The 54,754-nt window shown below is 68.0% G+C and carries 59 protein-coding genes, 5 tRNA genes and 2 pseudogenes (2 of these 66 running past the window's edge); 32 read left to right on the top strand and 34 right to left on the bottom strand.

From position 1 onward, the window contains the following. From gspJ to KF910_RS01455, 10 genes and pseudogenes are all read right to left on the bottom strand, one after another. Positions 1-85, bottom strand: partial view of a type II secretion system minor pseudopilin GspJ gene (gspJ, locus tag KF910_RS01500; protein WP_292258433.1) — the start only. 500 nt of this gene lie to the left of the window's left edge; 85 of the gene's 585 nt are visible here — the first part of the coding sequence; its start codon is at positions 83-85; its stop codon lies off the left edge, out of view. After that, positions 85-438, bottom strand: a complete 354-nt coding sequence (gene gspI / locus KF910_RS01495; protein ID WP_292258432.1) for a type II secretion system minor pseudopilin GspI — start codon at positions 436-438, stop codon at positions 85-87. The genes gspJ and gspI overlap by 1 nt, the downstream gene beginning before the upstream one ends. Continuing rightward, a complete protein-coding gene (locus KF910_RS01490; RefSeq protein WP_292258431.1) occupies positions 431-1,033 on the bottom strand; it encodes a GspH/FimT family pseudopilin in 603 nt (200 codons plus the stop codon). Before KF910_RS01490 ends, gspI begins: the two co-directional genes overlap by 8 nt. Then, positions 1,002-1,427: pseudogene (gspG, locus tag KF910_RS01485) on the bottom strand (type II secretion system major pseudopilin GspG); the annotation flags it as partial. The pseudogene gspG and the gene KF910_RS01490, both read right to left, overlap by 32 nt. A gap of 71 nt (positions 1,428-1,498) precedes the next feature. Continuing rightward, positions 1,499-2,710: a type II secretion system inner membrane protein GspF gene (gene gspF, locus KF910_RS01480; RefSeq protein ID WP_292258430.1), complete on the bottom strand. Its 1,212-nt coding sequence runs from the start codon at positions 2,708-2,710 to the stop codon at positions 1,499-1,501. Further along, the gene (gene gspE / locus KF910_RS01475) at positions 2,710-4,194 is read right to left on the bottom strand and encodes a type II secretion system ATPase GspE (protein WP_292258518.1); all 1,485 of its coding nucleotides are present in this window, start codon (positions 4,192-4,194) and stop codon (positions 2,710-2,712) included. Before gspE ends, gspF begins: the two co-directional genes overlap by 1 nt. A 5-nt stretch (positions 4,195-4,199) precedes the next feature. After that, the gene (gene gspD / locus KF910_RS01470) at positions 4,200-6,185 is read right to left on the bottom strand and encodes a type II secretion system secretin GspD (protein ID WP_416354672.1); all 1,986 of its coding nucleotides are present in this window, start codon (positions 6,183-6,185) and stop codon (positions 4,200-4,202) included. Between the two features lie 77 nt (positions 6,186-6,262). Beyond that, entirely contained in the window at positions 6,263-7,027 is a 765-nt protein-coding gene (locus KF910_RS01465; RefSeq protein WP_292258428.1) for a type II secretion system protein N, read from the bottom strand. A gap of 295 nt (positions 7,028-7,322) precedes the next feature. Beyond that, positions 7,323-9,953, bottom strand: a complete 2,631-nt coding sequence (locus tag KF910_RS01460; protein ID WP_292258427.1) for a TonB-dependent receptor domain-containing protein — start codon at positions 9,951-9,953, stop codon at positions 7,323-7,325. Positions 9,954-10,033: 80 nt separating this feature from the next. Further along, complete coding sequence (locus KF910_RS01455) at positions 10,034-11,560, bottom strand: hypothetical protein (protein ID WP_292258426.1); 1,527 nt, start codon at positions 11,558-11,560, stop codon at positions 10,034-10,036. 157 nt (positions 11,561-11,717) lie between these two features. Between KF910_RS01455 and KF910_RS01450 the strand changes: the two genes are divergently transcribed. The 8 genes and pseudogenes from KF910_RS01450 to KF910_RS01415 form a co-directional block, all read left to right on the top strand. Then, positions 11,718-12,485, top strand: coding sequence for a hypothetical protein (locus tag KF910_RS01450; RefSeq protein WP_292258425.1), 768 nt, complete (start codon positions 11,718-11,720; stop codon positions 12,483-12,485). 161 nt (positions 12,486-12,646) lie between these two features. Next, positions 12,647-12,964 carry a hypothetical protein gene (locus tag KF910_RS01445; protein ID WP_292258424.1) on the top strand — a complete coding sequence of 106 codons (318 nt, stop codon included), beginning with the start codon at positions 12,647-12,649 and terminating at the stop codon, positions 12,962-12,964. 57 nt (positions 12,965-13,021) lie between these two features. Beyond that, complete coding sequence (locus KF910_RS01440) at positions 13,022-14,275, top strand: TolC family protein (protein WP_292258423.1); 1,254 nt, start codon at positions 13,022-13,024, stop codon at positions 14,273-14,275. Then, positions 14,275-15,456 carry an efflux RND transporter periplasmic adaptor subunit gene (locus KF910_RS01435; protein WP_292258422.1) on the top strand — a complete coding sequence of 394 codons (1,182 nt, stop codon included), beginning with the start codon at positions 14,275-14,277 and terminating at the stop codon, positions 15,454-15,456. Before KF910_RS01440 ends, KF910_RS01435 begins: the two co-directional genes overlap by 1 nt. 14 nt (positions 15,457-15,470) lie before the next feature. After that, a complete protein-coding gene (locus tag KF910_RS01430) occupies positions 15,471-18,689 on the top strand; it encodes an efflux RND transporter permease subunit (protein WP_292258421.1) in 3,219 nt (1,072 codons plus the stop codon). Beyond that, positions 18,686-19,222: a cation transporter gene (locus KF910_RS01425; RefSeq protein WP_292258420.1), complete on the top strand. Its 537-nt coding sequence runs from the start codon at positions 18,686-18,688 to the stop codon at positions 19,220-19,222. The genes KF910_RS01430 and KF910_RS01425 overlap by 4 nt, the downstream gene beginning before the upstream one ends. A gap of 44 nt (positions 19,223-19,266) precedes the next feature. Continuing rightward, a complete protein-coding gene (locus KF910_RS01420; protein ID WP_416354668.1) occupies positions 19,267-19,431 on the top strand; it encodes a transposase in 165 nt (54 codons plus the stop codon). A gap of 14 nt (positions 19,432-19,445) precedes the next feature. Then, positions 19,446-19,598: pseudogene (locus KF910_RS01415) on the top strand (IS5/IS1182 family transposase); the annotation flags it as partial. Between the two features lie 233 nt (positions 19,599-19,831). Here KF910_RS01415 and KF910_RS01410 read toward each other — a convergent pair. From KF910_RS01410 to KF910_RS01395, 4 genes are all read right to left on the bottom strand, one after another. Beyond that, positions 19,832-20,797 carry a hypothetical protein gene (locus tag KF910_RS01410; RefSeq protein ID WP_292258419.1) on the bottom strand — a complete coding sequence of 322 codons (966 nt, stop codon included), beginning with the start codon at positions 20,795-20,797 and terminating at the stop codon, positions 19,832-19,834. Between the two features lie 14 nt (positions 20,798-20,811). Then, the gene (locus tag KF910_RS01405; protein ID WP_292258418.1) at positions 20,812-21,342 is read right to left on the bottom strand and encodes a GNAT family N-acetyltransferase; all 531 of its coding nucleotides are present in this window, start codon (positions 21,340-21,342) and stop codon (positions 20,812-20,814) included. Continuing rightward, positions 21,330-21,638, bottom strand: a complete 309-nt coding sequence (locus KF910_RS01400; RefSeq protein WP_292258417.1) for a DUF1778 domain-containing protein — start codon at positions 21,636-21,638, stop codon at positions 21,330-21,332. Before KF910_RS01400 ends, KF910_RS01405 begins: the two co-directional genes overlap by 13 nt. A gap of 212 nt (positions 21,639-21,850) precedes the next feature. Beyond that, complete coding sequence (locus KF910_RS01395; RefSeq protein ID WP_292258416.1) at positions 21,851-22,156, bottom strand: helix-turn-helix domain-containing protein; 306 nt, start codon at positions 22,154-22,156, stop codon at positions 21,851-21,853. Between the two features lie 370 nt (positions 22,157-22,526). Between KF910_RS01395 and KF910_RS01390 the strand changes: the two genes are divergently transcribed. Beyond that, positions 22,527-23,852 (top strand): recombinase family protein, encoded by a 1,326-nt coding sequence (locus KF910_RS01390; RefSeq protein ID WP_292258415.1) that lies wholly within the window; start codon positions 22,527-22,529, stop codon positions 23,850-23,852. On the opposite strand, the gene KF910_RS01385 is transcribed toward KF910_RS01390, so the two are convergent. The 8 genes from KF910_RS01385 to KF910_RS01350 form a co-directional block, all read right to left on the bottom strand. After that, positions 23,814-23,903 (bottom strand) — tRNA-Ser (locus tag KF910_RS01385). The two genes, KF910_RS01390 and KF910_RS01385, sit on opposite strands and share 39 nt — an antisense overlap. Positions 23,904-23,981: 78 nt before the next feature. Continuing rightward, positions 23,982-24,911, bottom strand: coding sequence for an NUDIX hydrolase (locus tag KF910_RS01380; RefSeq protein ID WP_292258414.1), 930 nt, complete (start codon positions 24,909-24,911; stop codon positions 23,982-23,984). Position 24,912: 1 nt separating this feature from the next. After that, the gene (locus tag KF910_RS01375; RefSeq protein ID WP_292258517.1) at positions 24,913-25,506 is read right to left on the bottom strand and encodes an HD family hydrolase; all 594 of its coding nucleotides are present in this window, start codon (positions 25,504-25,506) and stop codon (positions 24,913-24,915) included. Positions 25,507-25,649: 143 nt separating this feature from the next. Further along, positions 25,650-26,504 (bottom strand): methyltransferase type 11, encoded by an 855-nt coding sequence (locus KF910_RS01370; protein WP_292258413.1) that lies wholly within the window; start codon positions 26,502-26,504, stop codon positions 25,650-25,652. An 81-nt stretch (positions 26,505-26,585) separates the two neighbouring features. Further along, positions 26,586-27,455: an AAA family ATPase gene (locus KF910_RS01365; protein WP_292258412.1), complete on the bottom strand. Its 870-nt coding sequence runs from the start codon at positions 27,453-27,455 to the stop codon at positions 26,586-26,588. A gap of 64 nt (positions 27,456-27,519) precedes the next feature. Beyond that, positions 27,520-27,720 carry a hypothetical protein gene (locus KF910_RS01360; protein WP_292258411.1) on the bottom strand — a complete coding sequence of 67 codons (201 nt, stop codon included), beginning with the start codon at positions 27,718-27,720 and terminating at the stop codon, positions 27,520-27,522. Beyond that, a complete protein-coding gene (locus KF910_RS01355) occupies positions 27,717-28,151 on the bottom strand; it encodes a hypothetical protein (protein WP_292258410.1) in 435 nt (144 codons plus the stop codon). The genes KF910_RS01360 and KF910_RS01355 overlap by 4 nt, the downstream gene beginning before the upstream one ends. Positions 28,152-28,205: 54 nt before the next feature. Next, positions 28,206-29,999: a tetratricopeptide repeat protein gene (locus KF910_RS01350; RefSeq protein ID WP_292258409.1), complete on the bottom strand. Its 1,794-nt coding sequence runs from the start codon at positions 29,997-29,999 to the stop codon at positions 28,206-28,208. 137 nt (positions 30,000-30,136) lie between these two features. On the opposite strand from KF910_RS01350, the gene flbT reads away from it, so the two are divergent. The 3 genes from flbT (at position 30,137) to KF910_RS01335 (ending at position 31,911) form a co-directional block, all read left to right on the top strand. Beyond that, positions 30,137-30,538 carry a flagellar biosynthesis repressor FlbT gene (gene flbT, locus KF910_RS01345; protein ID WP_292258408.1) on the top strand — a complete coding sequence of 134 codons (402 nt, stop codon included), beginning with the start codon at positions 30,137-30,139 and terminating at the stop codon, positions 30,536-30,538. Continuing rightward, positions 30,519-30,881 carry a flagellar biosynthesis regulator FlaF gene (gene flaF / locus KF910_RS01340; protein ID WP_292258407.1) on the top strand — a complete coding sequence of 121 codons (363 nt, stop codon included), beginning with the start codon at positions 30,519-30,521 and terminating at the stop codon, positions 30,879-30,881. The genes flbT and flaF overlap by 20 nt, the downstream gene beginning before the upstream one ends. A 196-nt stretch (positions 30,882-31,077) precedes the next feature. Next, on the top strand, positions 31,078-31,911 hold the full coding sequence (locus KF910_RS01335) for a flagellin (protein WP_292258406.1): 834 nt from the start codon (positions 31,078-31,080) through the stop codon (positions 31,909-31,911). Between the two features lie 345 nt (positions 31,912-32,256). Here the strand turns inward: KF910_RS01335 and KF910_RS01330 are convergent, their stop codons facing one another. The 7 genes from KF910_RS01330 to KF910_RS01300 all read right to left on the bottom strand — a co-directional run bounded on the left by KF910_RS01330 (position 32,257) and on the right by KF910_RS01300 (position 37,825). Further along, positions 32,257-32,895: an exopolysaccharide biosynthesis protein gene (locus KF910_RS01330; RefSeq protein ID WP_292258405.1), complete on the bottom strand. Its 639-nt coding sequence runs from the start codon at positions 32,893-32,895 to the stop codon at positions 32,257-32,259. A 93-nt stretch (positions 32,896-32,988) separates the two neighbouring features. Next, a complete protein-coding gene (locus KF910_RS01325) occupies positions 32,989-33,171 on the bottom strand; it encodes a DUF3008 family protein (RefSeq protein WP_292258404.1) in 183 nt (60 codons plus the stop codon). Between the two features lie 33 nt (positions 33,172-33,204). Next, positions 33,205-34,368, bottom strand: coding sequence for an isovaleryl-CoA dehydrogenase (locus tag KF910_RS01320; protein ID WP_292258403.1), 1,164 nt, complete (start codon positions 34,366-34,368; stop codon positions 33,205-33,207). Positions 34,369-34,408: 40 nt separating this feature from the next. Then, entirely contained in the window at positions 34,409-35,788 is a 1,380-nt protein-coding gene (locus KF910_RS01315) for a lysozyme (RefSeq protein ID WP_292258402.1), read from the bottom strand. Between the two features lie 69 nt (positions 35,789-35,857). Then, a complete protein-coding gene (gene mgtE / locus KF910_RS01310) occupies positions 35,858-37,270 on the bottom strand; it encodes a magnesium transporter (protein WP_292258401.1) in 1,413 nt (470 codons plus the stop codon). Positions 37,271-37,382: 112 nt separating this feature from the next. Continuing rightward, on the bottom strand, positions 37,383-37,631 hold the full coding sequence (locus KF910_RS01305) for a GIY-YIG nuclease family protein (RefSeq protein WP_292258400.1): 249 nt from the start codon (positions 37,629-37,631) through the stop codon (positions 37,383-37,385). A gap of 107 nt (positions 37,632-37,738) precedes the next feature. After that, positions 37,739-37,825: transfer RNA gene (locus tag KF910_RS01300), tRNA-Leu, on the bottom strand. Positions 37,826-37,941: 116 nt separating this feature from the next. Between KF910_RS01300 and KF910_RS01295 the strand changes: the two genes are divergently transcribed. Further along, complete coding sequence (locus KF910_RS01295; RefSeq protein WP_292258399.1) at positions 37,942-38,868, top strand: hypothetical protein; 927 nt, start codon at positions 37,942-37,944, stop codon at positions 38,866-38,868. Here KF910_RS01295 and KF910_RS01290 read toward each other — a convergent pair. Beyond that, complete coding sequence (locus KF910_RS01290) at positions 38,849-39,100, bottom strand: FliM/FliN family flagellar motor switch protein (protein ID WP_292258398.1); 252 nt, start codon at positions 39,098-39,100, stop codon at positions 38,849-38,851. The two genes, KF910_RS01295 and KF910_RS01290, sit on opposite strands and share 20 nt — an antisense overlap. A gap of 69 nt (positions 39,101-39,169) precedes the next feature. On the opposite strand from KF910_RS01290, the gene lipB reads away from it, so the two are divergent. Further along, positions 39,170-39,853 (top strand): lipoyl(octanoyl) transferase LipB, encoded by a 684-nt coding sequence (lipB, locus tag KF910_RS01285; protein ID WP_292258397.1) that lies wholly within the window; start codon positions 39,170-39,172, stop codon positions 39,851-39,853. A gap of 2 nt (positions 39,854-39,855) precedes the next feature. Here lipB and KF910_RS01280 read toward each other — a convergent pair whose 3' ends face one another. Both KF910_RS01280 and KF910_RS01275 read right to left on the bottom strand, forming a co-directional pair. Then, positions 39,856-40,242 carry a DUF805 domain-containing protein gene (locus KF910_RS01280; RefSeq protein ID WP_292258396.1) on the bottom strand — a complete coding sequence of 129 codons (387 nt, stop codon included), beginning with the start codon at positions 40,240-40,242 and terminating at the stop codon, positions 39,856-39,858. Beyond that, positions 40,239-42,221, bottom strand: a complete 1,983-nt coding sequence (locus KF910_RS01275) for an acetyl-CoA carboxylase biotin carboxylase subunit (RefSeq protein ID WP_292258395.1) — start codon at positions 42,219-42,221, stop codon at positions 40,239-40,241. Before KF910_RS01275 ends, KF910_RS01280 begins: the two co-directional genes overlap by 4 nt. 178 nt (positions 42,222-42,399) lie before the next feature. Here KF910_RS01275 and KF910_RS01270 point away from each other — a divergent pair, with 178 nt between their 5' ends. From KF910_RS01270 to KF910_RS01260, 3 genes are all read left to right on the top strand, one after another. Beyond that, positions 42,400-43,881, top strand: coding sequence for a hypothetical protein (locus KF910_RS01270; RefSeq protein ID WP_292258394.1), 1,482 nt, complete (start codon positions 42,400-42,402; stop codon positions 43,879-43,881). A gap of 76 nt (positions 43,882-43,957) precedes the next feature. Beyond that, complete coding sequence (gene msrB / locus KF910_RS01265; RefSeq protein WP_292258393.1) at positions 43,958-44,425, top strand: peptide-methionine (R)-S-oxide reductase MsrB; 468 nt, start codon at positions 43,958-43,960, stop codon at positions 44,423-44,425. Positions 44,426-44,471: 46 nt separating this feature from the next. Next, positions 44,472-44,960, top strand: a complete 489-nt coding sequence (locus tag KF910_RS01260; RefSeq protein ID WP_292258392.1) for a hypothetical protein — start codon at positions 44,472-44,474, stop codon at positions 44,958-44,960. A gap of 64 nt (positions 44,961-45,024) precedes the next feature. On the opposite strand, the gene KF910_RS01255 is transcribed toward KF910_RS01260, so the two are convergent. After that, positions 45,025-45,099: transfer RNA gene (locus KF910_RS01255), tRNA-Thr, on the bottom strand. Between the two features lie 98 nt (positions 45,100-45,197). Here KF910_RS01255 and KF910_RS01250 point away from each other — a divergent pair. The 15 genes from KF910_RS01250 to KF910_RS01180 all read left to right on the top strand — a co-directional run bounded on the left by KF910_RS01250 (position 45,198) and on the right by KF910_RS01180 (position 54,429). Beyond that, positions 45,198-45,362, top strand: coding sequence for a hypothetical protein (locus KF910_RS01250; protein ID WP_292258391.1), 165 nt, complete (start codon positions 45,198-45,200; stop codon positions 45,360-45,362). 95 nt (positions 45,363-45,457) lie between these two features. Then, the gene (gene murA / locus KF910_RS01245; protein ID WP_292258390.1) at positions 45,458-46,753 is read left to right on the top strand and encodes a UDP-N-acetylglucosamine 1-carboxyvinyltransferase; all 1,296 of its coding nucleotides are present in this window, start codon (positions 45,458-45,460) and stop codon (positions 46,751-46,753) included. After that, positions 46,743-47,204 carry a DUF2948 family protein gene (locus KF910_RS01240; RefSeq protein ID WP_292258389.1) on the top strand — a complete coding sequence of 154 codons (462 nt, stop codon included), beginning with the start codon at positions 46,743-46,745 and terminating at the stop codon, positions 47,202-47,204. The genes murA and KF910_RS01240 overlap by 11 nt, the downstream gene beginning before the upstream one ends. After that, complete coding sequence (locus KF910_RS01235) at positions 47,201-47,668, top strand: UPF0262 family protein (protein WP_292258388.1); 468 nt, start codon at positions 47,201-47,203, stop codon at positions 47,666-47,668. Before KF910_RS01240 ends, KF910_RS01235 begins: the two co-directional genes overlap by 4 nt. 239 nt (positions 47,669-47,907) lie before the next feature. Continuing rightward, complete coding sequence (gene infA, locus KF910_RS01230) at positions 47,908-48,126, top strand: translation initiation factor IF-1 (protein ID WP_292258387.1); 219 nt, start codon at positions 47,908-47,910, stop codon at positions 48,124-48,126. Between the two features lie 10 nt (positions 48,127-48,136). Beyond that, positions 48,137-48,712, top strand: a complete 576-nt coding sequence (locus KF910_RS01225) for a Maf family protein (protein ID WP_292258386.1) — start codon at positions 48,137-48,139, stop codon at positions 48,710-48,712. Further along, positions 48,709-49,728 (top strand): ribonuclease E/G, encoded by a 1,020-nt coding sequence (locus tag KF910_RS01220; protein ID WP_292258385.1) that lies wholly within the window; start codon positions 48,709-48,711, stop codon positions 49,726-49,728. Before KF910_RS01225 ends, KF910_RS01220 begins: the two co-directional genes overlap by 4 nt. 3 nt (positions 49,729-49,731) lie before the next feature. Further along, a complete protein-coding gene (locus KF910_RS01215; RefSeq protein WP_292258384.1) occupies positions 49,732-49,896 on the top strand; it encodes a DNA gyrase inhibitor YacG in 165 nt (54 codons plus the stop codon). Positions 49,897-49,961: 65 nt separating this feature from the next. Then, positions 49,962-50,037: transfer RNA gene (locus KF910_RS01210), tRNA-Phe, on the top strand. Between the two features lie 477 nt (positions 50,038-50,514). Continuing rightward, on the top strand, positions 50,515-51,402 hold the full coding sequence (locus tag KF910_RS01205; protein ID WP_292258383.1) for a MotA/TolQ/ExbB proton channel family protein: 888 nt from the start codon (positions 50,515-50,517) through the stop codon (positions 51,400-51,402). A 5-nt stretch (positions 51,403-51,407) separates the two neighbouring features. Beyond that, a complete protein-coding gene (locus KF910_RS01200) occupies positions 51,408-51,845 on the top strand; it encodes a biopolymer transporter ExbD (RefSeq protein WP_292258382.1) in 438 nt (145 codons plus the stop codon). A gap of 11 nt (positions 51,846-51,856) precedes the next feature. Further along, on the top strand, positions 51,857-52,573 hold the full coding sequence (locus tag KF910_RS01195; RefSeq protein ID WP_292258381.1) for an energy transducer TonB: 717 nt from the start codon (positions 51,857-51,859) through the stop codon (positions 52,571-52,573). A gap of 121 nt (positions 52,574-52,694) precedes the next feature. Next, positions 52,695-53,450, top strand: a complete 756-nt coding sequence (locus tag KF910_RS01190) for a M48 family metallopeptidase (RefSeq protein WP_416354667.1) — start codon at positions 52,695-52,697, stop codon at positions 53,448-53,450. A 68-nt stretch (positions 53,451-53,518) separates the two neighbouring features. Beyond that, a tRNA-His gene (locus KF910_RS01185) sits at positions 53,519-53,595 on the top strand. 36 nt (positions 53,596-53,631) lie between these two features. Then, entirely contained in the window at positions 53,632-54,429 is a 798-nt protein-coding gene (locus KF910_RS01180) for a methyltransferase domain-containing protein (RefSeq protein ID WP_292258380.1), read from the top strand. On the opposite strand, the gene KF910_RS01175 is transcribed toward KF910_RS01180, so the two are convergent. Beyond that, positions 54,311-54,754: the final stretch of a patatin-like phospholipase family protein gene (locus tag KF910_RS01175; protein ID WP_292258379.1), read on the bottom strand. The gene runs 1,395 nt beyond the window's last position; 444 of the gene's 1,839 nt are visible here — the last part of the coding sequence; its start codon lies beyond the right edge, outside the window — the gene reads right to left on this strand; the stop codon is at positions 54,311-54,313. The two genes, KF910_RS01180 and KF910_RS01175, sit on opposite strands and share 119 nt — an antisense overlap.

The raw sequence follows: 54,754 nt of genomic DNA, 5'->3' as shown, positions 1-54,754 counted from the left end.
GCACCAGCGCCCCGGCCCCGCCGATCAGGGCGAAGACCGCCAGGGCGATCAGAACCTCCACCAGGGTGAAACCCGCGCGGCGCATCACGACCGTTCCCGGAACACGACCCGCTCGGCCGCCGGGCCTTCGTCGTCGGACACGCGGATGTCGATCCGCTGGATGTCGCCCACTGCGGTCGGCGCAACGGTGCGGGTCCAGCGCCATTGACGCCCGGCCAGAGCGGTCGATCCGTCTGCGGCGCCTTCGGCCAGGGCGGGGGCCAGCGTCGCCTCGACCGCCAGATTGTCGGCCACGATCCCGGCCCATGTGCGCGCCTCGACCCGCGCCGCCGACCGGGTGTTCTCACCCGTCAGGTTCAGCAGGGCCAGCGCCGCCAGGCCGAAGACGGCCAGGGCGATCAGAACCTCCAGCAGGGTGAAGCCGGCGCGGTCAGTCACGGATCGACACCTCGCCAGCGCCATCGACCATCACCGCGCGGCTATGGCCGTCGCGGCTCAGCACCACCCGCGCCGGTTCGGCCGCGCCAGTCGGATCGAAGACGATGCGCAGCGGCCGGTCCAGCTCGACCCGCACCGCCGCATCCCATTGGCGGGCCTTGAACGGCCCCTCGTTCAGCGGCGACCAGCGCACGCCGTCATAGGTGGAGAAGCCATAGCCCGTCCGCGTCGTCTCGACCGCTGTGGGTCGGTTGGACAGCACCGCCTCTTCGCGCGCCCTGACCAAACGCGCGGCGAACTGTTCCGCCGCCTGTGACGCCGAGGCGTGCGGATCGGGCAGGGCCAGCACCACCGCCCCCGCCGCCAGTCCGATGATGGCGACCGTCATCATCAGCTCCACCAGGGTGAAGCCATATCTCTTCGCCCTACCGCTCGCGCCGCGGGCGCTCGCTGCTTGAGGGCATGATCTCGCCCTACCGCTCGGCTCGCGGAGCCTCGCTGCTTGAGGGCATGTTGGCGCCCTAACGCTCGCGACGCGGGCGCTCGCTGCTTGAGGGCGGCGGTCAGGCGTCCCAGTTGCCGATGTCGGCGTCATCGCCTTCGCCTCCCTCGCGGCCGTCGGCGCCCCAGGAAAAGACATCGAACTGGCCGCCGCGCGTGCTGTTGCGGCGGTACTGATAGTCGGCGCCCCACGGGTCTTTCGGCAGGCGCCGGATATAGCCGCCCTGGCGATAGCGGTCCGGCTGGGCCAGGCCGGTCGGGGCGCGGCGCAGCGCCTGCAAGCCCTGCTGGTCGGTCGGGAAGACCATATTGTCCAGGCGATAGGTCTCGACGGCCTGTTCCAGGGTGGCGATGTCGGCCTTGGCCTTTTCGACCATGGCGCGGTCCTGGCTGGGCAGGACGTTGATGGCCACCACCGTCGCCAGAAGGCCGATGATGACGATGACCACCATCAGCTCGACAAGGCTGAAGCCTTGTCGGGCTTTTCTTGCGCTATCGCTCGCCGCAGGGTGGCTCGCGGCTGGAGCGCGGGGGGAGGGGTTACGGTCGGGCATAGCTTTCATCCCATGGCCAGGGTGTTGATCTGCAGGATGGGCAACAGGATCGACAGCACGATCACCGCCACCACCCCGCCCATGACGACGATGATCGCCGGCTCCAGCAGGGTCAGCATCACGGCGGTGAAGGCCGCGAACTCGCGCTCCAGATAGTCGGCGGCGCCGTCCAGCATGGTCTCCAGGCGACCCGAGCTTTCGCCCGAAGCGGTCATGTGCGTCAGGATGGGCGGAAACACACCGGCCCGCCGCATGGCCGCCGACAGGCCGCCGCCTTCACGCACCGCCTCGGCCATCTGCTCGGTCGAGCGGCGCAGGGCGCGGTTCGGCACCGTCCGCGCCGTCAGGGTCAGGCCGTCCAGAACCGGCAGGCCCGCCGCGATCATGCTGGACAGGGTGCGGGCCATGCGCGCCGCATGGATGTCGCGCGTCAGCCGCCCGATCACCGGCAGGCGCAGCATCGCCGCGTCGAACCGAAGGCGCAGGTTCGGCCGGCGCAGGGCCACGGCGGCGCCGACGATCAGGGCGACGACCACCAGAACGATCAGCCAGCCCCAGTGGCGGATCAGGTCCGACACGCCGATCACCGCGCGGGTCAGCAGCGGCAGGGTCTGGTTCATGTCGGTGAACTGGTCGACCACCTTGGGCACGACGAAGGTCATCAGGATGGTGATGACGCCAAACGCCACCACCGCCAGCACGGCCGGATAGATGACGGCGGTCAGAACCTTGGCCCGCACCTGCTGGTCGCGCTCCAGCCCGTCGGCCAGGCGTGTCAGGATCGGCTGCAAGGCGCCCGAGCGCTCGCCCGCCGCCACCATGGCCCGGTACAGCGGCGGAAAGGCCCGGCCCTGCGTCGCCATGGCGTCGGCCAGGCGGCGCCCCTCCAGCACCCCGGCGTGGACGCCCGACAGGATGCGCCGTTCGCTGGGCCGCTCGGCCTGGGCCGCCAGCAACCGCAGCGATTCCTCCAGCGGCGTGGCCGCGATCAGGGCCGCCAGCTGGCGTGTGGTCAGGGCCAGGGCGCGCGCGCTCAGCCGCCCGCCGGGCGCATCCGGCCGCGCCCTGGTCGGGGCCGCGCTGGCCGGGCCGAGTTGCAGGGTCATCAACCGGCGGCGATCCAGCACCGCCCGCGCCGCCGCCTCGTCACGCGCGCTGAGAGCGCCGGTGACCGTGCGCCCGGCGTCGTCCACCGCCACATAGTCGAAGGCGGCCATCAGGCCGCCGCCTCTTCCGGCGCCGTCGTCTCCTGACGGGTGACGCGCAGGGCCTCCTCGATCGAGGTGACGCCCTCCAGCACCAGGGCGCGCGCGCGGCCCGACAGGGTTCCGTGCTTGTCGGCGAAGGCGGCGGCGGCCAGATCGTCTTCCGAGGCGCCCGCCGCGATCAGGCGGCGGATGCGGTCATCGACGCGGATGACTTCATACAGGCCCGTGCGACCGATATAGCCGGTGTGGCCGCAGGCGTCGCAGCCGCGCGGCCGCCAGATGGTCTTGCCCGTCTTGATCCCGACCAGTTTGGCGGTCGGCTTGTCGGCCGCCTCGGCCTCGCGGCAATGCGGGCACAGCCGCCGCACCAGCCGCTGGGCCGCGACCAGCCGCAGGGTCGAGGCCAGCAGGAAGGGCTCCACCCCCATGTCGCGCAGGCGCGTCACCGCCCCGGCCGCGTCATTGGTGTGAACGGTCGACAGCACAAGGTGGCCCGTCAGGGCGGCCTGCACAGCGATGGAGGCGGTTTCGGTGTCGCGGATCTCGCCCACCATCACCACGTCCGGGTCCTGGCGCAGGATGGCGCGCAGACCGGCGGCGAAGGTCATGCCGACGCGCGGATTGACCTGGGTCTGGCCCACGCCGTCGATGGCGTATTCGATCGGGTCCTCGACCGTCAGGATGTTGCGCGTCGCGTCGTTCAGCAGCGACAGGCCGGCATAGAGGCTGGTGGTCTTGCCCGAGCCGGTCGGGCCGGTGACCAGCACCACGCCGTTGGGTTCGCGCAGGGCCGCGCGGAAGGCGTCCAGCGCGTCGGGCTGCATGCCCAGGGCTTCCAGCGACAGGTCCGCCTGGGTCTTGTCCAGGATACGCAGCACCACCCGCTCGCCCGCCCGCGACGGCAGGGTCGAGACCCGCACATCCAGCGTCCGGCCGCCCAGGGCCAGCGACACCCGCCCGTCCTGGGGCGTGCGGCGTTCGGCGATGTCCAGCCGGGCCATGACCTTGATGCGCGACACCACCACCGGCGCCACGCGCGGATTGAGGCTGAGCGCCTCCTTCAGCACTCCATCGACCCGCAGCCGCACCAGCATGGCGGTCTCATAGGGCTCCAGATGGATGTCCGAGGCGCCCTGGCGCACCGCCTCGGCGATGACGCCGTTGATCAGGCGGATGACTGGCGCGTCGTCGGCGCTGTCCAGCAGGTCGTCGGCGGCCGGGATGTCGTCCACCAGGCCGTCCAGACCCGACGGCAGGGCCAGGTCGTCGTCGGCGCTCAGCCCCTCGGCCGCATAGACGTCGGACAGTCGTCGGTCGAACTCGGCCGGGGTCAGGCGCTCGACCCGCAAGGGACGACCCAGGGCGCGCCGGGTCTCGACCAGGGTCATGGCGTCGGCGCCCTGGCGCAGTCCCACCACGGCGACCTCGCCCATGTCCAGCACCACCACGCCGTGCCGCTTGGCGAAGGCGTAGGGCAGGGTGGGGTCCACCAGGGTGATCACAGCGCGCCCGCGGGCGGCAGGGGCGCGGTCTCGACCGGCGCGACCGGAGCCGTTCCCACCTGGGGCGCGGCGGGCGGCTGGGTCCGCATATAGTCGCGCAGCATCTCGTCCAGGCTGGGCTCGCGCGTCGGATCGGCGGCGACCTGCTGCTGGCGCATATAGCCCCAGCGATCAGCGGCCAGGGTCTGGCTGTCGGCGACGGTCCGCACGATGGTCGGGCGGATGAAGACCATCAGATTGGTGCGTCCGCGCTGGCGGCTGTTGGACCGGAACAGGGCGCCGATCACCGGGGCGTCGCCCAGGCCGGGGATCTTGTCGACCGAGATGCGGTCGTTCTGGTCCAGCAGGCCGCCGGCCACGGCGATGTCGCCGTCATCGACCACCAGGGTGGTCTCCAACTCGCGCTTGTTCAGCACCAGGTCGTTGGTGGACGACGACAGGACGCCGTTGATCGACGACACCTCCTGGCGCAGCGTCAGGGTGATGGAGCCGCCCGCATTGATCTGGGGCCGCACGGTCAGTTTGACGCCGATGTCCTGACGCTGGGTCGTGCGGAAGGGGTTGTCCTGACCGTTCAGGATCGTCTCGCCGGTGGTGACCGGCACCTCCTGGCCGACCAGGATGGTGGCCTCGGCATTGTCCAGGGTCATCAGCGACGGGGTCTGCAGCAGGTTCGACCCCTGGTCGGTCTTGGCCGCATTGATGATGAAGCCGAACAGGCCGTCGCCCCACGAACCGCCGCCACCGCCGACAAAGCCGTTGGCGCCGATCAGGCTGTTCAGCGCCAGGGTCTGAAGCTGTTCGCGCAAGGGGTCGTCGGCGTCCAGCTGGCCCGCCGCCGCGCCGCCCGCGATGGGGACCAGGGGGGTGGAGCGGTCCGAATAGTTGGTCAGGCCGAAGCCCTGTTCGCCCGCCGCCAGCCACTGCACGCCCAGTTCGCGCACGGCGGTGTCGGACAGCTCGACCACAATGGCCTCGATCAGCACCTGCTGGCGGCGTACGTCCAACTGGCGGATCACCTCGGCCAGGGTGCGCTGGGCGTCGGCCGAACCGGCGATGACCAGGGCGTTGGCGCCGGGGAAGCGGGCGATGGTGGCGCGCGGGGCGCCGGCGGGCGGGGTGGCCGATGCGGCGACGGCCTGGACGGCCGGCTCCTGGGCCGTGCCGGCGGCCGAGTTGGACAGGCGCGGCGCGGCGGCGGGCGCGGCGCTGACCGGCTGGCCGACCAGCTGTTGCAGCACGGGCAGCAGTTGTTCCGCATCGGCGTGCTGAAGGAAGACCACCTTGACGTCGCCTGCGGCCGAGGCGCGGCGGTCCAGGTCTTCGATCAGGGGCTGGATGCGGGCGATCTGGGCCGGGTCGCCGCGCAGGACGACGGCGTTGGCGCTGAGCACCGGGGTGACGCTGACCATGGGCGCGCCGCCGCCGCCGGGCGGGGCCAGGGCGGCCTGCATGACCTCGGCGATCTCGCGCGCCGAGGTGTTGCTAAGGCTGATGACCTGGAAGCTGGAGCGGTCCACGTCGATGCGGCCGACCAGGGCGCGGATGCGCGCCAGATTGTCGGCGAAATCGGCCACCACCACATTGTTGGCGCCGGGGTTGGCCAGCACCTGGCCCTGCGCGCCCACCAGCGGGCGGATGGTCTCGGCGGCCGAGGCGGCGTCGATGTGGCGCAGCTGGAAGACCTCGGTGGCGAACCGTTCGGCGCCGACCGTGGCCGGCCCCTGCGCCGCCGTCTGGGCCGGGCTGATGCGATAGGCGCCCGAACCGGTCGGCGTCACCACCAGGCCGTTGGCCCTGAGGGTCGACAGGAAAACCTCGAACATCTGGGCGCGGCTGAGGGGGCGGTCGCTGGTCACCGTCACCGTGCCGGACACGACCGGATCGACGATGAAGGTGCGGCCGGTCGAGCGGCCCATGTCGGCGATGAAGGCGCGGATATCGGCGCCCTGGACGTTCAGGGTCTGGCGGTCCTGGGCCATGGCGGGCGCGGCGGCCAGCGGCCCCTGGGTGGCCAGGACCAGGGCCAGGACGGCGCCGGCGGTGCGAGTCAAACGGGTCAAGGCGCGGTCCTTACGGTGACGGTCTGAACCTGGCCGTTGCGCTCGAACCGGATGCGCGCCGTGGGGGCGGCGCCCAGTTCGCCACGCAGGGCGTTCAGGCTTTCAAGGCTGTTCAGTTCGGTGTCGTTGACGGCCAGGATCACATCGCCGGACTGCAGGCCGGCGGCGCGCAGGGCCGCTCCGTCGCCACGCCCGGACACGGTCAGGCCATTGACCCGCGCGCCCTGAAGCCGGGGCCGCAACGCCGCCTGGGCCGCCAGACGCGCCGGATCGATCAGCCTGGCTTCGGCGGCAGGCGCGGCCGAAGGTGGTTGCGGAACCACCACGGGATCGTCGTCCGCCACGGCCACCGGCGCCGAAACCGGCACCTCGGCGAAGGCCAGGGTCTCGTCGGCGCCGTTGCGCGTCAGGACCACGGAATCCGGATCGACCCGCCGCAACACCACGCCCGGCTCGATCTCCTCGCCCACGCCCACGGACATCTGGCGACCATCTGACAGGCCGATGATCGCCGAGCCGCCGCCAGGGCCGCCCTGGCGCAGGCCGAACAGCCGATAGCCGCCGGATGTCGAGGCCGTGCCGACGCTGGGAGCGTTGCGCGAAAAGGGATCGAATCTCTGGAAGATCGTCAGGTCGGCGGGCGGGCGCGTCGGCGCGTCGGCGGAAGCGGCGGCGGCTGGTCGGTCCGCGTCCAGCAGGATCACCCCCAGTCGCGCCGCCTGGAAGGCCAGGGCCAACCCCAAGGTGATTTCCAGGCCCAAGCGCAGGCGTTCAGGCCGCCTCAGGGCCCCGCGCGCGGAGGAAACGACAGACTGTCCGAACGCCCCGATCACCGTGCCGCGCCTGTTGCGAGTCCAAAGTTCGAGGCGTCCTAGACCAATCGTCCGGGCACGGCTTCACGGCGTCATGACGCTGGCGACAATCGTCTGTGACGCTTGTGCAGCCTGCGGATCATCTGTCGCAAAAGGGAAACGGGAGCCGACGGGCGGCTCCCGCTCGGGCAAAAAAAGGGAGGCGCCGGCGGGCGGGTCGGCGCCTCCTTCAGGGCTGCGTCGATCAGAAGCGGGCGGTCAGGCTGACCGAGACGCTGCGGCCCAGTTCGTAGCCGTTGACGATGATCCGCTGGCCCCGCTCCTGGTATTCCAGAAACTCCTCGCCCAGCAGGTTCCGCATCTCGATGGCCAGGCCCAGCTGGCGGTCGGCCACGTCGATGGTCTTGCGATAGACGAAGTCCAGCGACACGCCCGGCTCCTGCACCAGGTCCGGCTCGCCGGGGCGGCCGCGGGCCGTGATCCGCTCCGAGACATAGTTGGCGATCAGGGTGGCCTGGGACTGGGCCGCCTCGTCTTCCCAGCCGAACTGCAGGTTGGCGACGTGTTCGGACTGGCCCTGCAGGCGGCTGCCGTCCACGACGTAGTAGCTGGCCGGCTGGGCGACCCCCAGGCTGTTCTGGGTCACCACCGTGTCGCCGGCCCCCACGTTCACCTGAGAGTCGGCATAGGTGTAGTTGGCCTGAACCAGCCACCGCTTGCCGCCCACGAAGTCGCCGGCGTCGGGGAACTCGAAATAGGTCTTGGCCTCGATCTCGACGCCGCGGACCACGGCCTCCGGCGCGTTGAGGAAGGTCTGCGAGATGGACGAGCCCTGGTCGACGACGCTGGACTCCACCGGCTTGTCCAGCCGCTTCCAGAACACCCCGGCGGTCACATACTGGGCCCGGTCGAAATACCATTCCCAGCGGGCGTCGACGTTGGTGATCTCGGTGTCGACCAGATAGGGGTTGCCGATGAAGGTCCGGTCGCTCTGCGGATCGGTGTATTGCTGGGGCGCCAGTTCGCGGAACTGAGGCCGGCCGATCGTCTTGGACGCCCCGAAGCGCAGTTGCATGTCCTCGGCGAAATTCCACGTCACCGTGCCCGCCGGCAGCCAGTAGCGTTCTTCCAGCCGCGTGGGCAGGAAACCGCTGGAGCCGCCGAACAGGTCGCGCGGGGTCACCGTCTGCTCGCCGTCCTCGAAGCGGACGCCCAGGTTCAGATTGACCAGGGGAACCACCTCGGCCGCGACCTGCACATAGGCCGAGTTGACGCGCAGGCGTCCGTCGAAGGCGGCGGCGCCGTTGGACCCCGTGATTTCCTCGATCTGGAGATAGGGGCCGATGTTCGCGTCCGAGAATAGGTAATCCACCCGCGATTCCAGCTGGTCCGCGCTCAAGCCGTTCGGGGCGATGAAACGCAGGGTGCGTTGCTGGGCCGACCGGGTGTTCTCATAGCTGGCCACGCCGACCGAGAAGACCGCCTCGCGGCTGGCCGATAGCGGTAGGGCGTAGGACAGGTCGGCGCCGCCCGAGATCACCTCGTCGTCCAGGTTGCTGAACGAGATGGCGTTGGTCTCGATGTCGTGGATCCAGTCGCCCGAGGTGTTCTGGCCATAGCCGAAGCGCGTCTCGTAAGGCGCATCGCGCGAGGTTTCCGCATAGGCCGCGCGCCAGTTCAGCGTCAGGGCGCCGTCGGCGAAGTCGTGCTCGCCGGCCAGTTGGGTCGAGAACAGCTGGCGCACGAACCACTCGGTATAGTCCGTCCGGCGCTGCCCGCCCGAGGCGTCGTCGAAGCCGTATTGGCTGCGCGCCTCCTTGGTCGTGTTGCGCACGATCAGGTTGGTCCAGCGCAGGGTGTTGTTCTCATTGGCCAGGCTCAGGCTGGCCAGGGCGTTCAGCTGGATGTCGTTCTGGGTCGACATGAAGTCGAAGTCGTTGGCCAGGACCAGCTGGCCCGCGTCGATACGGCCCGACTGGCGGTCGCCCTGACGGGTCGACCAGTTGTTGCCGTAACCGGCCACGAAAACCGCGCCCAGGTCGCCGAAACGGGTGGCTGTCGAGCCGCCGCCGGTGAAGCGAACGCCGAAGTCCGGCTGGATCGCCTCGCGCTGCAGCAGGCGCAGCGGCGCATTGACCAGCGACTGGCCGATATGGCGCAGTTGCGTCGCGTCATAGGCGGCGCCGATCCGCTGGCCCGAGGCGAAGGCCAGGCGCAGGGCCGTCGGAACGTCGCGCGTGCCGTCGTCGAAACCGGTGAAGTCGGTTCGCGAACCCATGTACAGCAGCCCGTCCTTGCCCGTCGTCTCGGTGTCGCCGCCCGACGAAAGCTGCATCGTGAAGAAGGGATCGCGCGGGGTGCTGATCGTCTGCAGGTCGATGACGCCGCCGCCGAACTCGCCCGGATAGGTGACCGAATAGGACTTCTGCACCGTCACCCCGCCCAGGATTTCGGTGGGGAACAGGTCCAGGGGCACGACCCGTTGCAGCGGTTCGGGGCTGGGCAGAGGCGAGCCGTTCAGCAGGGCCGAGGAATAGCGTTCGCCCAGGCCGCGGACATAGACGAAGCGGCCTTCGACGACCGACAGGCCGGTCACCCGGACCAGGGCCTCGGCCGCGTTGCCGTCGCCCGTGCGTTTCAAGTCCTCGACGGTCAGGAAGGCCGCGACCTCGGGGCTTTCGCGGTTCGGTTCGGGGATGTTGCGGCCCAGGACCACGACCTCGTCGACGGTGATCGGCTGGGTCGGGTCTTCGGGATCGGCCGCCAGAGGTTCGGCGGCGGAAAGGTAGGCGGCGGATTGCGCCATCGCCTGCGGCGCGATCAGCGCGCTCGTGGCCAGGAGGAGCCCACCCAGGCTCATACGGAAGCTGTTCATGATCAGCGCCTTCAGGAGATTGACGGAGGAGGCCGATAGGGGAGGGCGGCGCGCGGATGGCACGCCGCCCGTCTCCGTCGTCAGCAGTTCGAGCCGGCCTGCAGGCCGCAGGTCCAGCCCAGGTACCAGGTATCCGCCGCGTTCCGGACCGCGCCGATGTAGGTCACGTTCTGGAAGAAGGGATGGATCGCCGCCGCGTCGGTCGGCGTCACGGCGGTCTCGTTGGCGCCGTTGATGAAGGTCAGCACCGTGTCCTGCATCGTCGCGCCGGCCGGGGCCGTCATGGTGTGGGTTCCGGCCGCCGTGTTGTTGACGTTGCCGGCCGCGGTGAACACCGCTTCGGTCGCCGCAGCGTTGACGTTCGAGTCGTTCTCGTAGGGACGCGAGCAGGCGAAGAAGACCGAACGGAACACCGGGGCGTTGGCGACGGTCTGGGCGTCATCGATGTCCAGGCAGGCGGCGGCCGAGGTGGTCGGGTTGACGAAGATCGAGTTGATGATCGTCGGCTTTGTGCCGGTGTTCAGGGTGATGATGGCGTCGGCGGCCACGGCGGCGTTGCGGCCGACCACGGTCCAGTTCGAGACCTTGGGCTCGGCGTAATAGGCGGTGCCCGACGGGGCGGCCGACCATTCGAAGCCGCGCGAACCGCCCGTGCCGGGGGTCGGACGCTGGGTGATGATGCCGAATTGGGCGCCGCCCTTCCAGCCGGTGTCGGTGTCCAGGCCGTCGTCGTCCGCGCCGTTGATGACGATGTAGCGCAGGTTGACGGTGCCGCCGAAGATCTCGATGCCGTCGTCCGAGCTGTTGTAGGCCTGGACGTATTCGATGGTGGTGCCGGTGCCGACGCCCGCCAGGGTCAGGGCCTGGAGTTCATTGTTCGGCGACAGTTCGAAGCCCGAATATTTGATCTGGACATAGCGCAGGCGGCCGGAGTTGTCCGCCAGGGTGTTGCCGCCATAGTTGGCGCTGGTGCCCTCGACTTGGCCGACGCAGGCGGCGTTCGGCGCGGTCACGCCCACCGGGCAAACGGCGGTCGGGGCGCGACCAGCCAGGACGATGCCGCCCCACTGGCCCATCGAGCTGGTCGTGGTCGTGCCCTCGACGTTCTGACGGCTGGTGAAGACGATCGGGTTGGTCGAGGTGCCTTCGGCGAAAATCTGCGAGCCGCGGTTGACCAGCAGATAGTCCGAGCCGCCCGAAGCGAACAGACGCACGCCGGCTTCGATGGTCAGGATGCCCTGCTGGCTGCCGGGGGTCGGGGCGTTCGGATCGGCCCCGCGGTCGGTGCCGACTTCGGTGCGGCCGCTGATCGAATAGATGGTGCCGGCGCGCAGCGGCACCGTCAGGGCGCCGATGATCTGCTGCGGCAACTGGCAGGCGCGCAGGGTGCCGTTGGCGACGACGCCGACATTGGCGAAGCCGGTCGGGCAGTCGGCGGCGGGCGTGCCGGGGGCGGGGTTGTTCCCGCCGCCGTTGTTTCCGCCGGTATTGCCGCCGTTGCCGAAATCGCCCTCTCCGGGCGAAGCCACTTCGGCCGAGCCGCAGGCAGCCAGTGTCAGGGCGCTGGCGGCGACCGCCATCAGGGTTTTGGTGCGAAGGCCGAGCATCTCATTCCACCTTGTGAAATCTGTGTTTCAACGACAGGTGGCGACGCGGGACAGGATGTCCCGGCCATGACGTAACGCCCCGCCTGCCCGGCCCGATGGCCTAGAGGGCGGATATGACAGGGCGGGCGCCGACGGATGACGGTTCCGGCGAAGTTCGGTGAAGTTGTCGTCGCGGTTCGATGAAAAGCCGTCCGATCACTGCGGAGGCGGCAAACGGAAGCGTCAAGGCCGGGGCCGTCGCTTTCGTGGTGTTCGAGCCTTCGATTTCAGGCGGCAGTGGCGGGCCACATGGGGTGAAAATGCGAACTGGAAGATAACTGTAAAAACAACACCCTATCGGAACGCCCGCAGGGCTGGGGCAGGTCACTCGATCTACTGGCTCTTGCAGAACACCCGCAAGCCCCTGCTAGTCAGCGAGATCGCGGATCAATTGGTGACCAATGGAGACGCAGTCCACCTTTGGGATGCCAACAAGGAGCGCGACCGGATTCAGGTCGCTCTGCGGCACCTTCGCAAAAAGAAACTCGCCGCGTCGATCGCGGGGCCAGGGGATCGCCGGCTCAGATGGATAGCGACTGACAGGGAAGAGGCGGAACAGGCGGAACCGCACGTTTCCCTTGAAAGCACGAGACAGTCGGAGCTGTCCGACCTTGATTGGGCGGTAATAAGGAACAGTTTGCCACCGCATAGCCGCCGAGCCGATGCAGAGGCGACATCGCGCAGATTTATCGATGCTGTTTTCAATGATCTCGCTTTCGATGGTTCGACCGGTCTCACCCTCGGGCAGATTAAGCGCTTCTGGTCGTGGCGCGAGTTCGGTGTTTGGCGAGCGATAATCGAGCGGTTAGGGCATAAGTTCTCAGAAGAAGCCTTGGATAAGCTGTCCAAGAAGCTGGCGCTGATTTCTGATGACGGCGCGGATTAAATAGCGCTTGCCAGTGCTGCGACTGGCGATTTGAAAGCTGTGCCAGCCTAGGCTTGTAGCCAGACAAAGCCGCTATTCTATAACGCATTGCTTGTCACGCCTCCTCAGACTATCTGGCGGTCATGGCTGCGAAGAGATCGTCCTGGCTACCGCTCTGCGCCGTGATCGCTCTCCTGATCGCGGTGTTCGCGGTGCCGTCTGTGGACGCGGCTGTGTGCGCGACGGAAGGTCCGGCCGCAGCGTCCCATGTGGTCGATAATCACGTCTCGGAAGAGGGTGCCGCCGGCGATGAGGCGGACGATCGCGGCGGCGGCCACGGCCTCTGTTCGCATGGTCATTGCCACCACGGCAGCGTCGGGCGCGTCGATTCCAGTCCCGAGACCGTCAAGCTGACCGTGACCAAGGGGCGGTCTCCTTTTGTCGATGACAATCTGACCTCCTACGCCTCCGAAGGTTTGAAGCGCCCTCCAAGGGCCTGACCGCGAGACCGCGCCGTCGCGGGCGCACTTGCCTGTCAGACCTTTGGATGATGACCCATGCCTGCTTCTCATCGCCGGCGGCCGCCCATCGCGGCCGGCTGCGCTCTCACCGCCTTGATAGCGGCGATCTCCAGCCCTGCCTGGGCTGATCCCGCACCTTCCTACGCTGAACTTCTGGCTCGACTCGACCAGACCCCGGTCGCAGCCGAAGCGCTTGCTCTTGAAGACGCCGCCGAGGCGCGTGTCCGTCAGGCGCGCGTGCGGCCCAACCCGACGCTCGCTTTGGAGGCCGAGAATGTTCTGGGCTCCGGCCCCTTCTCCGGCTTCGGCAATTCCGAGACCACCTTGTCGGTCACGCAGAATCTAGAACTGTGGGGACGGCGAAGCGCACGGATCGACGTGGCGCGCGCCGAGGCCGGTGCTGCGATGGTCCGCCGCGATCTGGCGATAGTGGAGGCCGCAGGCCGTCTGGCCCTGACCTATGCCGAGGCCGAGGCCGCCCAGCGCCGCGCTGAACTGGCCGACGAAAGCCTCTCTCTGACGATCGAGGACGCCCGTGCGGCCCTCCTACTCGTTGAGGAAGGCCGTGAGCCACTTCTGCGCGGCATCCAGGGCGAGAGCGAAGCTGCGGCCGCCCGTGCAGCCGCTGACGAGGCGCGGGCCGAGCGCGACGCCGCCTTCGCGCGACTGTCGGCCATCGCCATGCTGCCCATATCGGTCACCGCCATCCAGGTGAGTCTACTGGACCAGACGCCTTTGGCGTCTCGCGACCAGTCGGACCGTCCACCCGCCGTGCGTGTCGCCGAAGCGGAACGGGCGGCGGCGGAACGGCGTATCGACGTGGAGCGGACACAGGCCCGCCCGGACATCAGCGCAACAATTGGGGTTCGGCGCTTCGAGGCGGAGGACGCGACGGCGTTCACGTTCGGCGTGAGCCTGCCGTTGCCCCTGTTTGACCGGAACCGGGGCAATATCGATGCGGCGCAGGCGGAGTTCCGGGCGGCAGACGCCCGGCTGGCGGGCGCTCGCCAGGACGCGCGAGCGGACCGCGCCGCCGCCGAGGCGCGCTTGGCGGCGTCCGTCAGCCGCGTGAGAGCGGCGGATGCAGGGGTTTCCTCTGCCGAGGAAGCCTACCGCTTGTCGCGGATCGGCTTCGAGGCCGGGCGCATCTCTCAACTTGAACTGCGCGTCACCCGCACCGCCCTCGTGGCCGCCAGAGCCGCCGCCGTCGACGCCCGCCTCGCGCGGGTGCGGGCCGAGATCGACCTTGCGCGCCAGGACGGCCGCGCCCCATTCGAAGGGACCCAATGATGCGCAAGCGCACAATAAACAAATCCGCATTGGTCGCGGGAGCCGCAGCAGTTGTCCTTCTGGGAGGCGCGGGCGTCTTCTTGGTCCTAAACCCACCTTCCGCTCCAGAGGCGCCAGGCACGTCAGGCGTGGCTGAGGATGATCATGGTGATCACGAGGAGGGAGGAGAGCGTGAGGGCTTCGTGGCCCCAACCGCCCAGCAGATTGAGGCCGCCGGCGTTCAGGTCGTGGCCATAGGGCGCGGCGGCGGTGGCGAAACCCGGTTGTCCGGACGGGTCGAGCCCATGGTCGATTCCCGCGCGGCGGTGGCCGCCGTCGTCGGCGGTCGGGTCGAGCGGGTCCTGGTGGCGCCAGGCCAGTCCGTTCGCACCGGCCAGCCTTTGGTCAGCCTTGTCAGCGGCGACGCCGCAACCCTGAGGGCCGAAGCTGACGCGGCGCAGGCCGCCTACATCGCGGCGGAACAGGCCCACGGCCGCGATGAGGAACTGGCCGACCTGGGCGTGGTAGCCAGGCGCGAGGCCGAGGTGTCGCACGCCGAGGCTTTGAGCGCACAGGCGGCGGCTGGCGCCGCACGCGCTCGGGCCGCCGCCGCCGGGGCGCCCAGCGCTTCGGGGCGGCTCAGCGTCACGAGCCCGATCTCCGGCGTGGTCACTTCGGTCCAGGTCGGTCCGGGCGGCTTCGTGCCTCAGGGGGGCGTGGTCGCCGAGGTCACCAACCCTGCGCGAGTGGAACTGGTGTTCAACGCGCCTCCGACCCTTGCCGCCAGCGTCCGCGTGGGCGCGTCACTGCGGGTCGTCGGCCCGTCAGGCGAGTTCGACGCCGTGGTCACGGGCGTGGCCGCCGGAGCCGGCGGCGAGAGCGGAGCCACCGTTATCCGTGCTCGGCCCTCAGGCGGCGGCCTGCCTCCGGCGGGTTCCGCCGTCTCCGGCGCCATCGTCACCGGCGAGATGCAGGGCGGCCTCACCGTGCCGACGGAAGCCATCCAGACGGTCGAAGGCGCCACCGTGGTCTTCGTCCAGGTCGCGGGTGGCTTCCAGGCCACGCCCGTCCTTGTCGGGCGGCAGGCGGGGGGGCGCACCGAAATCCTGCGCGGTCTGAATGGCGGCGAGCGCGTCGCCGGAACCGGAGCCTTCCTGCTCAAGGCCGAACTGGCCAAGGGCGAAGCCGAGCACGGGCACTGAGGGAATTCGGGGCCATGTTCAAACTCATCATCGAGGCGTCCGTCCGGTTCCGCTGGGCCGTCGTCGTCATCACCGCCCTGGTCGCCGCTGTCGGCCTCTATAACCTGACGCAACTGCCCATCGACGCCGTGCCCGACATCACCAACCGGCAGGTGCAGGTCACCACGGTCGCTCCGGCGCTCGCGCCAGAGCAGATCGAACGGCAGGTGACCTATCCGATCGAGACCGCCATGGCAGGCATCCCCGGCCTGACCTCGACCCGGTCGTTGAGCCGCAACGGCTTCAGCCAAGTGACGGTCATCTTCACCGATCGCACCGACATCTACTTCGCCCGCCAGCAGGTGGCCGAACGGCTGGCGGCCGCGCGCGAAGCCATGCCCGAAGGCGTAGAGCCCGCCATGGCCCCGATCACCACGGGTCTCGGCGAAGTGCTGATGTGGACGGTCGATTACTTGCCATTCAACACCGCCAACCTCGCACGCCCCGGCCAGCCCGGTTGGCAGGCGGGTGGTGCCTATCTGACGCCCGAAGGTGAATTGCTGACCACGCCAGCGGCGCGAGCCACCTATCTGCGCACGGTTCAGGATTGGATCATCGCGCCGCAGATGCGCACCGCTGCGGGGTTGGCCGGTGTCGATACGGTCGGCGGCTATGTGAAGGAATATGCGGTTCGACCAGACCCGGCTCGACTGTCTGCCTACGGACTGAGTCTCAACGATCTGATCCAGGCGCTGGATCGCGCCAACACCCAGGCTGGCGCTGGCTATGTGCAACGCGGGGGTGAGGCCCTGACCGTCCGCACGGACGCCCTGGCCTCGACCGTGGAGGACCTGGCCCAGGCGCCCGTGGTCAACCGTGGCGGGCTGGTGGTGCGCGTGGCCGACGTGGCGACGGTCGAGATCGGTCAGGCTCCCCGCCTGGGCGGGGCCACCCGCGACGGGCATGAAGCGGTTCTGGGCACTGCTCTGATGATCGCCGGAGGCAACAGTCGCACGGTCGCCCAGGCGGCGGGCGAGCGACTGGAGCAGATTCGGCCGACTCTGCCGCCTGGGATCGAGGCGGTGACGGTTCTGGACCGCAGCGCCCTGGTGAACGCCACCATCAAGACGGTAGCCACCAACTTGACCGAAGGAGCCCTTTTGGTCATCGCCGTCCTGTTCCTGCTCCTCGGTAACATCCGGGCGGCGGCGATCACGGCCCTGATGATCCCGATCAGTTTCCTGTTCGCGGTCATCGGCATGAACCAGTTCGGCATCAGCGGAAACCTGATGAGCCTGGGCGCGCTGGACTTCGGCCTTCTGGTCGACGGCGCGGTCATCGTCATCGAGAGCACGCTTCTGATGCTGTCGCAGAAGCGGGTCGAACTCGGCCGCGCCCTGACCCGGATTGAGCGGCTTCACGTCGCCGCCGCCGCTGCGCGCAAGATGGTGCGGCCCGCCGCCTTCGGCCAGTTGATCATTCTTCTGGTGTTCACCCCGCTGCTGCTGTTGGAAGGCGTCGAGGGCAAGACCTTCATTCCCATGGCCGCGACTGTGATGCTGGCGCTCGCCGGGGCCTTCATCTTCTCCTTCACCTTCGTCCCCGCCATGGCGGCGCTGTTGGTGCGCGAACCCAAGGCGATCCATCTGGACGCCGAGGGGCGCGCTTTGGAGCATGAGACCCGCATCATCCGCTGGGTGCGCCAACGCGTCGAGCCGGTCATCCGCCGCGCTGTGGCGCGGCCCCGCACGGTGCTAATTTCGGCCCTAGCAGCGCTCGTCGTCGGTTTGCTCGCCTTCTCCACCCTGGGGCGTGAATTCGTTCCGACCCTGGATGAGGGCGACATCGCTATGCAGGCGCTGCGGGTGCCCTCCGCCTCGCTGGAGCAGTCCTTGGCCATGCAGATGGCTTTGGAGCGGGCCATCACCGCCCAGCCGGAAGTCGAGACCATGTTCTCGCGCACCGGCACGGCCGAGGCGGCTGTGGACCCGATGCCGCCCAATATCTCCGACGCCGTGATCATTCTCAAAGATCGGCGCGACTGGCCTGATCCGAACCTCCCCAAGGAAGACCTGATCGAGCGCATCGAGGAGATCGCGTCGCTCCAGATCGGCAACGCCTTCGAGTTCAGCCAGCCCATAGAACTCCGCTTCAACGAGCTGATCTCGGGCGTCCGCACTGATCTGGCTGTGATGGTCTATGGCGACGACTTCGAGGTGCTGAACGATGTCGCCAATCAGGTGGCGAACGCCTTGCGGCAAACCGACGGCGCCGCCGACGTGCGGGTGGAGCAGACCTCCGGCCTGCCGACCCTGACCATCAGCGTCGACCGCTTCGCAGCGGCCAACTACGGCTTGGCGGCTGCGGATGTCTCGGAAGCGGTTTCGGCCGCTATCGGCGGCGCTGAAGCCGGCCAAGTGTTCGAGGGAGATCGCCGCTTCGACGTCGTGGTCCGCTTGCCCGAGGTCATGCGCGATGATCCTGCCACTCTGGCGGCTCTGCCGATCGTGTCGTCTGCCGGCGTCACCGTGCCCCTGTCCTCGGTCGCCCGTATCCAGGTGTCTGAAGGACCGAACCAGATCAGCCGAAACGACGGCAGCCGCCGCGTGGTCGTTCAGGCCAATGTGCGCGGCCGCGATCTGGGAGGCTTTGTCGCCGAAGCCCAGCGACAGGTGGAGCCCATCGCCCTGCCCACAGGCGTCAGGCTCGATTGGGGCGGCCAGTTCGAAAACCTGCAACGGGCGGAACAGCGCCTAGGGCTGGTCGTGCCGATGGTCTTCCTGATGATCGGCGCGCTGCTGTTCATGGCGCTTGGCTCCTTCAAGGAGGCGGGACTGGTGTTCGCCTGCGTGCCGTTGGCCTTGGTCGGCGGCGCCCTCTCATTGTTCTTGAGAGGCATGCCGTTCTCGGTCTCTGCGGCGGTCGGCTTCATCGCCGTCTCTGGTGTCGCGACCCTGAACGGGTTGGTGCTGATGCAAGCCATTCGCGAACGACTGGACGCCGGCCTAGCTCCCTACGAGGCGGCGATCCAAGGGGCCGCCAGCCGCCTGCGCGCGGTCTTGACCACGGCCCTGGTCGCCATCGTCGGCTTCATCCCCATGGCCTTGGCGCACGGGGCGGGGGCGGAGGTGCAAAAGCCGCTCGCCACCGTGGTCATCGGCGGCCTGATGACGGCGACCGTCCTGACCTTGCTGGTGGTGCCGACCTTCGCCGCGCGTGTCATGCGGCCCCGCGTCCGGGAGGAGGGTCTGTGAGCGGGTCGCACGGATCACCACAAATCCAGAAGCGCACGCTTCTGATCGTCTTCGCCCTCAACGCCCTATTGTTCGTGGTGCTTGGGATCGGTGGCCTCGCCGCCGATTCCAGCGCCCTGATCGCCAATGCGTTGGACAATGCCTCGGACGCGGCCGTCTACCTCATCAGCTTCCTTGCGGTGGGTCGCGCCTTGGTCTGGAAGCAGGGCGCTGCCCGCTTCTCCGGCGTCATGCTGCTCGTCTTTGCGGCCGGCGTCCTGATCGACGCCGGCCGGCGCTGGTGGTTCGGCACGGAACCGATCGGCTGGACCATGATGGGCTTGGCTGTAGTGGCGGCGATCATCAACCTCGTCTGCTTGGAATTGATCCGCCGCCAACGCAGTGACGACGTGAACATGAAGGCGGCCGAGACCTTCAGCCTCAACGACTTCGCGGCCAACGGTGGCATCCTGGTCGCTGGCGCGCTGGTCATGTGGTTGGACCAGGCCTGGCCCGACCTAGTCGTCGGCGTCCTAGGGTCTGTACCCAATTGAGTTGAAGTGGGGGCTGTGATTCAAGCTTCTGAGGAGGCTTGGACATGGCGGATCATTTCTGGCTGTCGGACGCGCAGTGGGCGGTGATCGAGCCGCACATTCCCAAGGTCTACACGGGCAAGCGGCGTGTGGATGATCGGCGGGTGATCTCGGGGATCGTGCATCGACTGCGCGAGGGCTGTCGCTGGCGGGCTCTGCCAACCGCGTGAACCGCCACCCGTTCGATCCTGTCGCTTACAGGCTCCGCAACGCCGTCGAACGCGCCTTCTGCCGCCTTAAGGACTTCCGGGCCATCGCCACCCGATACGACAAGACTGCTCGAAACTACCTCGCAGGCCTCTGCATCGTCGCCGCCATCACACTATGGACCAAATGAGTCCGGACCCTAGTTGCGGCGATCGCGGTGAAGGGCGGCGTAGAGATTCTACAAGACGCCCGAACGACCAAACTGACCGAGGAAGGCGAAGTCAGATGATCCTGCCACTCGCCCGCCCTGGTCTCTATCCTTGGTCTCGCCGATGGGCAGGGTTTCAGGTGCGCGCCTCGCGTCTTTAAAAGACCGGTGCCCTGCGCCATTGATGGAATAGATGCCGCAGGGCGGTCTTGTATTTAACCTTCTTCGCTCGTTCCCTCATTGGCCAGGAGGAAAGTCACGTCCGGCGACCAGCCGTCGGCCAACTCCGGCGGCGAGACTGACTCCAGATCGAGCCGGACGAACGACTTGAGGATCGACTGGAAGGTCTCCGTATCACGCGCCCAGTGGACGACGCCGTCGTAGTTCTTTGCGAGAAAGTGGGTGAGGTCGAGGGATGACCGACGGTTGACCCCGACCGGGCTGTCCACTTGGACGACCGCGATCCGATCGCCGCCGACCCAGCGCGCGACGTCGGGAGGACACAGGTGTTCATAGTGTCGGCGTCCGTTCCAGACGGCGGTTCGGATTGCCTTGCCCGCCGGGGTAACGAGCCGGAAAATCCAGGGCGAGTCCTCCTGCTCAACCGCCGCCGGGTAGAATTTCGGCGGAGGCGGACGGTTGAGGATCGCCGCCTTCTGTTCGCGGATCGCTTGGCGTTGCGCGCTTGTCAGGCGGCCGAGCGGCATACCCTTGTTGTCGAACAGTTCGATCGCCTTGGAATAGTACTTCTCCGCCGTGCCGGCATCGTAGAGGTCTGAATCCGGGAAAACGAACAGCAGCGCCTTTCCCCTGAAGCTGCGCAGATGCCGGAGGACCATAGCCCAGGCGATGTCCTGATGGACCACGGGGACGACATGAAGGGGCGCGTCAGGGGCCTCCATCATCAGGCGTTCGATGACGGCGATGCCGATGGCGCTGACCCCAGAGTCGTCGCCCAGGCAAAAGCCAACATGGAATGTCCGGTCGCCCGCAACGGCCCGGAACGCCTCAAGCACCACATCGGCGTCCGGGATCGACTCGTCGCCGGTCAACTCGCGGATTCGGGCGCCGTTTATGGCCGGGGCAGCCGGCAGCATATGAAGTTCGACCGTGCCGAAATAGTCATGGTCTTCCGGCCACGCCTGCTTTCGCCGTTGCTTCTTCCGCTTGGCTTCGCCCATGAATTGGTCTCCGTCTAGCTGAAGGCCGCGACCACGGTTTCGATCGGGAGAAACAGGGTGCGGCTGTCCTCGGGATATTCGACGAACTCGGCGCATCGCATGTAGAAACGCTTGGCCGCCTCGTCTTTCGCGTGCACCAAGACCGCCGCGATCCCGACGGTCTGCGAGGCGATGGCGATGCGTCGCAGGGCATCTGACAGGAGATCGGCGCCAAGCCCCTTGCCCGCATGGTCGCGGCTCACGGCTAAGCGTCCGATCACCGAAACCGGCACCGTGTCAGGCGCGTTGCGCCGCACCTTGCCGGGTGCCGCCGTCCGTTCCACGGCACCTGCCGATATGCAGAAATAGCCGACCGCCCGGTTGCTCTCGCAGACGACATAGGTGCGCGAGAATCGGCTTTCGTTCTTTAAGGCTCGGTGACGAAGCCAGTCGTTCAGGGCGGGCTCGCCGCAATCGAAACCCGAAACGTTATGGTCGGCGGTCAGGGGAACGGGTGCCGAGAGTCCAGCTTCGGGGCGTTCCGCAGCCTCGTCTAGGTCCGCCATGCTGGCGTTCGGCGCAGAAGCGACCGCAGCTTGGGTCCGGGTGCCGGGGGATTGTCGAGCGCGTGCACGAAGGCGTCGTACTGCCCGGAATCGAGCACGAACAGGCGCTGGTCGAGCAGCACGTCGATCGCCTGCCGCCGGGCGGTCTCGATCATGAACTCCGTTCGCGTCTTGCCGAGGATCGCGGCGGCGTCGTCGATAAGTTGTCGGGTCTGGCTCTCGATGCGCAGGTTGATGTTGCCCTTCGCATCCACGGCAGGCCCGCGCTTTTTGGCGACGAGGGTCGCGGTTTCCAATCCTCCCGAAGATCGAAAGTGGTTTTGCGCCATCGCTGAAAAGTGAGCCTTCGTATTCACGTTGTCAATACAAAGAGGTGTGGTGTTGGGGCCAAAACGCCCATTCTGCTGGGCTAAAGCCGCCGCGTACCAGGCTTCGCTTCATCGACCTTGATGATGTCCGCCAACCCGCCACGTAGCCTGTGACCACGATCTGCTCGGCAATGAAGGACTCAGCTTACCGAACGCCGCGATCCCTGCGGTTCAACCGGATCGCGAAGTCGCGCACCCGCCCCCATATCATCGGCGTCGATGAAAACCACGCCTTCGTCTTCCAGGGTTTTCCGAAGAAGCTGCGCGTTGGGCTTATAGACCGACATGTAATCCCGCGCGTTCTCCGCCTTGCGGACGGTGTTCATCGCCAAGCCGGTCGCTTCCGCCAGTTGGGAGACGGACCAATTCAGCAAACCACGCGCGGCGCGAAGCTGGGCGGGTGAGACGACGACGTCATGCTGAAGCGCAGTCTGCTTTGCAGGCATAGTTGACAATTAGTCCTATCGATGCAAAAAAGCACCATGCATTTATGGGGGTGCTAGTGTCCCATCATATCCCTCTTCCTGCTCTTTGTCCGGATCACGGGACACCTAAGAACCGTCAGGCCTGCGCTGGCTGCAACTCGGCCTATATGCGCGGCTATCTGCGTCGCCGGAGCCGGGAACAACCGGAATGGGCGGTTTGGCAACGTGCCAGGAAGCGCGCTGACCGGCTTGGCCTTGCGTTCGACCTGCCGCTTTCTGCGGTTGTGATCCCAACCCTTTGCCCCGTTTTCGGGATGCCCCTCGTGGTCGGTGAAGGCCGTTCGCCGAATTCTCCGTCCCTTGACCGTATGCTCAAGTGGAGCGTCACGGCGTGCAGGTGATCTCCCTGACCGAGAACATCGAGGGCGAAACCGGCTGGATGATGCGGGCGCTAATCGGGATGTTCAACGAACAGTCGAGCCGAGAAACGTCCAAGCACGTCCAGCGGACCCGAATCGAAAACGCCAAACAGGGCTACTGGAACGGCGGCAAGCCGCCGATCGGCTACATGTCGGTTCCGTGTGAGGAGACCTTCGGCGACAAAACGAAGAAGCGCTTGGCGGAAGACCCCAAATGGGCGCCCACCGTCTGCCTCATCTTCCGCCTCCATCGTGAAGGCGACGGTGAAGGGCATCCGTTGGGTGCGGTTGGCATCTGTGACTATCTCAACCGGCACGGTTACAAAAGTCGAAGCGGAGGCCTCTGGCACGCCAGCACGGTTCATCGCATTCTGACGAACGAGGCCTACGTTGGCCGAGTCTATATGAATAAGGTCAACACCCGAACCGGCGTCGAACGTGCCCGTAGCGAGTGGGTATACAGCCCGGCTCCTCCCCTGGTGACCGAAGAAGAATTTGAGGAAACCCAGCTTCGCCTGCGTGAACGCTGTCCTGATCGTCAGCCGCCTCGGACGACTACGAGCGACGTCATGCTGGGCGGCATCGTTCACTGCCGCTGCTGCGGCTCAGCGATGACGGCGGGCACCGGCACCAGCCGAACAGGCAAGGTTTACAGCTACTCTGTCTGCTCAGGCCGCGCCAACAAAGGCGAAACGGCCTGCGCGGAACCCCAACGAGTCCGCCGCGAAGACCTGGACGAGCGCGTCCTGAACGCCGTCGCCGCAAGCGTTCTCACGCCTGAAAGGGTGAAGAACCTGACAAACGCAGTTGCGGAGCGCCGTCGTAATGGAGACGGCGCCCTGGCCCAGGAGCTGGAGGGAGCCAAGGCCTCGCTCATTCAGGTCGACAAGGAACTGGATCGATTGGTGAAGGCCGTTCTCAAGGGAACGTTGATGGAGTCGGAAACTGTCCGTCGCAATCAGATCGACTTGGAAAACGAGAAAGAGCGGCTGACCTCGATCATCCGCCTGAAATCGTCCAAGCTGAAACAGGGTTTGATGCCGATTGACAAAGATCAGGCCACGCAACTGGCCGAAAAGCTGCGGCGGAACCTGATGGATGCGCCGCCCCAAGTCCGCCGCCGCTATGTTCAGGCCTTGGTCACGCGAGTCGATGTCGGCTCGGATGAAATCGTGATCCAAGGCCCTGATGATGCCATCGCTGAGGCTTCCCACCCCGAGAACGGGGGGCTACCCCCGGTTCAGAGTTCTGTTCGAGAGTGGCGGAGAGGGGGGGATTCGAACCCCCGGTACCCGTAAAGGCACGCCGCATTTCGAGTGCGGTACATTCAACCACTCTGCCACCTCTCCGCGAGGCCGTAGAAGGCTTGGTTGAAGGACGGCTTCTCTACGGGCGTCCGGGCGATGCCGCAAGCGGGCGGTGAAAAATTATCGCAAGGTCGGCAGAGGCAGGCCGCCCATCGGCGCCTGTCGGGGATCGGGGGCGGCGAAGCGGAACAGTTCGGCGGGGCGTCCGCCGGTAGCCGACATGACGCCCGTCGGCGCCGCCAGGCCCGAACGATCGACGCCCCGCCTGAAATTCTGCTTGTGCAGGGTCAGGCCCGAAACCGCCTCGGCGGCGGCCTGAAGTTCGAACAGGGTAAAGGTCTCGGGGGCCAGGTCGAACAGGACCGGACGGTATTTCAGCTTGCTGCGCAGCCGGCCCAGGCCGGTGGCCAGGATGCGGCGGTGATCCGAGGCCATGGCGCGACCCAGGGGCGCCGGAGCGGGCTCGTCCCGGTCGCGGGCCGCCTCGGCGACCAGTCCGGCCTCATACAGCAGCTCATAGCGGTCCAGCACCCGTTCCTCGTTCCAGCGCAGACCGGGACCCAGGGCGAACAGGGTCTGGACCCGCGCCAGGCGTCGCGGCTCGGCGCCGGCCCAGGCGGTCAGGCCCGCCGCGATGCGATCCGTCAGGGCCGGGTCCGAGGTCCGGCGGTCTTCCCAAGGAAAGATGTCGAATACCGGCGTCCAGCGGGCGCCGGCGGTCTCGGCCGCCGCGCGCGTCAGGGCCAGATAGCCGACCGAGACCTCGCGCATGCGGTCCGGTCCGGGGGTCGCGCGGGGCGAGGCGCGCGCCAGGTCGCCGAAGGTGTAGAGTTGCTCGACAAAGCCCAGCCTGAACCCTGTCTGGGCCGTCACGAAGGCGCGCAGGGCCAGTTCGAAGGTGCGGTCGTGCGCCGGGTCGAAGGGACCGAAGGGCAGGGCGGCCTCGCCCTCGCCGCCCGTGGTCAGAACGACGGCGTGGCGCCCCTCCAGCGCCATGACCACGGCCGAAAGGCCGATCCGGACGCCCGCGCTGTCGCCCTCGGGCCCCATCCTATTCGGTGTGCCAGGCGTCGGCGGGCGGGATCAGGCCGACCGCGCCCGCCAGAACCCGATAGCGCTCCAGATACCGTTCCTGGGCCTGGGCCGGGGGCAGGGGGTCGATCACCAGGTCGTAGCCGGGCGGCGGCGATCCGAAGAAGCCCAGGGCCTCCTTCTTCGAAAACCCCGCCAGCTGGGTCGCCTCGAAGAAGGCGCAGGCCTTGTCGGCCTTCTTGATCAGGGCCTTGATCGGGGTCGGCGTCTTGGGCGGCAGGCCGAAACGGACATGGATCGCCCCCTCCAGCCGCGCCTCGAAGGCCTTGTAGTTGACGCCCAGCGCCGACTTGAACGGCGAGATCATGTCGCCGATCACATATTCCGAGGCGTCGTGCAGCAGGGCCGCCAGCCGCCATTTCGGGTCCAGGCCCGGCTTGATGTGGGCGGCGATCTCCTCGACCACCACACTGTGCTGGGCCACGGAGAAGGCGTGTTCGCCGATGGTCTGGCCGTTCCAGCGCGCCACGCGGGCCAGGCCATGGGCGATGTCCTCGACCTCGATGTCGAACGGCGAAGGGTCCAGCAGGTCCAGGCGTCGGCCGGACAGCATGCGCTGCCAGGCGCGGGGCGGCTTGGAACGGGCGGCGGTCTTCGTCGGGGTGTCGGCCAATGTCGGGGTCCTGGGCTCGGGCAGGTCAGGTGACCCATCCGGCCGGCGGGATCAAGGCCTGCCGGCGCCGGAACCGTGGACGATCAGCGGCCGACGTTCAGGGTGACCAGGGCCTTGGCCGCCTCGAACACCGCGTCCTGCTCGCGTTCCTTGACCCGGATCGCGGCCACGACGATGGGGCCGCCCATGGGGCCGCGCGCCTCATAGCCCACCACCCGCCAGCCCTGGTCCGAGCCGCGGCTGTCGCTGAAGGTCCAGGAGGACCGGGTGGCGTCGCCGTTGCGCCGGGTGCGGACCTCGGCGCCGTTGCTGCTGGCGTTGATGCGGACGGTCTCGTCGTCGGAGCGCAGATCGACCACGCCGCTGGAGTCGTCGGCGCGGATGTTCAGCCCGCCGATCCGCACCCGGGCGCTGTCGCCCTGGGCGTCGATGCTGATGCCGGGCAGACGCACGCGCGCCCGGTCGCCATTCGCGTCTATGGCCACATCTGATGCTGCGGCTGCAGTTGCGGCTGCGTCTTCAGCCTTGGCCTGTGCGGCGTTCGCCTCGGCCTGGATGGCCCTGGCCTCGGCCGCCTGCTCGTCGGCGTCGGGAGCGTTGTCGGAACGCGCCATGTTTTCCGCCAGCTGCCGCTCGAAGGTCTTCAGCACCTCCGACGAGGGCTGGCCGTCCAGCATGACCAGATGCAGGCTGACCTCCGCGCCCTTCGGGCCTGTGTAGGTGCAGACGGCGCCGCCGGCGATGGCCGAGCCCTTGCGGGTGAGCACGCCCTGGGTCTGGGGGCATTGCAGGGCGTCGATGACCTTCAGGACGCCGCCCTTGTCATCATCGTCGGTATGGGTGGTCGAAATGCGGACGCTGGGCTCCTTGCAGGCGCCCAGGGCGGCCGTCATCAGCAGCAGCGGCAGGATCGAACGGGTCGCGACGGTCGGTCTCATCGTTATGCATCCTGAGCCTTCAGCGCGCGAACGCCAGTGAAATCGCAGTAACCGCCGGCCACCCTCGCGCCCCAGTTTCGCTCAGCTTCCCGGCCGGACGCCGTCGCGGCGGTGCAGGAAGGCCAGCCGTTCGAACAGATGCACGTCCTGCTCGTTCTTCAACAGGGCGCCATGCAGGGGCGGGATCGCCCCGGCCGCGTCCTGGCGCAGGGCCTCCGGATCGATGTCGTCGGCCAGCAGCAGCTTCAGCCAGTCCAGCAGTTCCGAGGTCGAGGGCTTCTTCTTCAGGCCCGGCGTATCGCGCAGGGCGTAGAAGGTCTTCAGCGCCTGCCCCACCAGCCGCGGCTTGATGCCGGGAAAATGCACCTCGACGATGGCCTTCATCGTCTCGTCGTCCGGGAAACGGATGTAGTGGAAGAAACAGCGGCGCAGGAAGGCGTCGGGCAGTTCCTTCTCGTTGTTCGAGGTGATGATGACGATGGGCCGGCGCTCGGCGCGGATGGTCTCGTTCGTCTCCTGGACGTAGAACTCCATGCGGTCGAGTTCCTGCAGCAGGTCGTTGGGGAACTCGATGTCCGCCTTGTCGATCTCGTCGATCAGCAGGACCGGGCGGGTCGGGGCGGTGAAGGCCTCCCACAGCTTTCCGGGCCGCAGATAGTTGCGCACCTCGCGCGCCCGCTCCTCGCCCAGCTGGCTGTCGCGCAGTCGATTGACCGCATCGTATTCGTAAAGCCCGTTATGGGCCTTGGTGGTGGATTTGACGTGCCAGGTGATCAGGGGGGCGCCCAGGGCCGCCGCGATCTCATAGGCCAGGACGGTCTTGCCCGTGCCCGGCTCACCCTTGATCAGCAGCGGCCGTTCCAGGGTCACGGCGGCGTTGACGGCGATCTTCAGATCGTCGGTGGCGATATAGTCCGCGGTTCCTTCGAACCGCCTTGGCGCATCCTGCATCCGGACCGTTCCTGGGTTGTGGCTTGCCTTTGCCCTAACCCAGGACGGCGGGACTTAACAATGATCAGGTGATCCGTTTGACCGAAACCGGATCGCTGGCGGGAAAGCTCTCTTCCACCCCCTCGTCGATCAGGGCTTCCTGACGGTCCTCGGCCGCTTCGGCCTTGTCCTTCAACTGGTCCGGCTTGCCGGTCTCGCGCGGGGCGCGGCGGGCGTGCGGGGCCTCGGTGTCGCAGTCGTCCTTGGCGGTGGGGGCGGTGGTCATGGGTTCTGCTCCTGGTCAGGGCCGTAGCCCAGGTCGGTGATGTCGTCGTCGGACAGGCGCTTGGCCTCCCAGTGGGCCGCGCTGGCCTGAGCCCCCCGGACGTTGCGCATCAGTCCGGTGTAGACCAGTTCGACCTCGTCCTGGCCGCGGCCGCCGGCGCTCTCGGCGTCTATTTCCGAACGGAGCGTCGCATCGAGGCCCAGAAGGGCGTCCGCCTCGGCCTCAACCCCGTCCAGAGCCAGGGTTTCGTCCAGGTCGATGTCGTCCTCGTCGAAATCCTCGGTATCCGCGTCGCCGTCGGCCTGGGTGACGTCCAGCACCGGGTCGGCCTCGTCCAGAACCAGGCCGCCGTCGCCGTCGTCATCCAAATGGGTCTCGTCAAAGACCTCGGACTGATCCTGTTCGTCGCGCCCGTCGTCGAGATCGGCCATGGCGTCGCTCCTGTTCCTGGAAGCAACGTCCCGAGATCATTCGGCGTTCCCGCGCTAGGCGGTCCTTTGTGCGACCCGCTGATCCAGCGCCTCGCGCACCGCCTGGATGGCGCCGGGCCAGCCGTCGAACCCCCCGGTCGGGAAGGTGCGCGCCTGCGGATAGAAGGCGTAGCGGTCGCCGCCCAGCAGGTGCCAGTCGTCGGGCGCATGGATGATCCAGGCCTCGGCCCCGGTCGCGGCGGCCAGGTTGATCCCAGCGATGCCAGGCCCCACCACCACATCGCAGGCCTGGGACAGGGCCGCCAGGTCCTCCAGATCGTCCTTCAGGTTGATCGGCGGGGTCCAGATCGTCAGTCCCTCGGCCTCGGCCTGGGCCAGGTCCTGGGCCGTGTCGCCGCACTGCAGGTTGATCATCCGGCAACCGGGCGTCGTCAGCACCGGCTTCCAGCCGTCGAAACCGGAGAAATACCGCGCCCTGGAGCCGTCCAGCACCAGGCTCTTCCAGTGCAGGCCGACCTTCAGTTCCGGTCCCAGGGCCGCCAGTTCGCGACGCCAGTGTTCGACCCGCGCCGGATCCGGCTTCAGATAGCCTCGACCGCTCGGAAAATCCGCGAGGGAGCGGCGGTAGACGGCCAGCAGACTGCCCATCGGCGTCCAGGCGTCCGGCCTTTCCGCGTCCGGCAGATCATCCACGAAGGGGCAGATGCGCGTCAGCCGCCCCTCCAGCCGCGCCGACCGGTGCGCCCCGACCACGGCGGCGGGGAAGGTACGCTGGAACATGTCGACCATGCGCGGATCGACGGCGACATAGACCCGGCCTTCAGGCCCCACGGCCTGGATCGCGTCGGCCAGGCAGGCGCCGAACACCATCTCGTCGGCGATGCCCTGTTCCCCGACCACCAGCAGGCGTCGTCCCCGGATGTCCATCTCGGCGGGCCGCCAGCGCGGCGCCTCGACCACCACCCTCAGAGCCTCGGGCATGGCGGGGTCCAGCCGGGCCTCATAGGCGTCGAATCCCTCGGCTATTCTCCCCATGCCCATCAGCAGCAGGGCCCGCGCCATGGTCATCATGGCCTGCTCATAGCCGGGCTCGGCCCCGGCGTGGGCCGCGATCAGGTCTTCCAGCGCCCCCTCCTGGTCGCCCAGGGGCTGGCGCGCATTGGCCCGGTTGTAACGGGCCTTGGCCAGGCCGGGGTCCAGCCTCAGCGCCTCCTCGTAGAAGGTCAGGGCCGTCCGCATGTCGCCCTGGTCGCTCAAGACTGTCCCCAGGGTGTTCCACAGGATGGCGTCGCCGGGTTCGATGGCGATCATGTCGCGCAGCACCTGGACGGCGTCGCCATAGCGCTGGGCGTCGCGCAGGACGCAGGCCAAGTTGTTCGTCGCCTCGACATGTCCCGGATTGGCGGCGAGATATTTGGTCAGCAGCTTTTCGGCGATCTCCAGATAGCCCAGCCTCTGGGCCAGCCGCGCCAGATCGTGCGCCACCTCCGTCTCGTCCGGCAGCAGCTTCAGCGCCGCCTCATAGGCGGTCAGGGCCTGGGCGAAATCGCCGCTCTTCTCGCGACAGATGGCCAGGACATGCCAGGCCAGGCCGTTGCGCTCGTCCAGCTGCAGCGCCTCAAGACAGCGGGCCGCGCCCTTCTGGTAGTCGTGGGTCCGCACTGCGGCCAGGGCGGCCTTCAGCTTCTCCAGCCCCTTGCGCTGGATCGTGACCCGGCCGCGCCCGGCGTCGGCCAGGGCGTGCGAGATGCGGCGCAGGGCCTCCGGCGAGGCCGCGTCCCCGGCCGAACCTTCGGCGGCGGGGCGGACGGCGTGGACCAGTTCGGTGGAGGCGGGGGAAACGGCCATCGGGGACTCGGACAGGGGCGGCGACGCCCCATGCTGAAAGGCCACATCACAAGACATGGTTAACCACGTCTGTTTAGCCTTCGCTCAGCGCCGCGCGACTTAGATGGCCGTGCGGGCCAGAGGGGGAGTCCTGCCGGATGCCGTTGAAACTGTCGCTCAAGCCGGGCGAGAAATTCGTGCTCAACGGCGCCGTGGTCCAGAACGGCGACCGTCGCGGCGTCCTGATCCTGCAGAACAAGGCCAATGTCCTGCGCGAAAAGGACATCATGCAGGCGGATGAGGTCACCACCCCGGCCCGACGCATCTATTTCCCCGTCATGATGATGTATATCGACGAGAGCCAGGCGACGAAATTCCATGACGAATTCGCCACGCGCCTGACCGAGTTCATGACCGCGACCCGCAACCCGGAGGCCATGGCCGAATGCGTCGCCGCCTCCAAGCATGTCCTGGCCCGAGAATACTACAAGGCCCTGTTGGCCGCGCGTCGGCTGGTCGAGTACGAGGAAAGACTGACCCATGTCGCTGCAGGCCTATAAGACCGCGGCCGCCCGGGCCGAGAGCCCGCGCGAGATGGAATACCGGCTGTTCGGCCAGGTCACCCGCGCCCTGACCCATGCGGCGACCGTCGATCAGGCCGATCTCAAGACCCGGATCGACGCCCTGGACTGGAACCGCCGGCTCTGGTCGGCCCTGGCCACCGACTGCAGCGACCCTGACAACGCCCTGGCCTCGCCGATGCGGGCCCAGATCATCTCGATCAGCCTGTTCGTCAGCCGCCATTCCTCGGCCGTGATGCGCGGGGAAGAGGATTTCGAGGCTCTGATCGACATCAACCGCATGATCATGCAGGGCCTGGCCGGCGCGCTCGAGGCCGCCTGACCCAGCGCTAGGCAATCGCGGCCGCGTCGTCCGGGCCATTCCTGCCGGGTGACGGCGGGCGTTCAAAACATCTCATCTAAATCAGCATGTTGTTGCGGGCCGCCGTGGGTCCGCATCTTGCGTGTGCGCGCACGAACCAGAACCGGTTCGGCGGCCAGAAGGCCGTATCAACCGACCAGAATGGAAGGACTGCCGCATGCTCTCGAGCTCGGTGAACACCAATGTGGGCGCGATGATCGCGCTCCAGAACCTGAACGCCACCAACGCCGACCTGTTCGCGACCCAGAACCGGATCAACACCGGAAAAAAGGTCGCCTCAGCCAAGGACAACGGGGCCATCTGGGCGATCGCCCAGGGCCAACGTGCCGATATCGGCGCCCTGGGGGCGGTCAAACAGTCGCTCGATCGCGGCGTCGCCGCGGTCGATGTGGCCATGGCGGCTGGCGAGACGGTCTCCGACCTCTTGCTGCAGATGAAGGAGAAGGCTCTCGCGGCGAAGGATCCGTCGATGAAGACGGCGTCCCGTGTCGCCCTGAACGAGGATTTCGCGGCGCTGCGTGACCAGATCACCAGCGTCACCGACAACGCCGACTTCAACGGGGTCAACCTGCTGAAGACCGGCGCCACGGGCTTCCAGGCCCTGGCCAATGCGTCCGGCGTGTCGACCCTGACCGTCGGTGCGGAGGTGCTGGGCCTGGGCGGAACCAATGTCACGGTGACCACGACGCAGTCGATTTCGACCCTTACGGGCGCGACCGCCGCCCTGACGGCGGTCAACGCCTCGATCGACAATGTCTCGGCCGCCCTGGCGCGGCTGGGCACCAAGTCCAAGGCCCTGGAAACCCATGTGACCTTCATCGGCAAGCTGATGGACTCGCTGGAAGCCGGGGTGGGCAATCTTGTCGACGCCGATCTGGCGAAGGAGAGCGCAAAGCTCCAGGCGCTGCAGACCAAGCAGCAACTCGGGGTCCAGGCGCTGTCGATCGCCAACCAGTCGCCTCAACTGGTCCTGTCGCTGTTCCGCGGCTGACCGCATGGACGCCGGGGGATCCGTCCCCCGGCGTTTTTGCGTCGCCCTTCAGGCCTCGGATCACATAATGGCGAACGATCTTGGCGAGAGGCGCGAAGCAGACCTACCTTCCTCTTGTGCGCTCGATTGGGGGCGCGTCGTGAAAGGAGGTGATCCAGTGTCTCATTGTCATCAATCGCGTGCGGTGGCCGCGACCCTGGCTTCTTCGGAGGTCCGGGCCTGACCTTTCAGGCTCCCCCAGAAGCGAACGCGAAATCCATGTGATTTCGCTTCGGGGTTTCGGCTGGCCGTTCCGCGGTCAGACAATGGAGGGCCGTCGCGGACGCCGCGACGGCCCTTTCCAATTCAGCCGAACAGATGGCCCCACCATCCGACCGTGGCCAGGAAGACCCGGCTGATCACCTCCCAGGCCGCCCAGACGAAGGCCGCGAAACCGGCCGCGCCAAGCCAGGCCGCGACGACCGCCGCCCCGTCGCGCTGCATCAGGCCGAAACCGAACAGGGCCACGAACAGCGACGGGAACAGATTGCCCCCGAAGATCGGCAGCATGACGATCAGGCTCAGCAGGCTGGCCGCCAGGCCGATCAGCACCTGGGCCGCGGGCGTCGTCATCACCAGCCAGCGCGGCCGCGAAATCCGTTCGATCCGACGCAAAAGAGGATCGACCTTGCCGGTGACCCTGCGGAACTCGGCGCGCGGCAGGCTGCTTTTCAGCGCCCAGCGGGGCATCCACAGCTGATCCCGCAGGAACAGCACCTGAAGGCAGATCAGCAGCAGCGGCGCGCCCAGCACCGTCGTCGATCCGGGAATGGGCGAGGCCAGGGCGTTCAACAGGCCCAGAAAGACCATCATCGCCCCGAAACCGCGTTCCCCGAAGGCGTTGATCAGTTCGCCCAGATACAGTTTGGGCTCATCCCGCGCGCCAATGTCGGACAGCAGCCGCGAGAAGGGCCGGGCGTCGGCTTCATAGTCGTAGTCGGGCATGGCGTTCGACGGCTCGGCTTCAGGCCCCGCATGTAGGGGCCCCCGGACACCGGCGCCACTTAACATTCGGCAAGACAGGCGCGGCTGGCTCCGTCAGTGCTTGACGTGCTCCGGCTTGCCCTTGCGCTTGGTGTGGGCGAACTCTTCCAGCTGTTTTTCGCTCATCGACATCATCGATTTGGACGCGCCCTTCAGTTCGGACTTGGGCGTGTCGCCGCGCTTGGCCGACAGGGCGGCGCCGGCGGCCTTCTGCTGGGCTGCGGATTTTGCGGGCATGGGGTGGTCTCCTTCCTCGAGAGAAGGAAACCGTCAGCTTCCCAGCAGTTCCCGACCGATCAGGAAGCGGCGGATCTCGTTGGTGCCGGCGCCGATGTCGTACAGCTTGGCGTCGCGCACCAGCCGCTCGACCGGCCATTCCCGGGTGTAGCCCGCGCCGCCCAGGGCCTGGACGGCTTCCAAGGTGACCTTCACTGCGTTCTCGCTGGCCAGCAGGATGGCGCCGGCGGCGTCATAGCGGGTGGTCAGGCCCTGATCGCAGGCGCGCGCGACCGAATAGACATAGGCCCGGGCGCTGTTCAGGGCGACATACATGTCGGCCACCTTGCCCTGCATCAGCTGGAACGACCCGATCGCCTTGCCGAACTGCTTGCGGTCGCGGACATAGGGCAGGACCACGTCCAGCGCCGCCTGCATGATGCCCAGAGGACCGGCCGACAGGACCGCCCGCTCATAGTCCAGGCCGCTCATCAGCACGGCCGCGCCACGCCCTTCGCCGCCCATGATGTTCTCGGCCGGAACCTCGCAGTCCTCGAACACCAGTTCGGCCGTGTCCGAGCCGCGCATGCCCATCTTGTCCAGCTTCTTGGAGACGCTGAAGCCCTTCATGCCCTTTTCGACCAGGAAGGCGGTGACGCCGCCGTTGCCGTCGCCGGTGCGGGCATAGACCACCAGGGTCTCGGCGTGGGGGGCGTTGGTGATCCAGAATTTGGTCCCGTTCAGGACGTAGCGGTCGCCCTTCCTGTCGGCGCGGGTCTTCATCGACATGACGTCCGAGCCCGACCCGGCCTCCGACATGGCCAGCGAGCCGACGTGTTCGCCGCTGATCAGCTTGGGCAGGTATTTCTGCTTCTGCGCGTCCGTGCCCCAGCGGCGGATCTGGTTGACGCACAGGTTCGAGTGGGCGCCGTAGCTGAGCCCGATCGAGGCCGAGGCGCGGGACACCTCCTCCATGGCCACGACGTGTTCCAGATAGCCCAGGCCCAGGCCGCCGAACTCTTCTTCCACCGTGATGCCGTGCAGGCCCAGCTCGCCCATTTCGGGCCACAGGTCGCGGGCGAATTCGTTCTTCGCGTCGATCTCGGCGGCGCGCGGCGCCAGCCGGTCGGCGGCCCATCGGGCCGTGGTGTCGCGAATGGCGTCGGCCGTCTCGCCGAGGCCGAATTCCATGGATTGGGGGGCGAAGGGAATGCTCATGCCGGCGGGTTAGCACCCCCCGCGCGCGCCGCAAAGCGGATCAGTCCGCCGCCGACCGGCCCCAGCGCTGGTAGAGGTTGAAACTGGACACCCCGACGCAGATCAGGGCGATGACCGCCAGGACCCAGCCGATCAGGGCCGTCTGTTCGCCGCCCGATCCTTCCAGGGCCGCGCGTCGGAAGGCGGCCATGGCCGCCCCGAACGACACCAGGCCGATTCCGCCCATGACCAGGAAGGCGCCGGTCTCGCTCCAGTCCCGGCCCGGCGCGGCGGGCTCGATCTCGCGGCGGATGACCGGACCCGGGTCCTCGGCGCCTTCGAACAGACTGGCGCCGTCGTCGCCCGCGGTGGCCTCTGCGCCACGCTGATCCGGCGTCCACACGGGCCGGGCGTCGGCGGGCGGGCTTTCCAGCGGCGGGGTCAGGACCAGGGGTTCGGGCGCCACCGCCTGCGGCGGTTCAGCCTGGGGCGCGACCTCGGTGATGGCGGGCGCCTCGATCAGCGGCTCGACCACTTCCTCCGCCGGGGCCGGTTGGTGTTCGGCGGGCTCGGCGACGAGCTCGGCCGCCGGTTCGGCGGTCTCTTCGGCCACCGGGGCCGCGGGCTCTGCTGCAGCAGGGGGCCGGCCCAGCGGGGCGAAGGGCACGATCACCGCGCCGCCGATGGCCGGGGTCTGGTCCAGGGTGATCAGGGGGCCGATGACGGCGGCCTGATAGGGGGAGTAACGCGACAACGCACTGTGGCGGGCGTCGCCGTCCGGCTCATCGTTGGACGAGATTTCGGAGTGTGTCGGGGCCGGGGCGCTCTCGGCCGGGGCTTCCGACGCGGGCTCTCCCAGCAGATGTGCGACCGCGGCGGCGCGGGCGTCGATGCGCCCAGCCTGGGGTTCGGGTTCCGGGTCGGGATCCGGTTCAGCCGCCGGCGGCAAGGGCAGGGGGGCCGCCAGAAGGTCGGCCAGGGTGACCCGCGCGTCGGGCGCCGCGACGAACAGGGCCCGTTCCGCCGCGCGGCGGCGCAGGGCCGCTTCGGCCCCCGGAGGCTCGGGCCAGCCGAACAGGGCGTCGGCCGCCTCGGTCTGGGAGCCCGCATTGATCCGCGCCAGGACGTCCGATCCCGCGAACCGCTCGACGCCCAGGGAGAAGGCGAAACTGGCCAGGGCGTCGAACTGGTGCTGGTTCAGCGGCGCGGCGACCTGGTCGTGCAGGGCCTTCACCACCGGGATCAGGTCGTATTGCAACAGCAGTTCGGCGTCCGCCTCTCCGACCGTCAGACCTTCGCGGGCCGAGGCGGTGTGGCCATAGCCGATGACCCAGCCGCCGTCCGGACGCGGCACGGCGCGAGGCCGGAAGCCCTCGAAGCTCTTGATGAGCACGATCCCCTCGCGGGAGACCTTCATGCGGTTCGGCGTGACGTCGGACACTGACTGACCCAAATCGAGACGGAATCGCTCGCTTCCCCGGGGAAGCAGCAAGCCCCGCGCCGGTTCCCCTTAAAGCAGGACCACGGTCGCCAGACCCAGGAAGATCAGGAAGCCGAAGAAATCCGTCGTCGCCGTGACGAAGACGGCCGACGACACCGCCGGGTCCTGTTTCAGCTTCGACAGGGTCAGGGGGGTCAGGACCCCGACGCTGGCGGCCACCAGCAGGTTCAGCACCATGGCGGCGGCGATCACCGCCCCCATGCGCCAGTCCCAGGCCCACAGGCCCGCCGCCACCCCGACCAGGGGCGCCAGCACCAGGCCGTTGGCCAGGCCCACCATCAGTTCGCGGCCGAAGGTGCGGCGGGCGTTGGAACTGTTCAGTTCGCGGGTGGCCAGGGCCCGCACGGTGACCGTCAGGGCCTGGGTCCCGGCGTTGCCGCCGATGGCCGAGACGATGGGCATCAGGGCCGCCAGGGCCACGATCTGTTCGATGGTGGCCCCGAACCAGGCGATGACGCTGGCCCCCAGGGCCGCCGTGGCCAGGTTGATCACCAGCCAGGGCGCGCGGCCGCGCACGATCTCGGTCACGGACGAACCGCGGTCCTCGTCCGACACCCCGGCCAGGCGCAGGATGTCCTCGCGGTTCTCTTCCTGGATGATGTTGACGATGTCGTCGACGGTGATCTGGCCCACCAGCCGTCCGCCCTCGTCGATGACGGGCGCCGAGATCAGGTGGTATTTCTCGAAGACGTAGGCGACCTCTTCCTGGTCCTGATCGACGGTGATCTCGTTGACCGGCTCCATGATGTCGGTCAGGGCCGTCGTCCGTGGGGTCCTCAGCAGGCGGCTGATCGGCACCCCGCCGACCGGGCGGTTCAGCGGATCGACCACATAGATGTCGAAGAACAGTTCCGGCAGGTCCTCGCCCTGGGCCCGAACGTGGTCGATGGTGTCGCCGACATTCCAGAACTGCGGCGCGGCCATCACCTCGCGCTGCATCAGGCGGCCGGCGGTTTCTTCCGGATAGGCCAGGGCGTGTTCGATGGCGGCCCGTTCGACGTCGGGCATGGCGGCCAGCACCCGCTCGCGCTGGTCGTCCTCCATCTCTTCGACCACGGCGACCGCGTCGTCGGAATCCAGTTCCTGCAGGGCCTCGGCCAGGGCGCTGTGCGGGGCCCGCTCCAGCACCTCCTCGCGGATGCCGTCGTCCAGTTCCGCCAGGGTCTCGGCCAGCAGTTCCGGCGGCAGCCACAGCACCACCACCGCCCGATGTTCGGCCGTCAGAAAGCCCATCAGATCGGCCACGTCGGCGGGGTGCAGGTCTTCCAGCAGGCCGCGCAGCCGCAGGCCGTCGCCGTCGTCGGCGGCGTCGACGACCTTTTCCACGAAGCCGGGCGTCAGGACATAGTCCTCGTCCAGGGCCTCATGCTCTTCGATCTCGATGTCGGATTCGGGCAGGGGTGCGGTTGCGGTGGTGCTCACGCCGGGTCTCCCTGCTTGTCGATCAGCTATCTAGCCGATGTGCATCCCTGGATTGGCCAGCACGGAACGCCGACCTGTCGAGCGGCGTCTCTCGACCATGGCAATGCCTGGGTCAAGATGCCCAGAGCCGCTTGCGGGCGAAGGCATGGCCCGACCCAGACTTGAGATAACGCTCGAACGCTTCGGCCTGCGAGCGCTCCGAGAAGGCGATGTAGGTCACCAGGCGCCATGGCGGATGCTTGGATGTGTGAGCCGATTTGCCAGCGTTGTGCTCGGTCAAACGAGCCTTCAGATCGCGGGTCACGCCGATGTAGCGCTTCGTCGGGTCAGAGGTGCTTTCGATCAGATAGACGTAGTGCATCGAGCTCTCGCGTCGAGCAGCCCTACTACGCCAAGGCTTCGCAGGGCATCCTGCTTCGCCTCACGCCGCCGATGCAAATCCTGCGAAGCCCGAAGGGCGAAGCAGGATGGTGCGGTCGAGAAGACTCGAACTTCCACTCCGGTTAGGGAACAGCGACCTCAACGCTGCGCGTCTACCAATTCCGCCACGACCGCTCGCATCGGAGCGCGGGCGATACAGCAGGCCGCGAGGAAAGGGAAGGGCGGCTCGGCGCATTGGAAGATCGTTTGCACTTCTTGTCGCGCGACGCGCCTCGTGGTGCACTTCGACCATGTGGCGATGGCTCCTCATCATCCTTTCGCTGATGCAGATCAGCGCGGCGATACCGCCCTGGTCCGAGAGCTTTGCCTCGAGCAACCGGACGCCGCTGTCGGCCATAGTTGCTGATCCCTCCCGCTTCCATGGCAAACACATCACGACCTCGGGCTATCTCGTCCTGGAATTCGAGGGTGATTCCCTATGGGTCGGGAAAACGGACGCCGAACAATTTTTCCCGGAGAATGGTGTCTCGATCGAAGGTCCCGAACGACGCGATAGTGCGGCTCGGCGCAGGCTTGATGGTCGGTATGTTGTAGTCTCGGGCGTCTTTAGGGCGGACCGGAATGGACATTTGGCGTCCTGGCCCGGTGCGATTGTCGCGCAAAGGATAGATGCGCACGGCGGCCGGTTGCAGAACTCCTTCCTCTATCGCGGCCCCAAATATCTGGTGAGCCTGCCATGGCCGCTGATCATCGGCGGCCTGGGCCTGACGGTCGCCGGATTCTTTCTCGCGGCACGGCAGGGGCGGTGGGGCAGGAGCTGGTCCTGGCGTCGGGGGCCCTGGATTGCGCTCGCTGTCGTCATGACGGCCTTTTCAGCTCTGAGACTGCAAGGGGCTGTCGAGCAGACCTATTGGGCGGGTTGGGCCTTTAGCAACGACATCTGGTTCTGGTTCGGCGTGGCCGAGACAGTCGTGGGCCTGATTGCGGTTATCGGAATGTGGGCAGCTTGGAAGCTAGGCCGCAAGACGGTGGTCCTGGCTTTCGTCCTGCTGCAGCTGATGGTTCCGGCCGTGCATGAACTGATGCGGATCGACAGCTGGCGAAGCCAGATGACCTATCCCTTCGAGCCGTCGCCCAGCTCGCGCCATTGGGAACATCCGAACTGGCCGCCGTCGGAAGCGCGCCTGGCGCAGGAAGCTACGCCGACCCCGCCATGAAATCATAGACATCGGCCGGCCGCGTGACCGTGATGGCGATGCGGTCGTCGCGAATCTCGATCTGGCCGCGAGCGACCGGGTGGTTGTTGGCCAGGATCCATACCTCGTCGCTTTCCGAGGCGTTCAGCGGAATGACCGCGCCGCGACCCATCTTCAGCAGTTGCGACATCGGCAGCACCGACCGGCCCAGGACGACGGACAGCTCGACATCGACGGCTTCGATCTGGCTCATGGGAACTCGGCGACAGGCTTCGGACGGTCGGGCCTTGCGCGGGGCGGCCCGCGACCACATTGAAGCGGCATGCTTTCGCAGCCGTTAAATTCGCCGGTCGAATGGGCCGTCTCGCCGGGTCGGGTCGGCTATGAAGAGGCGGTGGCGGCCATGGAGGCGCGGGTCGCGGCCATTTCCGAGGGCCGGGCGGGCGAAATGGTGTGGCTGCTGGAGCATCCGCCCCTCTACACTGCGGGGGTGTCGAGCAAGGACGCCGACCTGCTGACGCCTGACCGGTTTCCGGTGCATCGCACGGGCCGGGGCGGGCAGTTCACCTATCACGGGCCGGGCCAGAGGGTGGCCTATGTCATGCTGGACCTGAACCGGCGCGGGCGCGATGTGCGGGCCTTCGTGCGCGGGCTGGAGGGCTGGATCATCGGCGCCCTGGACCGGCTGGGCGTGCCCGCCGGGGTGCGCGACGGCCGTGTCGGCGTCTGGGTCGAGCGCAAGGGGGCGGGCTGGTCGCGCGAGGACAAGATCGCCGCTATCGGGGTGAAGGTGCGCCGCTGGGTCACATTCCACGGGATCAGCCTGAACGTGGATCCGGATCTGGACCATTTCGGCGGCATCGTGCCCTGCGGCATCGCCGAACATGGCGTCACCAGCCTGCTGGACCTGGGCCTGACCGCCTCTATGGACGACGCCGACGCGGCCCTGAAGGCGGCGTTTCAGGATGTGTTCGGGCCGGTGGCCGAGGGCGCGCCGCCCGTCTGATTTCAGTGCGGCGGCGCGCCGTAGCGGTTGAACGCAGGCTGGCCCGGTCGCAGCGCCAGGTCCGACAGCGGCGCCACCAACAGGACGCCCAGGGCCCATCCGAACGGCGTCTCGCGCCAGATCCAGGCCGCGATCCCTGCGGTCAGCAGCGGCCATATCCACCATCCCGCCCGGCCGCGATCATGCAGCCTCTGGGCCGTGACGCAGGCGGCGAGATACAGCAGAACCAGCGCCAGCACCCGCGCGACCCAGGCCATAGGCTCAGGGATCAGGATCACAAACGCCGTCCAGATCGCCGCCAGCGGCGCCAGGCCGAATACGAAACCCCGCCGCCCGATCCGGCCGGACGCCGTCAGATACAGATCGCCCAGCCGCTGGGCCCCGCTCACTCGAACTCCACCAGCACGTCGTCGGCGGCGACCGGATCGCCGGCCTGGGCGCCGATGGCCTTGATGACGCCGTCGCGCTCGGCCTTGAGGATGTTCTGCATCTTCATGGCCTCGATGATGGCCACGGTCTCGCCGGTCTTGACCTCCTGGCCGACGGTCACGGGGATGGAGACGACCAGCCCCGGCATGGGCGACAACACCTGTTTCGAGGTGTCGGCGGCCTGTTTCTCGGGCAGGCGGGCGTAGAGTTCCGCGTGGCGCGGGGTCAGGACCCGGACCCGAGCCCTGGCCGCGCGGTGGCGGATGTCCCAGCCGTCGGCGGTCTTCCTGACCTCGGCTGTGAAGGGCCGGTCGTCCAGAACGGCGCGGAACTGGGCCAGGCCGGGGCGCCAGTCGATGGCCTCCAGCCGCAGGGAGCGGTCCTGACCCGCCAGGTCCAGGGTCAGGGCCTCGTCGTCGTCATAGGCCAGGCTGACTCCGTGCGGATCGCGGTCGATCATCACGATCCAGTCGGTGCGGTCGGACGGATCGCCCGCCTGGTCCGAAACGATCTCGTTCATGGCGCAGGCGGCGGCGATCAGGATGTCGGCCTGACGCCGGTCGGGGCTCAGGCCGTGGAAGCCGTCCGGGAACTCGTCCTGGATATAGCGGGTGGTCAGGGCGCCGGACCGGAACCGGTCCTGGTCCATCACCGCCGACAGGAAAGGGATGTTGTGGCCGACCCCGGCCAGATGGGTTTCCTCCAGCGCCCTGGCCATGCCGTCGATGGCGCCCGCGCGCGTCGGGGCCCAGGCGCACAGCTTGGCGATCATGGGGTCATAGAACATCGACACCTCGTCGCCTTCGCGCACGCCGGAATCGTTGCGGACCGTGTAGCCGCCCTGATCGCCCTCCTCAGGCTGCTCATAGCGGACCAGCCGGCCGATGGAGGGCAGGAAGCCGCGATAGGGGTCTTCGGCGTAGATGCGGCTTTCGATGGCCCAGCCGTAGATCTTCAGGTCGTCCTGCTTGAACGCCAGGTGTTCGCCCCAGGCCGAGCGAATCATCTGTTCGACCAGATCGACGCCGGTGATCAGTTCGGTCACCGGATGCTCGACCTGAAGCCGGGTGTTCATCTCCAGGAAATAGAAGGACTTGTCCTGGCCGGCGACGAATTCGACCGTGCCGGCGCTGTCGTAGTTCACCGCCTTGGCCAGGGCGACGGCCTGGGCGCCCATCTCGGCCCGGGTCTTGGCGTCCAGAAGCGGGGAGGGAGCCTCTTCGATGACCTTCTGGTTGCGGCGCTGGATCGAGCATTCGCGCTCGAACAGGTGGACGACGGCGCCGTGCTTGTCGCCCAGCACCTGAATCTCGATGTGGCGCGGATCGACGATGAACTTCTCCAGGAAGACCCGGTCGTCGCCGAAGGCGTTCAGCGCCTCGGCCTTCACCGCGGCGAAGCCCTCGGCCATGTCGGCGTCGCCCTCGGCCACGCGGATGCCCTTGCCGCCGCCGCCCGCCGAAGCCTTGATCATCACCGGGTAGCCGATCTCGCGCGCGATCCTGACCGCCTCCTCCGGCGTGTCGATCAGGCCCATGTGCCCCGGCACGGTCGAGACGCCCGCCTCGGCGGCGAATTTCTTGGAGGTGATCTTGTCGCCCATGGCCTCGATGGCCTCGGGGTTGGGGCCGATGAAGGCGATGCCTTCGTCGCGCAGGCGGCGGGCGAAGGCGGCGTTTTCGGACAGGAAGCCGAAACCGGGATGGATCGCCTCGGCGCCCGTCTGGCGCACGGCCTCTATGATCCGGTCGGCCAGAAGATAGGACTGGGCCGCGGGCGCCGGGCCGATCAGGACGCTTTCGTCCGCCATCTCGACCGCCAGCGACCCGGCGTCGGCCTCGGAATAGACCTGCACCGTCGCAATGCCCAGTTTCCGGCACGTTTTGATGATGCGGACGGCGATCTCGCCACGGTTGGCGATCAGGATTTTCTTGAACATGCGCAATGGGTCCGGCGACGCTGCTGGGTCGGGGTTCAGGCCGCCCGGATTAGGGCGCGCGGCCGGGCGAGTAAACCCGATCAGATCGCCTTCGCGATGCAGGGCCTTTGCAAGGCCGTCGCAGATAAGGTTTAACGCGTCCCCGAACGTTTTGAGTCCTCCCTGGAGCGTCCGACCGATGTACCGACTGATTTCCACCGCGTCCGCCCTGGCCGTCACCCTCGTCGCCGGCGCCGCCGTGGCGCAGGACTTCCGCGGCCTGGCCCGGCAGGACCTGGAGGCCGCCCACGCCCAGCTGCGCGACAACCATCCCGCCGCCGTGGTCCAGGGCGCCGCCGGCGACCGCTTCCGCAGCTGGCTGGATCGCGGCCTGTCCGACGCGATGGGCAAGATTGGCCAGGTCCAGGGCGGCGACAGCCACGCCTATCTGATGCGCTATTACGCCAACGGCTTCCGCGACGGGAACACGGCGATCCGGCCGACCTTCGAAGGCCTGGGGCCGTTCTTCGCCACCACCTGGCCGGGCTTCACCACCCGCTGGAGCGGCGATCACTACGAAGTCTCCTATGTCCACCCGGGCTTGCGCGGCGCGCCGCCGGTCGGAGCCGTCCTGGTGTCGTGCAACGAAATCCCGGCCGAGGATCTGGCCCGCACCAAGCTGGATCTCTGGGAAGGCGATCTGAACACCGAGGCCGGCCGCGTCCGCACCGCCCCCTATCTGCTGTGGAACCGGAACAATCCGTTCGCCACCGGCATGCCCCAGTTCTGCAAATTCCGTCAGGGCCGCCGCGAGCGGGAATATGAGCTGAAGATCCAGCCGGCGGACCCCGCCTCGGTCGAGGCCGCCTATCGCCATTCGGTCTATACCCCCAATGCGACGCCGCTGGTGGTGGAGTCGGTGAACGGCCGGCCCTGGATCAACGTCCACTCCCTGGCCGACAACGCCGACTGGGCCGCCTTCTACGGCCAGGTCGAAAGCCAGATCGACGCCATCCGCGGCCCGCAGGGCGCGGTCATCGACCTGCGCGGCGCCGGCGGGACCTCGCTGAACGCCACCTCGCGCGGCTATGGCCTGGCCAACCGCATCTGGACGCCCGAGTTCACGGCGCCCCGTCAGCCGGAAGCCGGCTCGATCACCTATCGCGCCACCCCGGCCAACCGCCAGTGGTTCGTCGACACCCTGGCCCGGATGGAGGGCGATCCGCGCTTCGTCCAGGAATCGGGCCCGATCATCGAACAGACGGCGGCCATCGTCGCGGCCTTCGACGCCGCCATCGCCGCGGGCCAGCAGACCTTCACCCTGCCGGGCCGCCCGGCCGCCGAGGACACCGGCGCCGCCAATCCGGTTCAGGGCCAGATCGTCGTTCTGGTCGATGGTGGCTGCGTCAGCGGCTGCCTGGACATCCTGGACCTGCTGACCCGTCTGCCGAACGTGCGACTGGCCGGGTCGACCACCGGGGTGGATTCAATCTTCATCGAACCGACCATTGTGCGCCTGCCGTCGAACTATGCGGACCTGAGCTATGGCCACAAGGCCTGGACCACCCGCCAGCGCGCCGACAACCAGCCCTATCAGCCGGCTCAGGGCCTGGCCTACACCGGCAATCCGGCCGACGAACAGGCCGTGCGGACCTGGGTCGGGACCCTGTTCGGCGGCTGATGTCCTTCAGCTGATCGACGCCTTCCAGGGCCGGGCCGGGGTGGAACCCTGGCCCGGCCTTTCCTATTTCAACGGCATGACCCGTTCCGTCTCCGGCTTCGACCTGACCCCGCCCAGCGAGTCCCAGCGCGTGGCGCTGGAGGCCGATCTGTCGGCCGAGGAGAAGCGCGTCCTGCTGGCGCACGGGACCGAGGCGCCCTTCTGCGGAACCTTGCTGGGCGAAAAACGGGCGGGCGTCTTCTGCTGTCGGGAATGCGGCCTGCCCCTGTTCCGCAGCCGCACAAAATTCGAGAGCGGCACCGGCTGGCCCAGTTTCACCGAGCCGGTCGATCCCGAGCACGTGCGCGAAGTGCGCGACGAGAGCTATGGCATGGTGCGGGTCGAGACCCGCTGCGCCCGCTGCGACAGCCACCAGGGCCACGTCTTTCCCGACGGGCCGCCGCCGACCGGAAACCGCTATTGCATCAACTCGGTCGCCCTGAGTTTCACGCCCGAGGGCGAGGCTTTGCCCGATCCGCTGGGGCGCGGCGACGGAACGGCCTGATCGCCGCCGCAATCGCGGCTAGACTGTCGGCCAAGGAGGCGTCGCCATGATCATCAGCCTGCTGGCCCTGAGCCTGGCGCTGGTCCAGGACGCCTCCCAGGTCGTGGTCACGGCGCCCGCCACGGCCCTGCCTCCCGCCGACGCCACCGCCCCGGCGGCGGTCGAAGCCCCGGCAATCACCCTGGCCTCCACCCTGGCCCAGGATCTGACCACCGATCAGCAGATCGCCCGCTGGATCGAAGACCGGCGCGCGGATGGCCCGGTTCCGTTCGAAGACGCCCGACCCGCCGCGGATCGCCGTCTGCATGGCGAGATCATCGCGGGAATCGGGACCCACGGCTATCGCGACGGCGGCGTGCGGTTGTCCGTGCCGATCGGCGAAGGCAGCCGGCTGGACCTCAGCTATCGCCGCACCGAGAACGGCCTGTGGTCCTATGGCCCTGACGGCTGGGGATACGGTCGGTCCGCCGCGGCGCGCGACTGGCCCTGGGCCCCCGACGCCGCCGAGGCCTGGGACATATCTCGCCCGCGCTGAGACGCGGTTTCGATTTCGGGGGGTGTCCTTCCCGGCGCCTTGTAAGACGCCGGGAAGAAGAAGATGGTGCCGCCGGGCAGGATTGAACTGCCGACCTCAGCCTTACCAAGGATGCGCTCTACCACTGAGCTACGGCGGCGAAATCTGAGAGAGCGGCCGTATAGCCAAACGACCGGCGGGGGGAAAGCCCCAAATCGACCGCTTGCGCAAAAGTTTTGATCCGGGTGACATGGCCGCATGAGCGCGCCCCCCGAAAAACCCCAGACCGCAGAGACCCCGGAAGACAAGGCCCCGGAAGCCAAGGCCAGGGCCGAGCGCGCCGCCCGCCTGGCCGCGGCCCTGCGCGACAACCTGAGGCGGCGCAAGGCCGTGCGGCCGACCCTGGCCGAAAAGCGCAACTGAAAGTCATCGCGCCCCGGTCTTTCGCTATCGCATCCGGCCTTGCTAGATAGCCGATCCGCCGAGGCACGCCGCTTCGTCGGCCGCTTAAGGACCCCATGGACCGCATCGCCATTCAGGGCGGCGCCCAACTGTTCGGCGAAATCCCGATCAGCGGCGCCAAGAACTCCGCCATCAAGCTGATGGCGGCCTCGATCCTGACCGACCAGCCCCTGCGGCTGACCAATATGCCGCGCCTGGCCGACACCAAATTCCTGGGCCAGCTGCTGCGCCAGTTCGGGATCGGGGTGACGGAGTCGGACGGTCCGGACGGCCAGCAGACGCTGTTTCACGCCAAGGAGATCGCCTCCACCTTCGCCCCCTATGACCTGGTCCGTCAGATGCGGGCCTCGTTCAACGTCCTGGGGCCGTTGCTGGCGCGCACGGGTCATGCGCGGGTGTCCCTGCCGGGCGGCTGCACCATCGGGGCGCGGCCGGTCGACCTGCACATCGACGCCCTCAGTCGCCTGGGCGCCGCGATCGAGCTGGAGGAGGGCTATGTCTCGGCCCATGCGCCCAACGGTCTGCGCGGCGCCGAGATCACCTTCCCCTTCGTCTCGGTGGGGGCCACCGAACACGCCCTGCTGGCGGCCGTGCTGGCGCGGGGAACCACGGTCCTGAGGAACGCCGCGCGGGAGCCCGAGATCGGCGACCTGGCCCGCTGCCTGATCGCCATGGGGGCGCGGATCGAGGGGCTGGACACCGACGTCCTGACCATCACCGGGGTCACCGCCCTGAACGGGGCCGACTGGCCCGTCATCCCCGACCGGATCGAGATGGGCAGCTATGCGGTGGCCGCGGCCATGGCGGGGGGCGAGGTGCGGCTGACACGCGCGCGCGCCGACCTGATCCAGACCCTGACGGACAAGATGATCGAGGCGGGAGTTGATGTCCTGCCCACCGAGGATGGCGTCCTGGTGCGCCGCGACCCGGCCCGTCGCCTGAAAGCCGTCAATGTCACGACCGAGGTCTATCCCGGCTTCGCCACCGACCTGCAGGCCCAGTTCATGGCCTTGATGACCACTGCCGAGGGCGAAAGCGTCATCCACGAGAACATCTTCGAGAACCGTTTCATGCACGCGCCGGAACTGGCGCGGCTGGGGGCCGAGATCAGCGTCCATGCCGGGGAGGCCCGGGTGACGGGCGTTCCGGCGCTTCGCGGCGCCCCCGTCATGGCCACCGACCTGCGCGCCTCGGTCAGCCTGGTCATCGCCGGCCTGGCCGCCGAGGGCGAGACCACCGTGGGCCGGGTCTATCACCTGGACCGCGGCTTCGAACGGCTGGAAGAGAAGCTGGGGGCCTGCGGCGCCCAGATCCGCCGCATCCATGGCGAGGACGATTCCGATGTCCACTGAGGACCAGGCGCCCGCCAAGACCCCGCCTGCGCCACTGCGCCTGCTGGCGGCCGATGCGGACGATCTGCAGATCATGTCGGCCGCGCTTCAGGATTCCATCCTGCGGCCGGTCGATATCGTGTGGGAGAAGTCGGCGCGGCGCGTGACCATCGCCCTGTCGCGCTTCTGCTGGGAATGCGGCGGGACGCGGGTGATGGCCGCCATGCAGTTCGGCGACGTCCAGGCGGTCAAGAGCCGTCGCCTGCCGCGCGGCCCCGAGACGCCGCTGGAGCTTCTGGCCATCGATTTCGAGCCGGTCGAGACGCCGGGCGGCCGGGTCATCCTGATGTTCGCCGGCGGCGGCGACCTGCGCATCGACGTCGAGTGCCTGGATGCGGTGGTCACCGACCTGTCCGAACGCTGGCCCGCACGGGTCGCCCCCACCCATCTGGCGGAGGCCTCGGCCGAATGAGCGGCGCCGACCATCGCCTGGCCTCCGTCAACCTGGACGCCGCCAGCCTGCCGGCCGCCTCGGCCGAGGTCGAGCATGAGCGCCGCGTCGCGGTCTTCGACCTGGTCGAGGCCAACAGCTTCCATCCCGCCGGCGCCGCGGGCGGCCCCTACGCCCTGAACCTGTCGCTGCAGGACACCCGGCTGGTGTTCGAGGTGACCGGCCCCGACTACGCCCGCGCCCACGGCCTGTCTCTGACGCCGTTCAAGACGGTGCTGAAGGATTACGGACTGATCTGCGACAGCTATTATCAGGCCCTGCGCGGCTCCTCGCCCAGCCAGATCGAGTCGGTCGACATGGGTCGCCGCGGCCTGCACAACGAAGGCGCTGAACTGCTGAAGGGCCGGCTGGACGGCAAGATCGCCATCGATCACGAGACGGCGCGGCGGCTGTTCACCCTGGTCTTCGCCCTGACCCGGCGGTAGGTCCTGTCTCCTCCCCATCAGCGATGGGGAGGGGGACCGCGAAGCGGTGGAGGGGCTCTGACGGTGCAAGAACCCCTCCGTCCCGGCGGCTATCACCGCCGATCCACCTCCCCATCGCCTTGCGATTGGGAGGAGACCTCGACTTTTTCGCCGTTTTCCGGCATTAGGCGCGCCGTTTCCTCGATCCCCGCTCACGCCCGGCGGGGTCGTCGTCGTTTCCTCGGGGCGTGAGAGGCCGCATGGCTAAGGAAGAACTGCTCGAGTTTCCGGGTGTGGTCAGCGAACTGCTGCCCAACGCCACCTTCCGCGTGACGCTGGAAAACGATCACGAGATCATCGCCCACACCGCCGGCAAGATGCGCAAGAACCGCATCCGCGTGCTGGCCGGCGACAAGGTCCTGGTGGCGATGACGCCCTATGACCTGACCAAGGGCCGCATCACCTACCGCTTCAAGTAAGGCCGGGCGCGTGGCGCGTCCGCCTCTTGTGCTGGCCTCGGCCAGCCCGCGCCGTGTCGAACTGCTGGCGCAGATCGGGATCGTTCCCGATCGCATCGACCCCGCCGATATAGACGAGACCCCGCTGAAGGCCGAGACGCCGCCGCGTCTGGCCGAGCGGCTGGCGCGCACCAAGGCCCAGGCGGTCGCCGCACGGTCGCCCGGCGCCGTGGTCCTGGCCGCCGACACCGTGGTCGCCGTGGGCCGTCGCTTTCTGGAAAAGGCCGCCGACGAGGCCGAGGCCGCGCGTTTTCTGCGCCTGCTGTCGGGGCGCAATCATCGGGTCTTCACCGGGGTCGCCGTGGCGGCGGACGGCCGTGTCGCGGCCCGCGTCAACGAGACCCGCGTCACCTTCAAGACCCTGTCCGAGGCCGAGATCGCCGCCTATGTCGCCACCGGCGACTGGCGCGGCAAGGCGGGCGGATACGGCATCCAGGGACCGGCCGGGGCCTTCGTGCGCCGCATCGTCGGCAGCCACCCCTCGGTCATGGGCCTGCCCCTTTATGAAGCCGCGCACCTGCTTGAGGGCGCGGGCTGGCGGCGGTGAGCGGCCGGCTGGAGGCCTGGCTGGACGACACCCCTGGCGAGACGCGAGGGATCATCGCCCGCGACGGCCGATTCGAACGCCTGCTGATTCAGCACGAGGACGACCCGCCCCAGAGCCGCCTGGGCGCACGCAGCATCGGCCGGGTGCTGGAGGTCCAGCCCGGCTACAACGGCGCCTTCGTCGATCTGGGCGCCGGGACCGCGCCCGGCTTCCTGGCCCTGAACCGATCGGTCAGCGTCCGCGAAGGCGACCGGATCGAGGTCGAGGCGACGGCCGAGCCGCGCGAGCACAAGGGGCCGGCCCTGCGCCTGATCGGGCCGGGGCAGGGGACGCCGCGCCTCCTGGTTCCCGGCCCCGATGTGGCCGGTCTGCTGGCCGCACTGGCGCCGGGGGTGGAGGTTCAGACCGGCGTCGCCGCCATTCAGGCCGCCTGGGACGCGGAGGAGGAGGCCCTGGCCGTCGGCGACCTGTTCGCCGAAAGCGGCGTCGACCTGGCCGTCCAGCGCACCCGCGCCCTGATCGCCGTCGACATCGACTATGCCCATCTGTCGGGCCGGGATCCGCGCAAGGGACGCGAGCGGGCGAATCGCGAAGGCCTGATCCAGGCCGCCCGCCTGATCCGGCTCAAGAGCTGGGGCGGCCTGGCGGTCGTCGATCTGGTCGGGTCCGCCCTGAATCCGGACGTGATCACAGCCGCCGCTCGCACGGCCTTCGCCGGCGACGAGGCGGTGTTCGGCCCGCTCAGCCGCTTCGGCCTGCTTCAGCTGGCCCTGCCGTGGCGGCGCACCCCTGTCGAAGAAAGGCTGGACGCCGGCGCCCGGACCCGGGCCATCGCCCTGACGCGCCGCCTGCGCCACGCCATGCTCAGCGACATGACCCTCCCCCGCCTGGTCGCCGTCTGCGCCCCCGGGGAGGCCGCGCTCGCCGCACCCCTGGTCGCCCGACTGGGGCCCCGCGCCGCGTTGCGGGCCGATCCATCGTTCGCGCCCGGCAAGTCCGACATCCTGGAGGCCTGATCCTTGGCGACCTGCCCGATTTGCAAGAAGGCGCCGCCCGCGCCCGACTACAGGCCCTTCTGTTCGCGCCGCTGCGCCGACGTCGATCTGCAGCGCTGGTTGTCGGGCGGCTACGCCATTCCGGCCGAGCCTCTGGATCAGGCGGTCACGCCCGACGACGAAGAGTGAAACGGGCGCTGGACAAGGCCGGGGAGGCTCGCCTATAGACCCCGCTCCGCGAGCGAATGCGGCGCGCCTGGGTAGCTCAGTTGGTAGAGCAGCGGATTGAAAATCCGCGTGTCGGTGGTTCGAATCCGCCCCCAGGCACCATCGCTTCCCCGCCGATCTGGCCCCGCCGGACTCACTTCTTTTCCTCGAACCCGGTTCCCTGACGACGCATTCTGCCGTCATCGCGCCCATGCGTTCGCCCCTGATCGACGCAATTGTCCGTACCAGGGCAAAAGTTCGCAACTTCGTCGCCTTACGCGGCATATCCTTGCATAATGAGGGCGGTTTCCACCTGCAGGTGAAAAGGCGCATTGCGCTCTTGACGCTCTGCTATGCCATCCTTCAAAGGAAGCTCGACCGCTTCCCTAAGGGGTGAACGGCGGGGCCGTTAGGAGTCTATCCTGGCGTTTCCGTCGGATCTGCGCGCCGCAAGGCAACCAGACGCTCTAGGTCGGCGTTTTTCTGGCTCCGGTTTTCCGCCGGGTCCAGTGAACGAATTTTCATTCACGGGCGCTTCCCCACAAGGGTGGCGTTCATGGGTTCCACGAGTCAGACCAACCAAGCAGGAACTGGCGAAAAATGCTCAAGAAGACCAACATCATTCTGGCCATGGCCGGCGCCGCCGTCCTGATGGCTGGCACGCCGGTTCTGGCCCAGGCCCCGGCCGCCCCGGCTCCGGCCGTCGAAACGACCGCCGCTCCGGCCGCCGACGCTGCTGCGCCGGCTCCCTCCGCCGACGCTGATCCGCAAACCGTGGCCGAGGCCGCCGGCGGCAGCAGCGAAAGCATCACCCCGATCTCCATGTTCGTCCACGCGACCCTGGTCGTGAAGGTCGTCATGATCGGCCTGCTGCTGGCCTCGATCTTCACCTGGACCCTGCTGCTCATCAAGCTGTTCGAGTTCGGCGCCCTGAACCGCTCGACCGACCGGTTCCTGGAGAATTTCCGCGGCGCCCGCACCATCGCCGACATGCGCCGCGTGGCCACGTCGGATGATTTCGACGGCAACCCGCTGGCCGACATGGCCGCCGCCGCGACCGAAGAAATCGAGCTGTCGCGTCAGGCCGGTCTGGCCGTGGCGGGCGAGCATCGCGATTCGGCCCTGGCCCGCGCCCAGGCCGCCGTCGCCGCCGTTCAATCCGGTCTGGCCAAGCGCCTGTCGGGCGGTCAGCAGTTCCTGGCCTCGGTCGGTTCGTCGGGTCCGTTCATCGGTCTGTTCGGCACCGTCTACGGGATCATGAACTCGTTCATCGGCATCGCCGAATCGAACACCACCAACCTGGCCGTCGTCGCCCCCGGCATCGCCGAGGCCCTGCTGGCTACCGGTATCGGTCTGTTCGCGGCTATCCCGGCGGTTATCTTCTATAACTACTTCAACACCCGCATCTCGGCCTACGGCACCCGTTCGGACGGCTTCAGCGCCGAACTGCTTAACGCCATCTCGCGTCAGCTGGATAAGGGGGCGTAAGCAGAATGGCCGCCAAACTCAGCGGTGGCGGCGGTGGGAAGTATCAGGTCGAGCAGAACAGCGAGATCAACGTCACGCCGTTCGTGGACGTCATGCTGGTTCTCCTCATCATCTTCATGGTGGCCGCCCCGCTGGCCACCGTGTCGGTGGAGGTGAAACTTCCCCGGGCCGTCGCGCCCCCCGCTCAGAACCCGCCGAAGCCGATCTTCATTTCGATCCAGGACGACGGTGACGTGTTCATCGGCGACTTCCGGACTGACGTGGCCTCGATGGGCACGGAACTGACCACGCAGATCGGCCGGCGCAATCCGGCGGACGAGCGGATCTTCATCCGTGCGGACCAGCAGACCCGCTATGGCGACTTCATGCAGGTCATGAACGCCTTGCAGGACAGCGGCTTCTACAGCGTCGCCCTGGTCGGCGAAGACACGTCGAAGCAGTGAGGTGATGAGCAGTGACAGACGTTGAATATCATCGCTCTCGCTACGACGCGCCGCGCGGCAAGGGGTTCATGGGCGTCAAGCCCTCGACCTGGGCCCTGAGCTTCCTGGTCGTCTGCATCCTGTTCGCCGTCCTGCTGTTCTATCTCCAGCAGGCCAAGTTCAAGCTGCAGGTGTTCGACTACTCGGACGACTCGGTCGATGTGGAGCTGGTGGAGCCGATTCCGCCTCCGCCGCCTCCGCCTCCGCCGCCGCCTCCGCCGCCGGACACGCCGCCGCCGCCGAAGCTGCAGGTTCGCCCGCCGGTCGTGGTGCCCAACGCGCCGCCGCCGCCGGTGACCCTGCCGATCGAGCCGACGAAGAAGGAAGACCGCGTCGAATATACGGGCCCGCCCGTGATCGTCCCCGGTCCGCCGCCTCCGCCGGCGCCGCCGCCGCCGCCGCGTCCGTCGGTGATCACCAACCCGTCGTGGTCGCGTCGACCCGCCGGTGACTTCCCGGCCCGTGCGCAACAGCGCGGCATCGAGGCTGGTTCGGTGACCCTGAACTGCGCCATCGCGCCGGATGGCCGTGTGACGGATTGCAATGTGGTCAACGAAGACCCGTCTGGCGCCGGCTTCGCTCAGGAAGCCCTGCGCGGGGCCCGGTCGGCCCGGCTCAATCCCCGTCAGGTCGACGGGGTGGCGACCGGGGCCCGGGTGACCTTCACCACCCGCTTCCGCGTCGAATAGGCGGAAGATCGGTTCAGACCATGGGAACGCCCCGGACTTCGGTCCGGGGCGTTTTCTTTTGCGCCGTGAGCGGGCAGGCTGGCGGTGCGTCTCGTGATCCGTGAAAAAGGGAGGCCCCGCCTTGGCCATTCTTCGTCATTTCGTCCCGTTCGCCTCTGTCCTGGCAGGAGCGGCCGTCCTGGCTGGCTGCGCCTATAACGAGGCCCTGGGTCGCAACCAGCTTCTGGTCGTGGACGAGGCCGCCATGATCCAGGCCTCGAACGCCGCCTGGACCGAAGCCATCACCACCCAGAAGGTGTCGCGTGACGCGGCCGCCAACGCCCGCGTCCGCCGCGTCGGCGACCGCATCGTCCAGGCCGCGGGCCTGGCGGGGCGCAACTGGACCTATGCGGTGTTCGAGGAGGGCGCGCCCAACGCCTTCGTCCTGCCGTCGGGCCAGATCGGGGTCACGGCCAGCCTGCTGGCCCTGGTCCGCAATGACGATCAACTGGCGGCCGTCATCGGTCATGAGGTCGGCCACGTCGTCGCCCGCCATGCGGCCGAACGGTATTCCAACGCCGCCCTGGCCAATGTCGGGGTCGAGGCGGTGCGCGGCGCGGCGGGCGACCGCGCCAGCCAGGCGGGGGCCGCCGCCGGGGTCTTCGCCCAGTATGGGGCGCTTCTGCCCTTCTCGCGCCGGGATGAGCTGGAGGCCGACAGGCTGGGCGTCGACTATATGCAGGGCGCCGGTTACCGCCCGTCCGAATCCGTCGCCCTGTGGCGTCTGATGGCCCAGCAGCGCCAGGCCGGCGTGCCGGAGTTCATCTCGACCCACCCGTCCGACGCCACCCGCATCCAGGCGCTGGAACAGTATATCGCCGAGCGCGGCTGGGCCTGAGGCTTTATTCGTCCGGGCCGCTTGATCGGGCGCCTCAACCCCGGTAGAGAGCGCCTCTCGCGCGATGCGCCGCCTTAGCTCAGCTGGTTAGAGCGCCGGTTTGTGGAGCCGGAGGTCCTCAGTTCAATCCTGAGAGGCGGTACCATCCCCGATCTTCCGACGGACAGGCGGGCGCCCAGGCATGATCGACCGTGCGACCTCGCCCCAGTGGGACCCCGCACAATATGCGCGTTTCGAGGCCCAGCGTGACCGCGCGGCCCTGGACCTGATCCGACAGATTCCCGAAGACCTGACCCCGCGTGAAATCTGGGACCTGGGCTGCGGGGCCGGCCAGCATGCCGCCCTGCTGCGAATGCGCCATCCCGCCGCCGCCGTGCACGGGCTGGACTCGAGCCCGGAGATGATCGGCAAGGCGCGCGCCCTGGATGCGGCCATAGACTGGCGGGTGGGCGACATCGACGGCTGGACCCCGGACCGGCCGGTCGACCTGATCCTGGCCAACGCCTCGCTGCAGTGGCTTGAGTGTCACGACCGGCTATTGCCCGCCCTGGTTCGAAACCTGTCTTCCGGAGGGGTGCTGGCGGTCCAGATGCCCATGGCCTACGAGACCCGCCATCACGGCCTGTTGCGTCAGGTCGCGGGAGAGGGGCCGTGGGCCCAGGTCCTGGCCGGCGCTTCCCACCTGCCGCCGTTGCCGACGCCGGAGACCTATTACGACATCCTGTCGACGGGCTGTGACGCGATCGACATCTGGTCGACCACCTATCTGCATGTCCTGACGGGCGAGAATGCAGTGCTGGAATGGATGCGGGGCACGGCGCTCCGACCCCATCTGACCGCCCTGGCCGGCGATCCGGATCTCAGCCGGGCCTTCCAGGACGCGCTCGGCGACGCCCTGGCGCGGGCGTTTCCGATGCGGGCGGACGGGACGACCCTGCTGCCGTCTCCGCGTGTGTTCCTGACGGGGCGTCGTCGCTGACCCGCCGCTGACGCCGCATCATCGTCACCGGCCCGTTGAGGGTCGAAAGCGCCGCGACGGCGGCGCCATAGCCCGCCTCGACCGGGGCGTCGTAGGCCTTCCAGTCGCGGATATCCATGCCCTCGGGCGTCGGCTGGATCAGCAGGTCGGTGATGGCGCGAGAGGCCTCGATCTCGGCGTCGGTGGTCAGGGTGGCGGACCGCATCAGCACGGCCACGATCGGCGGCCCCTTCTTCCAGGCGCCCGAGACCAGCCAGTGCAGCCAGGAGGGATTTTCCAGCGAGGCCGGATCGACCCCCCGCGCCTGGGACACGTCCGACCCGAC

Origin of the sequence: Brevundimonas sp. (assembly GCF_019636155.1) — a bacterium.
Classification (GTDB): Bacteria; Pseudomonadota; Alphaproteobacteria; order Caulobacterales; family Caulobacteraceae; genus Brevundimonas.
Note: the sequence above shows the minus strand (reverse complement) of the source record. Positions and strands in the feature narration are given on the sequence as shown.

Coding starts and splice junctions, on each gene's coding strand:
- KF910_RS01490 (WP_292258431.1), bottom strand. CDS start 1,033: ATGACGCCGACATCGGCAACTGGGACGCCTGACCGCCGCCCTCAAGCA.
- gspF (WP_292258430.1), bottom strand. CDS start 2,710: ATGGCCGCCTTCGACTATGTGGCGGTGGACGACGCCGGGCGCACGGTC.
- gspD (WP_416354672.1), bottom strand. CDS start 6,185: ATGGCCCAGGACCGCCAGACCCTGAACGTCCAGGGCGCCGATATCCGC.
- KF910_RS01460 (WP_292258427.1), bottom strand. CDS start 9,953: ATGAACAGCTTCCGTATGAGCCTGGGTGGGCTCCTCCTGGCCACGAGC.
- KF910_RS01455 (WP_292258426.1), bottom strand. CDS start 11,560: ATGCTCGGCCTTCGCACCAAAACCCTGATGGCGGTCGCCGCCAGCGCC.
- KF910_RS01440 (WP_292258423.1), top strand. CDS start 13,022: ATGCCTGCTTCTCATCGCCGGCGGCCGCCCATCGCGGCCGGCTGCGCT.
- KF910_RS01435 (WP_292258422.1), top strand. CDS start 14,275: ATGCGCAAGCGCACAATAAACAAATCCGCATTGGTCGCGGGAGCCGCA.
- KF910_RS01430 (WP_292258421.1), top strand. CDS start 15,471: ATGTTCAAACTCATCATCGAGGCGTCCGTCCGGTTCCGCTGGGCCGTC.
- KF910_RS01420 (WP_416354668.1), top strand. CDS start 19,267: ATGGCGGATCATTTCTGGCTGTCGGACGCGCAGTGGGCGGTGATCGAG.
- KF910_RS01410 (WP_292258419.1), bottom strand. CDS start 20,797: ATGGGCGAAGCCAAGCGGAAGAAGCAACGGCGAAAGCAGGCGTGGCCG.
- KF910_RS01405 (WP_292258418.1), bottom strand. CDS start 21,342: ATGGCGGACCTAGACGAGGCTGCGGAACGCCCCGAAGCTGGACTCTCG.
- KF910_RS01395 (WP_292258416.1), bottom strand. CDS start 22,156: ATGCCTGCAAAGCAGACTGCGCTTCAGCATGACGTCGTCGTCTCACCC.
- KF910_RS01380 (WP_292258414.1), bottom strand. CDS start 24,911: ATGGGGCCCGAGGGCGACAGCGCGGGCGTCCGGATCGGCCTTTCGGCC.
- KF910_RS01375 (WP_292258517.1), bottom strand. CDS start 25,506: ATGCTGTCCGGCCGACGCCTGGACCTGCTGGACCCTTCGCCGTTCGAC.
- KF910_RS01370 (WP_292258413.1), bottom strand. CDS start 26,504: ATGAGACCGACCGTCGCGACCCGTTCGATCCTGCCGCTGCTGCTGATG.
- KF910_RS01365 (WP_292258412.1), bottom strand. CDS start 27,455: ATGCAGGATGCGCCAAGGCGGTTCGAAGGAACCGCGGACTATATCGCC.
- KF910_RS01360 (WP_292258411.1), bottom strand. CDS start 27,720: ATGACCACCGCCCCCACCGCCAAGGACGACTGCGACACCGAGGCCCCG.
- KF910_RS01355 (WP_292258410.1), bottom strand. CDS start 28,151: ATGGCCGATCTCGACGACGGGCGCGACGAACAGGATCAGTCCGAGGTC.
- KF910_RS01350 (WP_292258409.1), bottom strand. CDS start 29,999: ATGGCCGTTTCCCCCGCCTCCACCGAACTGGTCCACGCCGTCCGCCCC.
- flbT (WP_292258408.1), top strand. CDS start 30,137: ATGCCGTTGAAACTGTCGCTCAAGCCGGGCGAGAAATTCGTGCTCAAC.
- flaF (WP_292258407.1), top strand. CDS start 30,519: ATGTCGCTGCAGGCCTATAAGACCGCGGCCGCCCGGGCCGAGAGCCCG.
- KF910_RS01335 (WP_292258406.1), top strand. CDS start 31,078: ATGCTCTCGAGCTCGGTGAACACCAATGTGGGCGCGATGATCGCGCTC.
- KF910_RS01330 (WP_292258405.1), bottom strand. CDS start 32,895: ATGCCCGACTACGACTATGAAGCCGACGCCCGGCCCTTCTCGCGGCTG.
- KF910_RS01325 (WP_292258404.1), bottom strand. CDS start 33,171: ATGCCCGCAAAATCCGCAGCCCAGCAGAAGGCCGCCGGCGCCGCCCTG.
- KF910_RS01320 (WP_292258403.1), bottom strand. CDS start 34,368: ATGAGCATTCCCTTCGCCCCCCAATCCATGGAATTCGGCCTCGGCGAG.
- KF910_RS01305 (WP_292258400.1), bottom strand. CDS start 37,631: ATGCACTACGTCTATCTGATCGAAAGCACCTCTGACCCGACGAAGCGC.
- KF910_RS01295 (WP_292258399.1), top strand. CDS start 37,942: ATGTGGCGATGGCTCCTCATCATCCTTTCGCTGATGCAGATCAGCGCG.
- KF910_RS01290 (WP_292258398.1), bottom strand. CDS start 39,100: ATGAGCCAGATCGAAGCCGTCGATGTCGAGCTGTCCGTCGTCCTGGGC.
- lipB (WP_292258397.1), top strand. CDS start 39,170: ATGCTTTCGCAGCCGTTAAATTCGCCGGTCGAATGGGCCGTCTCGCCG.
- KF910_RS01275 (WP_292258395.1), bottom strand. CDS start 42,221: ATGTTCAAGAAAATCCTGATCGCCAACCGTGGCGAGATCGCCGTCCGC.
- KF910_RS01270 (WP_292258394.1), top strand. CDS start 42,400: ATGTACCGACTGATTTCCACCGCGTCCGCCCTGGCCGTCACCCTCGTC.
- msrB (WP_292258393.1), top strand. CDS start 43,958: ATGACCCGTTCCGTCTCCGGCTTCGACCTGACCCCGCCCAGCGAGTCC.
- KF910_RS01260 (WP_292258392.1), top strand. CDS start 44,472: ATGATCATCAGCCTGCTGGCCCTGAGCCTGGCGCTGGTCCAGGACGCC.
- KF910_RS01250 (WP_292258391.1), top strand. CDS start 45,198: ATGAGCGCGCCCCCCGAAAAACCCCAGACCGCAGAGACCCCGGAAGAC.
- murA (WP_292258390.1), top strand. CDS start 45,458: ATGGACCGCATCGCCATTCAGGGCGGCGCCCAACTGTTCGGCGAAATC.
- KF910_RS01240 (WP_292258389.1), top strand. CDS start 46,743: ATGTCCACTGAGGACCAGGCGCCCGCCAAGACCCCGCCTGCGCCACTG.
- KF910_RS01235 (WP_292258388.1), top strand. CDS start 47,201: ATGAGCGGCGCCGACCATCGCCTGGCCTCCGTCAACCTGGACGCCGCC.
- infA (WP_292258387.1), top strand. CDS start 47,908: ATGGCTAAGGAAGAACTGCTCGAGTTTCCGGGTGTGGTCAGCGAACTG.
- KF910_RS01205 (WP_292258383.1), top strand. CDS start 50,515: ATGCTCAAGAAGACCAACATCATTCTGGCCATGGCCGGCGCCGCCGTC.
- KF910_RS01200 (WP_292258382.1), top strand. CDS start 51,408: ATGGCCGCCAAACTCAGCGGTGGCGGCGGTGGGAAGTATCAGGTCGAG.
- KF910_RS01180 (WP_292258380.1), top strand. CDS start 53,632: ATGATCGACCGTGCGACCTCGCCCCAGTGGGACCCCGCACAATATGCG.